General features: G+C 41.2%; 43 protein-coding genes, 1 tRNA gene and 1 pseudogene. 24 read left to right on the top strand and 21 right to left on the bottom strand.

The features are described from left to right. Nucleotides 1-250 precede the first annotated feature (250 nt). Together ACOVQQ_RS04160 and rpiB are read right to left on the bottom strand one after the other, a co-directional pair. The gene (locus ACOVQQ_RS04160) at nucleotides 251-2,368 is read right to left on the bottom strand and encodes a Tex family protein (RefSeq protein WP_421817073.1); all 2,118 of its coding nucleotides are present in this window, start codon (nucleotides 2,366-2,368) and stop codon (nucleotides 251-253) included. Nucleotides 2,369-2,370: 2 nt separating this feature from the next. After that, on the bottom strand, nucleotides 2,371-2,802 hold the full coding sequence (gene rpiB, locus ACOVQQ_RS04155) for a ribose 5-phosphate isomerase B (protein ID WP_421817072.1): 432 nt from the start codon (nucleotides 2,800-2,802) through the stop codon (nucleotides 2,371-2,373). A 676-nt stretch (nucleotides 2,803-3,478) separates the two neighbouring features. On the opposite strand from rpiB, the gene rnr reads away from it, so the two are divergent. From rnr to ACOVQQ_RS04135, 4 genes are all read left to right on the top strand, one after another. Continuing rightward, on the top strand, nucleotides 3,479-5,659 hold the full coding sequence (gene rnr / locus ACOVQQ_RS04150; RefSeq protein WP_421817071.1) for a ribonuclease R: 2,181 nt from the start codon (nucleotides 3,479-3,481) through the stop codon (nucleotides 5,657-5,659). Then, a complete protein-coding gene (locus ACOVQQ_RS04145) occupies nucleotides 5,652-6,326 on the top strand; it encodes a head GIN domain-containing protein (protein ID WP_421817070.1) in 675 nt (224 codons plus the stop codon). The genes rnr and ACOVQQ_RS04145 overlap by 8 nt, the downstream gene beginning before the upstream one ends. Before the next feature lie 66 nt (nucleotides 6,327-6,392). After that, on the top strand, nucleotides 6,393-7,076 hold the full coding sequence (locus ACOVQQ_RS04140; RefSeq protein WP_421817069.1) for a LysE family translocator: 684 nt from the start codon (nucleotides 6,393-6,395) through the stop codon (nucleotides 7,074-7,076). A 374-nt stretch (nucleotides 7,077-7,450) separates the two neighbouring features. Next, a tRNA-Cys gene (locus ACOVQQ_RS04135) sits at nucleotides 7,451-7,521 on the top strand. Between the two features lie 147 nt (nucleotides 7,522-7,668). Here ACOVQQ_RS04135 and folB read toward each other — a convergent pair. Continuing rightward, nucleotides 7,669-8,043 (bottom strand): dihydroneopterin aldolase, encoded by a 375-nt coding sequence (gene folB / locus ACOVQQ_RS04130; protein WP_421817068.1) that lies wholly within the window; start codon nucleotides 8,041-8,043, stop codon nucleotides 7,669-7,671. A gap of 45 nt (nucleotides 8,044-8,088) precedes the next feature. On the opposite strand from folB, the gene ACOVQQ_RS04125 reads away from it, so the two are divergent. Next, nucleotides 8,089-10,086, top strand: a complete 1,998-nt coding sequence (locus ACOVQQ_RS04125) for a glutamine--tRNA ligase/YqeY domain fusion protein (RefSeq protein ID WP_421817067.1) — start codon at nucleotides 8,089-8,091, stop codon at nucleotides 10,084-10,086. A gap of 3 nt (nucleotides 10,087-10,089) precedes the next feature. Continuing rightward, nucleotides 10,090-10,401: a YtxH domain-containing protein gene (locus ACOVQQ_RS04120; RefSeq protein ID WP_421817066.1), complete on the top strand. Its 312-nt coding sequence runs from the start codon at nucleotides 10,090-10,092 to the stop codon at nucleotides 10,399-10,401. Nucleotides 10,402-10,406: 5 nt separating this feature from the next. Here the strand turns inward: ACOVQQ_RS04120 and ACOVQQ_RS04115 are convergent, their stop codons facing one another. Next, nucleotides 10,407-10,802 carry a helix-turn-helix domain-containing protein gene (locus ACOVQQ_RS04115; RefSeq protein ID WP_421817065.1) on the bottom strand — a complete coding sequence of 132 codons (396 nt, stop codon included), beginning with the start codon at nucleotides 10,800-10,802 and terminating at the stop codon, nucleotides 10,407-10,409. Nucleotides 10,803-11,190: 388 nt separating this feature from the next. Here ACOVQQ_RS04115 and ACOVQQ_RS04110 point away from each other — a divergent pair, with 388 nt between their 5' ends. Beyond that, nucleotides 11,191-11,763 (top strand): hypothetical protein, encoded by a 573-nt coding sequence (locus tag ACOVQQ_RS04110; RefSeq protein ID WP_421817064.1) that lies wholly within the window; start codon nucleotides 11,191-11,193, stop codon nucleotides 11,761-11,763. 317 nt (nucleotides 11,764-12,080) lie between these two features. Beyond that, the gene (locus ACOVQQ_RS04105; protein ID WP_421817063.1) at nucleotides 12,081-12,440 is read left to right on the top strand and encodes a hypothetical protein; all 360 of its coding nucleotides are present in this window, start codon (nucleotides 12,081-12,083) and stop codon (nucleotides 12,438-12,440) included. 374 nt (nucleotides 12,441-12,814) lie between these two features. Here the strand turns inward: ACOVQQ_RS04105 and ACOVQQ_RS04100 are convergent, their stop codons facing one another. Continuing rightward, a complete protein-coding gene (locus tag ACOVQQ_RS04100; protein WP_421817062.1) occupies nucleotides 12,815-13,795 on the bottom strand; it encodes an SPFH domain-containing protein in 981 nt (326 codons plus the stop codon). A gap of 48 nt (nucleotides 13,796-13,843) precedes the next feature. Continuing rightward, nucleotides 13,844-15,358, bottom strand: coding sequence for a glutamate--tRNA ligase (gltX, locus tag ACOVQQ_RS04095; RefSeq protein ID WP_421817075.1), 1,515 nt, complete (start codon nucleotides 15,356-15,358; stop codon nucleotides 13,844-13,846). Between the two features lie 223 nt (nucleotides 15,359-15,581). On the opposite strand from gltX, the gene ACOVQQ_RS04090 reads away from it, so the two are divergent. The 6 genes from ACOVQQ_RS04090 (at nucleotide 15,582) to ACOVQQ_RS04065 (ending at nucleotide 23,332) form a co-directional block, all read left to right on the top strand. After that, the gene (locus tag ACOVQQ_RS04090) at nucleotides 15,582-18,914 is read left to right on the top strand and encodes a hypothetical protein (RefSeq protein WP_421817061.1); all 3,333 of its coding nucleotides are present in this window, start codon (nucleotides 15,582-15,584) and stop codon (nucleotides 18,912-18,914) included. Further along, a complete protein-coding gene (ybeY, locus tag ACOVQQ_RS04085) occupies nucleotides 18,907-19,326 on the top strand; it encodes an rRNA maturation RNase YbeY (protein WP_421817060.1) in 420 nt (139 codons plus the stop codon). Before ACOVQQ_RS04090 ends, ybeY begins: the two co-directional genes overlap by 8 nt. A gap of 29 nt (nucleotides 19,327-19,355) precedes the next feature. After that, on the top strand, nucleotides 19,356-21,227 hold the full coding sequence (gene mnmG / locus ACOVQQ_RS04080; protein WP_421817059.1) for a tRNA uridine-5-carboxymethylaminomethyl(34) synthesis enzyme MnmG: 1,872 nt from the start codon (nucleotides 19,356-19,358) through the stop codon (nucleotides 21,225-21,227). A 17-nt stretch (nucleotides 21,228-21,244) separates the two neighbouring features. Then, entirely contained in the window at nucleotides 21,245-21,730 is a 486-nt protein-coding gene (locus ACOVQQ_RS04075) for a hypothetical protein (protein ID WP_421817058.1), read from the top strand. Then, complete coding sequence (locus ACOVQQ_RS04070; RefSeq protein ID WP_421817057.1) at nucleotides 21,727-22,560, top strand: class I SAM-dependent methyltransferase; 834 nt, start codon at nucleotides 21,727-21,729, stop codon at nucleotides 22,558-22,560. The genes ACOVQQ_RS04075 and ACOVQQ_RS04070 overlap by 4 nt, the downstream gene beginning before the upstream one ends. A 214-nt stretch (nucleotides 22,561-22,774) precedes the next feature. Next, the gene (locus ACOVQQ_RS04065; protein ID WP_094486338.1) at nucleotides 22,775-23,332 is read left to right on the top strand and encodes an OmpH family outer membrane protein; all 558 of its coding nucleotides are present in this window, start codon (nucleotides 22,775-22,777) and stop codon (nucleotides 23,330-23,332) included. Between the two features lie 253 nt (nucleotides 23,333-23,585). Here ACOVQQ_RS04065 and ACOVQQ_RS04060 read toward each other — a convergent pair whose 3' ends face one another. Beyond that, complete coding sequence (locus ACOVQQ_RS04060; protein ID WP_421817056.1) at nucleotides 23,586-24,194, bottom strand: superoxide dismutase; 609 nt, start codon at nucleotides 24,192-24,194, stop codon at nucleotides 23,586-23,588. A gap of 128 nt (nucleotides 24,195-24,322) precedes the next feature. Here ACOVQQ_RS04060 and ACOVQQ_RS04055 point away from each other — a divergent pair, with 128 nt between their 5' ends. The 4 genes from ACOVQQ_RS04055 (at nucleotide 24,323) to ACOVQQ_RS04040 (ending at nucleotide 33,380) form a co-directional block, all read left to right on the top strand. Continuing rightward, entirely contained in the window at nucleotides 24,323-27,445 is a 3,123-nt protein-coding gene (locus ACOVQQ_RS04055) for a UvrD-helicase domain-containing protein (RefSeq protein WP_421817055.1), read from the top strand. 101 nt (nucleotides 27,446-27,546) lie between these two features. Further along, the gene (kbl, locus tag ACOVQQ_RS04050) at nucleotides 27,547-28,740 is read left to right on the top strand and encodes a glycine C-acetyltransferase (protein ID WP_094486335.1); all 1,194 of its coding nucleotides are present in this window, start codon (nucleotides 27,547-27,549) and stop codon (nucleotides 28,738-28,740) included. A gap of 102 nt (nucleotides 28,741-28,842) precedes the next feature. Further along, the gene (locus ACOVQQ_RS04045) at nucleotides 28,843-30,255 is read left to right on the top strand and encodes an OmpA family protein (RefSeq protein ID WP_421817054.1); all 1,413 of its coding nucleotides are present in this window, start codon (nucleotides 28,843-28,845) and stop codon (nucleotides 30,253-30,255) included. A 365-nt stretch (nucleotides 30,256-30,620) separates the two neighbouring features. Next, nucleotides 30,621-33,380, top strand: coding sequence for a PD-(D/E)XK nuclease family protein (locus tag ACOVQQ_RS04040; RefSeq protein WP_421817053.1), 2,760 nt, complete (start codon nucleotides 30,621-30,623; stop codon nucleotides 33,378-33,380). Nucleotides 33,381-33,567: 187 nt separating this feature from the next. Here the strand turns inward: ACOVQQ_RS04040 and ACOVQQ_RS04035 are convergent, their stop codons facing one another. Together ACOVQQ_RS04035 and ACOVQQ_RS04030 are read right to left on the bottom strand one after the other, a co-directional pair. Further along, the gene (locus ACOVQQ_RS04035; RefSeq protein ID WP_421817052.1) at nucleotides 33,568-34,362 is read right to left on the bottom strand and encodes an alpha/beta fold hydrolase; all 795 of its coding nucleotides are present in this window, start codon (nucleotides 34,360-34,362) and stop codon (nucleotides 33,568-33,570) included. Next, on the bottom strand, nucleotides 34,359-35,651 hold the full coding sequence (locus ACOVQQ_RS04030; protein WP_421817051.1) for an aminopeptidase P family protein: 1,293 nt from the start codon (nucleotides 35,649-35,651) through the stop codon (nucleotides 34,359-34,361). Before ACOVQQ_RS04030 ends, ACOVQQ_RS04035 begins: the two co-directional genes overlap by 4 nt. Nucleotides 35,652-35,869: 218 nt before the next feature. Here ACOVQQ_RS04030 and ACOVQQ_RS04025 point away from each other — a divergent pair, with 218 nt between their 5' ends. The 6 genes from ACOVQQ_RS04025 to ACOVQQ_RS04000 all read left to right on the top strand — a co-directional run bounded on the left by ACOVQQ_RS04025 (nucleotide 35,870) and on the right by ACOVQQ_RS04000 (nucleotide 43,983). After that, nucleotides 35,870-36,535, top strand: coding sequence for a succinate dehydrogenase cytochrome b subunit (locus ACOVQQ_RS04025; RefSeq protein WP_094486330.1), 666 nt, complete (start codon nucleotides 35,870-35,872; stop codon nucleotides 36,533-36,535). Nucleotides 36,536-36,547: 12 nt separating this feature from the next. After that, on the top strand, nucleotides 36,548-38,548 hold the full coding sequence (locus ACOVQQ_RS04020; RefSeq protein ID WP_421817050.1) for a fumarate reductase/succinate dehydrogenase flavoprotein subunit: 2,001 nt from the start codon (nucleotides 36,548-36,550) through the stop codon (nucleotides 38,546-38,548). A 37-nt stretch (nucleotides 38,549-38,585) separates the two neighbouring features. Then, entirely contained in the window at nucleotides 38,586-39,329 is a 744-nt protein-coding gene (locus tag ACOVQQ_RS04015) for a succinate dehydrogenase/fumarate reductase iron-sulfur subunit (protein WP_094486328.1), read from the top strand. A gap of 108 nt (nucleotides 39,330-39,437) precedes the next feature. Then, nucleotides 39,438-40,277, top strand: a complete 840-nt coding sequence (locus ACOVQQ_RS04010; RefSeq protein ID WP_421817049.1) for an endonuclease/exonuclease/phosphatase family protein — start codon at nucleotides 39,438-39,440, stop codon at nucleotides 40,275-40,277. Between the two features lie 37 nt (nucleotides 40,278-40,314). Next, nucleotides 40,315-43,116: a GH92 family glycosyl hydrolase gene (locus tag ACOVQQ_RS04005; protein WP_421817074.1), complete on the top strand. Its 2,802-nt coding sequence runs from the start codon at nucleotides 40,315-40,317 to the stop codon at nucleotides 43,114-43,116. Between the two features lie 102 nt (nucleotides 43,117-43,218). Continuing rightward, nucleotides 43,219-43,983, top strand: coding sequence for a nitrilase family protein (locus ACOVQQ_RS04000; RefSeq protein ID WP_421817048.1), 765 nt, complete (start codon nucleotides 43,219-43,221; stop codon nucleotides 43,981-43,983). Here ACOVQQ_RS04000 and ACOVQQ_RS03995 read toward each other — a convergent pair. The 12 genes and pseudogenes from ACOVQQ_RS03995 to ACOVQQ_RS03940 all read right to left on the bottom strand — a co-directional run. Next, nucleotides 43,980-45,578 carry an Ig-like domain-containing protein gene (locus tag ACOVQQ_RS03995; RefSeq protein WP_421817047.1) on the bottom strand — a complete coding sequence of 533 codons (1,599 nt, stop codon included), beginning with the start codon at nucleotides 45,576-45,578 and terminating at the stop codon, nucleotides 43,980-43,982. The two genes, ACOVQQ_RS04000 and ACOVQQ_RS03995, sit on opposite strands and share 4 nt — an antisense overlap. Nucleotides 45,579-45,700: 122 nt before the next feature. Then, the gene (locus tag ACOVQQ_RS03990; RefSeq protein ID WP_421817046.1) at nucleotides 45,701-46,171 is read right to left on the bottom strand and encodes a methylated-DNA--[protein]-cysteine S-methyltransferase; all 471 of its coding nucleotides are present in this window, start codon (nucleotides 46,169-46,171) and stop codon (nucleotides 45,701-45,703) included. A gap of 14 nt (nucleotides 46,172-46,185) precedes the next feature. Then, nucleotides 46,186-46,569: a c-type cytochrome gene (locus ACOVQQ_RS03985; protein ID WP_421817045.1), complete on the bottom strand. Its 384-nt coding sequence runs from the start codon at nucleotides 46,567-46,569 to the stop codon at nucleotides 46,186-46,188. After that, nucleotides 46,566-47,558, bottom strand: a complete 993-nt coding sequence (hemB, locus tag ACOVQQ_RS03980; protein WP_421817044.1) for a porphobilinogen synthase — start codon at nucleotides 47,556-47,558, stop codon at nucleotides 46,566-46,568. Before hemB ends, ACOVQQ_RS03985 begins: the two co-directional genes overlap by 4 nt. Nucleotides 47,559-47,656: 98 nt before the next feature. Continuing rightward, nucleotides 47,657-48,010: a four helix bundle protein gene (locus ACOVQQ_RS03975; protein ID WP_421817043.1), complete on the bottom strand. Its 354-nt coding sequence runs from the start codon at nucleotides 48,008-48,010 to the stop codon at nucleotides 47,657-47,659. A 61-nt stretch (nucleotides 48,011-48,071) separates the two neighbouring features. Further along, nucleotides 48,072-48,974, bottom strand: coding sequence for an oxygen-dependent coproporphyrinogen oxidase (gene hemF, locus ACOVQQ_RS03970; protein ID WP_421817042.1), 903 nt, complete (start codon nucleotides 48,972-48,974; stop codon nucleotides 48,072-48,074). Further along, entirely contained in the window at nucleotides 48,975-49,808 is an 834-nt protein-coding gene (locus ACOVQQ_RS03965; protein WP_421817041.1) for a Bro-N domain-containing protein, read from the bottom strand. Continuing rightward, entirely contained in the window at nucleotides 49,805-50,635 is an 831-nt protein-coding gene (locus ACOVQQ_RS03960; protein ID WP_421817040.1) for a hypothetical protein, read from the bottom strand. Before ACOVQQ_RS03960 ends, ACOVQQ_RS03965 begins: the two co-directional genes overlap by 4 nt. Before the next feature lie 11 nt (nucleotides 50,636-50,646). Then, nucleotides 50,647-51,672, bottom strand: a complete 1,026-nt coding sequence (hemE, locus tag ACOVQQ_RS03955; protein ID WP_421817039.1) for a uroporphyrinogen decarboxylase — start codon at nucleotides 51,670-51,672, stop codon at nucleotides 50,647-50,649. Further along, on the bottom strand, nucleotides 51,665-52,357 hold the full coding sequence (locus tag ACOVQQ_RS03950) for a uroporphyrinogen-III synthase (protein WP_421817038.1): 693 nt from the start codon (nucleotides 52,355-52,357) through the stop codon (nucleotides 51,665-51,667). The genes hemE and ACOVQQ_RS03950 overlap by 8 nt, the downstream gene beginning before the upstream one ends. A 4-nt stretch (nucleotides 52,358-52,361) precedes the next feature. Next, nucleotides 52,362-53,276 carry a hydroxymethylbilane synthase gene (hemC, locus tag ACOVQQ_RS03945; RefSeq protein ID WP_421817037.1) on the bottom strand — a complete coding sequence of 305 codons (915 nt, stop codon included), beginning with the start codon at nucleotides 53,274-53,276 and terminating at the stop codon, nucleotides 52,362-52,364. Nucleotides 53,277-53,287: 11 nt separating this feature from the next. Continuing rightward, nucleotides 53,288-53,991: pseudogene (locus ACOVQQ_RS03940) on the bottom strand (glutamyl-tRNA reductase); the annotation flags it as partial.

The raw sequence follows: 53,991 nt of genomic DNA, 5'->3' as shown, positions 1-53,991 counted from the left end.
GCCTTTGAGGCGGTTTTTTTGTAGCTATTATTTAACGTGAGTTCGATATAAAAATAGAAGTTAGAAATCATTTAAATAGTTGATTACAAGGCGTATTTTCTTTGGGATACCGAGGTATCTCAAAAAAATACTACGAAGAAAGCGACTGTTTAAATGGTTAGCTTTTAAAATTGTGAGCGAAAATTTTTCTTCTTCCGGATACAACTCTTACTTCAAGCGATCTAACAAGGATTTTTATGTCGAACTCACGTTATTTAAGTAGTGCCAGCTGTATTCGTCCGGTTTGCAACGCTACCGACAATACCCGAACTCGAACATGTTGGTGCAATTTCACAACCGATGAAACATCACTAACAAAACCTTGTCCGAGGTTTGAAATATGAATCAATCCGCTTTGTTTGATACCTATATTCACAAAGCAGCCAAAAGCGGTGATGTTATTGACTATGCCCGGTAATTCCATACCTTCCCGTAAATCATCAATTGTTTTAATAGTCGAATCGAATTCTAAAACCAGAGCTTTCTTCCGCGGATCGCGAGCGGGCTTTTCCAATTCCTTCAAAATATCTTTTAAAACCAAAACACCCACTTTTTCGGTAACAAAATCTGAAGGTGCAATTTTGGCGATTTCTGTTTTGTTTCCTATTAATTCACCCACCGTAATTCCCAGAACTTTCGCCATTTTTTCAACCACAACATACGCTTCCGGATGTACCGCGGAATTATCGAGCAAATTACTTCCGTTGGTAATGCGCAAAAATGCCGCAGCTTGTTCAAAAGTTTTCTGACCCAAACCCGAAACCTCTAGCAGCTGTCTTCTATTGGTAAATCCGCCGATAGCTTCCCGAAATTTCACTATTTCTTCGGCAAGCTTCTCCCCTATTCCACTTACGTATTTTAAGATCGATTTTCCAGCCGTATTCAAATCAACGCCAACCGCATTAACAGCCAACATTACGGTTTTATCAAGTTCTTCTTTCAGTAAATTTTGATCAACATCGTGTTGGTACTGCCCCACTCCTATCGCCTTCGGTTCTATCTTAACCAATTCGGCAAGCGGGTCGGCCAATCGTCGACCAATAGAAACCGCACCACGAACGGTAACGTCGTAATTCGGAAACTCTTCTCGTGCAATTTTCGATGCCGAGTATACGGATGCTCCTGCTTCCGAAACCACAAAAACTTGAACATCGGAATGAAAAGGTACTTTTTTAATGAAACGTTCCGTTTCGCGCGAAGCTGTTCCGTCGCCAATCGCAATGGCTTCAATTTTGTGCGATTGTACCAAACTGCCGATTTTTTTTATTGCCATCGTTTCAGCCGATCCACCGTCGTGCGGATAAATCGTCTCGTTGTGCATTAAAGTACCGTATTCATTCAAACACACTATTTTACATCCGCTTTTAAATCCCGGATCAATTCCCATGATGCGCTTGGCTCCCAAAGGCGGTGCCAACAACAACTGCTTTAAATTGGCGGCAAAAACAATGATCGACGCCCGATCCGACTTTTCTTTAACCTCTTGTAAAACATCGTTTAAAATGCTTGGTTTTATGAGTCTCTTTAAACTGTCGGAAACCGCTGTTTGTAAATACGAATCGGGTTGTTTCCGAAAACCGGCGTTGCGAATGATTAGTTGTTCTAAATAATCATCGTCGACCTCATACCGGAGTTTCAACACGTTTTCGTTTTCAGCTCGTTGGATGGCTAAAAACCGATGCGGCGGTATTCGCGATAACGATTCTTGCTTATCGATGTACTGCGCGTACTTTGCTTTCTGCTCTTCGGTACAACTCGGATGCACTTTTGTTTGCATCAGCGTTTGTTTGCGCATGGTATTTCGCACCGACGTTCGCACTGCAGGTATTTCGCTCAACTGCTCAGCAACGATATCGAGCGCTCCTTGCAAAGCTAAATCTTCGTTTACGATAGTCGCGTTTAAAAACTGCGCTGCGTACACTTCTAAATCAACCGACTTCTGTTGAAAAATCGCATCGGCCAGTCCTTGCAATCCCGCCGCACGGGCTTTGGCTGCGCGCGTTTGCTGCTTTTGTTTGTAAGGCAAATACAAATCTTCCAAAACCACCAAACTATCGGCGTTTTGTATCGCTTCACGCAATTTCGGATCGTTTATTCCCTGCTTGTCTAATGCTTGAAAAACTGTTTTCTTGCGTTTCTCGAGTTCGCGAAATTGTTTGGCAAAATTCGAAATAGCATCAATTGTAACCTCATCGGCGTTCTGAGTAGCATCCTTTCGGTACCGCGCTATAAAAGGCAAGGTTGCACCTTGGTTCAATAAGTCTAAAACAGCTGTAACAACGGGCGAAGGAATTCCCGCTTTCTCAACAACAAAAGCAATTTCTGTCATATTTATGAGCAAGCAATTTTAGCAACTCGATTTGCATGACGCCCGCCTTCAAATTCGGTGTTCAAGAACACATCAACCATTTCCACAGCTTGCTGCACGCTGGTAAATCGAGCGGGTATGCTAATAACATTTGCATCGTTATGTAAACGAGCTAGTTGCGCAATTTCTTTGGTCCAACAAAGTGCAGCGCGAATTTTCGCATGCTTATTTACGGTCATTGCAATGCCATTTCCAGAACCGCAAATTACAATTCCGAACTGTGCTGCCCCGCGTTCGATATCTTCCGCCACAGGATGCCCGAAATCCGGATAATCTACGCTGGCGGTGGTGTCGGTACCGTGGTTTAAAACCTGGTGTCCGAGTTGTTCTAAATGGGCAACTATCGCCTTTTTATAGTCGGGTCCGGCGTGGTCGTTTCCTATCGAAATAATCATAATACTGTAATTGTGTTGCACAAAGGTACGTTTCGCAGCTCTAAAATGAGTCGATTTCTTCAAAAACCTAAGTCGTTGAAAATCTGACTACTTAAATTCATTTATTGCGACATCTGGCCTGATATTCAGCGAATTGTTGATAAAATATGTTAAAGTCTTAAAAATAAGACAAGAAGCATTGTGGTTTTTTTGTTGATAAATCAACATAACTTCTAACAGATTTTTTTGTGTGGAAACAGATTTTTTTACAAGACAAAATTCTCGCGAGATTATCAAATAAAGTTTGCCTTATTTTTTGAAAAGTTATCGACTAGTTTTTACGATTTCTTAACAAAAGTTCGGCTGTGAAAAAGCTGACGAAAACTAGTTTCGGTGGTTTTTCTACAATTGTCAATAAAGTTTGTAAAAAGCTCAAAATGAAACTAGTGCAAAGTTAAGATAATGTTAATAAATCGTTACAACTAAGTAAAAGCTAAGAATCAACTAAACGCTAAAATACTTTTTGTACAAATCAACACACTATACAACAACACATATATATTTCTATAATTAAAATTAATTTGTTGTTATTAATTGTTTGTTCATAGCTTTAAATTTCGGTTCAATTTCAAAGCTTCGATATTGCTTTTGTAAACCTGTACACATTTCGCTGTACCTTCGTAACAACGATTACACTATGACAAAGATTCCAAAAAAGCACGGAAAGAAGGTGAAAACCTATTCGGAGAAAATTCTAAAAATTCTCTCTAAATATCCGAACAGAGCTTTTAACTATAAACAAATTGCCGCTGTTCTTGAACTCGACGACACCAAGAGCCGAAATGAAATCATCAAAGATTTAAAAATTCTGGCCGCTCAAAAAGTGATCATCGAATCGGAACCTGGAAAATACCTCGTAAAAGCCGTTTCGCCGGATTACTACGAAGGAACCATCGATATGACCACGCGGAAAACCGCCTACTTCATCTGCGAAGATTTTGAAGACGATGTTTTTATTCCAACAAACAACCTCAACCATTCGCTAGATAAAGACAAAGTGCGCGTTTATGTGTACAACCGCCGTCGCGGAAAGAAACCGGAAGGCGAAGTCATCGAGATTATCGAACGTCATAAAACCGAATTTGTTGGCGTAATTGATATCCAAAAAAACTTTGCGTTTGTCAGTACCGCAAATCCGAAAATGTACACCGATATTTTTATCCCAAAAGATAAAACCGGTGGTGCCAAACAAGGCGATGTTGTGCTGGTAAAAATTGAAGATTGGCCAGCCAAAGCCGATTCGCCCTTCGGAGCCGTAATCAAAGTTCTTGGAGCACCTGGTGAACACCAAACAGAAATTCATGCAATACTTGCCGAGTACGGTTTACCCGCCGATTTCCCTGCGGAAGTACAAGCTTTTGCCGACGGTATCGACACCCAAATTACTGCTGTCGATATTGCTGCTCGGCGTGATATGCGAAAGGTACTCACGTTTACGATAGATCCGAAAGATGCAAAAGATTTCGACGACGCTTTGTCGTTTCAGTTTCTTGAAAACGGAAACTTCGAAATTGGTGTGCATATTGCCGATGTGTCGCATTATTTAGAAGAAGGAACCATACTCGATCAAGAAGCGTTTAATCGAGCAACTTCGGTTTATCTCGTTGATCGAGTGGTACCTATGCTTCCCGAAGTACTTTCTAATTACGCGTGTTCGTTGCGTCCGAATGAAGAAAAACTAACGTTCTCTGCTGTATTTGAAATCAATGCTAAGGCGCAAATTGTAAACCAATGGTTTGGTCGAACGGTTATTTATTCTGATTTCCGATTTGCGTATGAAGAAGCTCAACACATCATCGAAACTGCCGAACATACAATTCCCGCAGCAACATCGCTAACGGGAACCGATCGCGAAGTTCCGGAACCCATCGTAAAATCAGTACTAAAACTCGACGAACTCGCAAAAATTCTGCGAAAGCAACGCATGCAAAACGGTGCCATTTCGTTTGATAAAGTGGAAGTAAAATTTCACCTCAACGAAACCAACGATCCGGAAGGCGTGTACTTTAAAATCGCTAAAGATGCCAACCATTTGATTGAAGAATTTATGCTTTTGGCTAATCGTAAAGTAGCCGAATTCATCGGTAAACAGAAGAAAACTTTTGTGTATCGTATCCACGACGAACCCAATGAAGATAAGCTGATTAACTTCCAAACCGTTATTGCAAAATTTGGTTATAAAATCAACTTCCGCTCTAAGCAAGATATTGCCAAATCTTTGAATTCGATTTTAGAAGATGCTCAAGGAAAAAAAGAACAAAATTTAGTGGATACCTTGGCCATTCGAAGCATGAGTAAAGCCAAATATTCAACACAAAACATTGGTCATTACGGCTTGGCATTCGATTACTACTCGCATTTTACTTCGCCAATTCGCCGTTATCCAGATGTAATGGTACACCGTTTGTTGCAATTTTACTTGTTAGGCGGCGCCTCAGCGAATGCCGAGTTTTACGAAGAACAATGCAAACACGCTTCTGATATGGAAGTTTTGGCCACTAATGCCGAACGCGACAGCATCAAATACATGCAAGTTCGCTACATGCAAGATCACAAAGACGAAGAATTTCTCGGCGTAGTTTCCGGCGTAACCGAATGGGGCATTTACGTAGAAATTGTTTCAAACAAATGCGAAGGTTTATGTCGAATTCGGGAAATTAAAGACGACTATTATACCTTCGACGAAAAGCAGTACGCTTTGGTTGGTGCTGTCTCTAAAAATATTATACAATTAGGCGACGAAGTTTTCGTTAAAGTAAAAAATGCCGATTTAGTCAAAAAACAACTCGATTTTCATTACTTAAGAAAAAATGAATAAAGTCTTTCAATTTATAACTGTATTGCTTTTTTCAGTTTCAACTGTAGCGCAAAAATCCAAAACGCTTTCATTAACCGATTTTTCCAAAATTGAGGTTTTCGACCGAATTACCCTCGTACTCGTACCAGCAAACGAAACTAAAGCCGAAATTTCCGGAGCATATCAAAACGAGGTTACGCTCGTTCAGAAAAACGACGTTTTGAAAATTCGGATGCCATTAAAAAAGTTGCTGGATGGCGAGTTTACAAAGGTTATTTTATACTACAAAAACCTCTCACGCGTAGAAGCAAACGAAGGCAGTACTGTTTCGAATACCGATGTGCTTCAAGGTCAGAATATTGATTTTGAAGCCAAAGAAGGTGCTGAAATTCGAATAAATACTGAAGTTGAATTTGCTAAAAGCAGAGCTACAACCGGCGGAATTATTGTATTGGCAGGAAGGGCAGCGGTTCAAGAAATTAGCATCGGAACCGGTGGTAGGTTTGAAGGTAAAGATTTACAAACCGAAGAAACTACTGTTACAATAACTACCGGCGGAAATGCACAAGTAAATGCCAGCGAAACCGTTAATGCTAAAGTGCGAGCCGGCGGAACCATCGAAGTGTACGGAAATCCGAAAAACCTCAACGAAACGCGTGTTCTGGGTGGTACTATTGTTCGTAAATAAAGCAGAAACCGTGGAAAGTTAGTTTACTTTCTTTACCTTAGCCTTTCGCAAACGCAAAACAAACAAATGCTGCACGACATTTTACTAGCAATCCCACTCGGATTTTTGCTGTGCTTCATGATTGGCCCAGTTTTTTTTGTACTACTGGAAACCGCCGCAACTAAAGGATTACGAGCCGCTTTGGTATTCGATTTAGGTGTGGTTACCGCCGATTTTGTGTTCATCGCCGTAGCGTATTTCAGTTCGTATCGCTTAATAAACAACCTGCAAGACGAACCAGCACTTTTTATTTTCGGTGGCTTGATAATGGTAACTTACGGCTTAATTTCGTTTATAAAATTGCGGCGAAATTCAAAAGTTGCTATCGAAACAGAAACAGTCGAAATTCTAAAAAAAGACTATCTAGCACTTTACGGAAAAGGATTTTTATTGAACTTCATTAACGTCGGAGTACTCGGTTTTTGGTTGCTTATTTTTATCACCTTCGGACCCGCTTTAGAATTAAAAATGAGTCGTTTAATCGTATTTTTTAGTTCGGTAATTGGGTCGTATTTGCTAATCGACCTAGTTAAAATGTTGGCAGCAAAACGTTTAAAATCAAAAATGACTCCGAAAAATATTTCTCTTATTAAACAGATTACCAGTATTTTACTAATAATTTTCGGAATATCTATTATGCTGCAAGGTTGGTTTCCGAGCGATCAAAAATTGGTGAAAAAAGCAGTCGAAATCATCGAACCCAACGAATAGTTATCAAATTTTTTGATTGATTCTTTTTTTTCAATCCTTTTACTTTTTTCAATCTTTAAATCTTTAAATCTCGAAATCTTTCAATCTCGAAATCTCAAAATCTTTCAATCTTCATTGCGGCCCCCGCGCTTTCGCTACTAGTCCTCATTCTAAAATCCGCAAATGATGCGCAAAAACGCGCTCCTATGGTCGCAGTTTTTAACTTTCATTTGCAGTATTTTAGATTTCCGGGCTAATCGCTCTATCGCTGCCGCGGCATACGTTACCAAACAAATCGTTGCTAAGAAAATCGATACATCCACAAAGATTTTTTCTCGAGTTTTGTGCAGATGCTTTGATTTTTGAGATAATTACGTACATTTGCCGACCGCAATGGCGTCGTGGCCGAGTGGCTAGGCTGGGCTCTGCAAAAGCTCCTACAGCGGTTCGAATCCGCTCGATGCCTCTAAAAACCTTCAGATTTCTCTGAAGGTTTTTTTTTGAAGATTTTGAGATTTTGAGATTGCGAAATTTCGAGATTAGCTAATTAGTCTCTTATCAATAAGAAGCAAGATTTTGATATTATATAATTACCTCTTAATCTTTCAATCTTTCAATCTTTCAATCTCTCCCTCAAACAAATCGTTACTGAACTTACATCGCCACCAATCGGCGGATTTACTTTACTTACTTCAACTTCTAATTCTTCAACCAAAGCACTTTCTCTGAAAATTCGCTCAGAAATACGTCCGGCAACGTGTTCCAGTAATTTTGATGGGATCGCCATTTCTTCTTTTACAATTCGATTTAACAAAACATAATCGACCGTATCCGAAAGTTCGTCGCTAATAACCGACTTCGATAAATGGGCCCAAACCCGTAATCGAACCCGATAATCACTGCCTATTTTGGTTTCTTCTGCCAAACATCCGTGGTACGCATAAACACGAATTTCATCTAATACAATCGAAGCACTAACTGTTGCCATAATTCTGCGAAAGGGATTTATATCTTTGCAGCAAATTACCGAAAAATGTCAACCGAAGCCAAGTCGCTTAATTTTATAGAGCAAATTATTGAAGATGATCTCGCAACTGGATTAAATCGAAACGAACTGCGATTCCGATTTCCACCTGAACCTAACGGGTATTTGCACATCGGTCATGCCAGCGCAATCAATTTAAATTTCGGTTTAGGTATTGATTATCAAGCTCCTGTAAACCTTCGTTTCGACGATACCAACCCAGCAAAAGAAGAACAAGAATACGTAGATGCGATTAAGCGCGACGTTGCCTGGCTCGGATTTTCGTGGGATCGCGAATGTTATGCATCCGATTATTTTCAACAACTGTACGACTGGGCGGTGATGCTCATCGAGAAAGGAAAAGCCTACGTCGATTCGCAAACGTCGGAAGCAATGGCCGAACAGAAAGGTACACCAACTACACCTGGTGTCGATTCGCCATACAGAAACAGAGCGGTTGCCGAAAATCTCGACTTGTTTCAACGAATGAAAGCAGGCGAATTTGCAGAAGGAACACATATTTTACGCGCTAAAATCGACATGAGTTCACCTAATATGCTCATGCGCGATCCGATTATTTATCGTATTTTACACAAACACCACCACCGTACGGGTTCCGATTGGTGTATTTACCCGATGTACGACTGGGCACATGGTCAGAGCGATTTCCTAGAAGGAATTTCACATTCGTTTTGTACGCTCGAATTTTTACCACACCGCGAATTGTACGATTGGTTTTTAGATCAGATTGGTACTGGAACGGCAATTCGTCCGAAGCAACGCGAATTCGCACGTCGTAATCTGAGTCATACCGTTGTAAGTAAACGGAAATTGTTGCAGTTGGTAAACGAAAAATACGTTAATGGATGGGACGATCCGCGGATGTCGACTATTTCTGGTTTGCGTCGCCGTGGTTATACGCCCGAATCGCTTCGAAAATTTGCTGAAACCATCGGAATTGCCAAGCGCGATAACTTGATAAACGTTTCGGTATTAGAGCATTGCATTCGCGAAGATTTAAATAAAACAGCGCCGCGTGTTATGGCAGTACTCGATCCGGTTAAGCTTATTATTACGAATTTCCCGAAAGGCGAACAGCTTTCGCTTAAAGCAGAAAACAATCAAGAAGATGCAAACGCAGGTTTTAGAACAATTTCTTTTTCGAGAGAATTGTACATCGAACGTGACGATTTCATGGAACAGGTAACCGGAAAGTTTTTCCGTTTGTCGATAGGAGGAGAGGTGCGTTTGAAGAATGCCTACATTGTGAAAGCAACTGCGGTAGAAAAAGATGAAGAAGGGAGAATTACAGCGATTCACGCCACTTACGATCCCGACAGTTTGAGCGGAAGCGGTACCGAAGCTAGTGAACGAAAAGTAGCGGCAACCATTCATTGGGTTGATGCTGCTACCGCAATACCAGCCGAAATAAGGCTCTACGATCGATTATTTTTAGATGAGGCACCCGATGCACACAAAGAGCGAAATTTCCTCGAATTTGTGAACCCAGAATCGCTTAAAACCGTTACGGGTTTAGTAGAAGCCGGATTAAAAGCAGCTGTGGTTGGAAATAGGTACCAATTTCAGCGATTGGGCTATTTCTGTGTAGATACGGATAGTTCGGAAAGTAAGCTGATTTTTAACCGAACGGTAGCTTTGAAAGATTCGTGGGAAGAGAAAGGCAAGCAAGACGAAAATTTGATTAATAATTCGCTTAAAGAGCTCAATCGGTATTTTAAACTAACCGACGAAAACGAACAGACGGCTTTATTAGCGCAATTGAAAGCTCGTTTAGGACAAATAAAGAACTTCTCGTTGTTGCAACAAGCTGTTAAAAAGAACATTAACAACAACAAGGTTTCGTTGTTATTTGTACTTTTATTGTACAGCGGAAACGATTTGTTGCGTTATGCAGAGATGGATGCCGAAACGGCCGAGAAATTCGAAGGTTTGGTAGCGCGTTCCGATGTGCGATTGCAGGTAATTTTAGAACAGCTAAAAGCGTAGATTATGAGTAAAGATCAAACAAAAGTACTTCTAGCAGCCGCTTTAGGAGCAGTTGCTGGTTTGGCTCTGGGTGTTTTATTTGCACCGGATAAAGGAAGCGAAACGCGTCGGAAAATTAAGGACAGCATCGGAGAACAGAAAGATAAAATTGCGCAGAAAATCCAAGAGTTGTTGCAACTAGCCGAGTCGCAAAAGATAACCAAAGAGCAGTTAGACGAAACAGTGGACGAATTAGTTTCTAAAGCCGATGACGGCGCAGCAGAGATTTTAAGAACGCTTCAGGAGAAATTAGATAGCTTGAAGGCGAAGATGTAGCTCAGTTAAAGCGTGTTTTTTTTGAGAAATCGTAGTTCTTTAAATTGTCTGTCGTTAAGAGTTCGAAGTTGTTCCAGATCTTTTTTCAGGCCTTTTAATAAATCATCTCTTTTTTCTATTTCTTGCTGAAAAAAGTTTAGGAGATAGCTATCTTCTGCAAGATTATTTCCAGTTGCTTTGCGCACAACTACATCTTCGGGCAAACCTAAAAAAAGCTGTTCTTCATTTATTTTATAGAATTCGAGAAGTTTAGGTAAGTATTTTAACCAATTTGATGATTTACCCGTTTCGAGTCGGTGATAGGTTGAAGCGTCTATTTCTAGGTAATAAGCAACTTCTTTCACTGTGTGGTTTTTTAAAAGTCGCAACTGACGTATTTTCTTTGCAAAAGTTAAGTTCATAGTTTGAGACATTTAATAGCTATTCAAAATTATGCATTTTATAAAACGTTATATAATATTAACATTATTTTAACAACTATGTTACTTTGTTATAACATCGTAACAAATTTATAATCAAATAATTATATTTTTTTATTTAATTATTATGTAGTTTTTTTATACTTTTAACACGGGTAATTTTCAAAGTTTTTTTGATGTATTTTTCAGGGATGTACAACGAAATTCTTTTGTCTTTAGTTGTTGCGATTTTCGCAAGATTATTGCGTTTTTTGCAAGATTATTGCGTGAAATGCTTACATCTTTTTTTTCATGATCTAATTACTTTGCTCCGTAACCAATGGCCAACGGATTACGAAAATGTAATTAGTAATTTTTAAATTTTAAAGTCATGAAAAAAATTTTGTTTTTGTTGTTTAGCATTATTGCAACTATCGCTAATGCACAGAGTTTGTCAGGTTTAAGAAATGAGAAAGCTTTTAAGGATTATGTAGTTTCTGAGTACAATCTAGTAAAAAATGCTGAGGAAGCAGGTATTTCTTTAGTTAATTCAAATCTTTTGAGAAGCGGAGATCAAACAGAGTTAAGAAAATTTTTGTCTGCAGTTGGTATGACTGAATCTAGTTATCGGAACCATTTAACGGTTCAACGAAACAGACTTTCTTCCCTAGAGTCTAAGTACAAATTATCTACAATAAGTTCCACAAAGCTGCAGGATTTACTTGTTCCGGAGTTGTATCCGATTTTGCAGCCTATTATTGCAGTAACCAATGGAGATTGTGAAGATGAATTAAGAAATACACTCATAATTAATTTTGCGGCTGCTGTCGTTGGACACGTAGGTTGTGCTTCGGCTGATATAACCGTAGTTGCAGGTATTCTTTGTCATGCAGCTGTAGCATCTATTCATGCGGCTGCCGATTCCAACGCACGCATAGCATACAGACGTTGTATCAAAAATTAATATAAATAAATCATGAATAGTAAACGAGACATTAGTTCCTTATTAGTTTGTAGTGTAGTTCTAGCAATTTTATACATTTTTCAAGAAATAGATATTTGGATAAAACTTTTTATTCTAATATTCGGTTTGATTTTTGTTTCCATAAAAGCCTGGAATAAATACAAAACGAGAAACTTCAACAATTTCGAAATAGTACTTCTTGGAATTGCACTGGTACTGTCTGTTGCTATTTTTTTAAGATCATACCTTTATCTTTAAAACAGTTTAAAGTGCTAATTTTACGGATTATTCTTGTAATGGTTGTTTCATTAACAACTATGTTTTCGAGCGCCCAATCCACCACTACAAACATCCTTCGTGGTGCCGAGATTATCACTTCTGGTCTGAGCATTTTTGCCACATCTAAAAACAACAATGCGAACAAGACCGTAATCGACCAAGTTTGTATCAAAAACAAACTTACCGAGCGCATAACATTTAAAATTTACGGCGTTTCGGATGCTACGCAAGACGATATAAAAAAAGAGCTTGTTATTCCTGTTGATGGAAAAGAATGTTTCTTAAATCTGCCTAAAGGCGTTTATACCTACGAGGTGATTTTATCAAACAAAGAAATCTATCGAAAAGGAGAATATCACTTCAAAGAGGATGTTGTTATTGCAGTGAAATCAGAATAGAAATCAAGCCGGTGTTAAACCGGCTTTCCACTTTGCAAGAAATTTTTTTTAAATATGAGAAAGTTATATATTTTAGCACTACTGTTCTCATAATCAAAAATTTTAAAATCAAGCATAGCTATTTTTTATGGAAACTTCATTATTTTTTTGGCAAACTTTCAATATCCTACTCATTGTAGGATTGTTCTTTTTGATTCGCTTTTTTTATCTGAAGTTAAAAAGACGATAGAGGACTTAGTAAAGGGTTTAGAAATGTGCATTTATTATTAGCTTCTCGCGAGAATTACTCGTTTAAGCTAACATTTTATGCACAGTCATGCCAAAAAAAAACCACCAAAGCGTTCGGTGGTTTTTTTATTTTCTTGTCAGAAGTTTTACGCTTCCGTTTCCGGTTCTGCAGCTGGATACGTGGGCGGTTCGTAAGAAACGTCGGCATCTTTAATGCGTTTTCCGCCTCTTTTCATAGATTCGCCAATCTGATTGCTAGCCGTAAACGAAGCAACCATATTATTCAACATATCGCTGCCCGCTTGAGGCGAATTAGGTAACAGAATTAAGTTCGAATTCGTATCTGCACCGATCGATTGTAAGGTATCGTAATGTTGTGTCACCACAATCAATGCCGATGCTTCCTGGCTGTTAATTCCTACTTTATTCAAAACATCGACACTCTCTACCAAACCACGAGCAATTTCTCTACGCTGATCGGCAATACCCTGTCCTTGTAAACGCTTGCTTTCCGCTTCGGCCTTTGCTTTAGCAACGATGCGAATCCGTGAAGCTTCGGCCTCAAATTCAGCAGCCGTTTTCTCACGATCGGCGGCATTAATACGATTCATAGCGTTTTTTACCTGAATATCCGGATCAATGTCGGTTACCAACGTATTGATGATATCGTAACCGTACGTGGCCATCGCTTCGTTTAATTCGCGTTTTACGGCAATTGCAATGTCGTCTTTACGCTCAAAAACGTCGTCTAGAATCAATTTAGGGACTTCTGCGCGCACAACGTCGAATACGTAGGCCGTTATTTGGTCGTGCGGGTATTCGAGCTTGTAAAACGCATCGTAAACGCGATCTTGAATGACTTTGAACTGCACCGAAACTTTCATCTTAACAAAAACATTGTCTTTGGTCTTTGTTTCAATGATGACGTCCAGCTGTTGAATACGCAAATTCACGCGTCCGGCAATTCGATCAATTAGCGGAATTTTCAGCTGCAAACCCGAGTTGCGCACGCTTAAAAACTTTCCGAAACGCTCGATTACCACCGCAGTTTGCTGCTTTACGGTGAAGAAAGCCGATAGAAAAATGAAGAATCCTAAAACAAGGATTACAATAAGAGTGATAGACATGATACTGCTTTTCGTAATGATACGCAGTAGCTGTCATTTAGTTACAGCTTACAACGGTATTTTTTGTAAACCTGTTTGCAAACGTTTAACAGTTTCGGCTCTTCCTATCACTTCAATGATGTCGAACACGTGCGGTCCTTTCATTTCCCCGACCAATGCCAATCGAATTCCAGGTAAGATACGTCCCATATTTGCATTCGATTTGGCGAAATGTGCACGGACTTCTTCTTCGATTGCATAGCTATCGTCGTTGGTCGATTGCTGTAAAACTTCCACCAATTCTTCAATGTAATCGGTAGTTTCTACCGTCCATTTCAAACGCATTTTTTCGTCGTAGGTTGTTGGCGCTTCGTATAGGTACGAGGTTAGTGTGTAAAAATCTTTTACCGTGTTTGCGCGATTTTTTATCAGCGTGAATGCACGTACAGCGCTGTTCATCGGAATTTCATAGCCGTGTAAAGCCAATTCTTTTTGGTATAATTCACCGCCTTTTTCGTCTGTAATTTTTTGTAAGTACTGGTGATTAAACCACAAGTTCTTCTCCGGATCAAATTTTGCTCCAGCTTTGTGAACGCGTTCTAAATCGAACAATTCACTTAGCTCTTCCAATGAAAAAATCTCCTGATCGGTTCCGTTGTTCCAACCCAAAAGTGCAAGGAAGTTAACAACAGCTTCCGGGAAAAATCCGCCTTCGCGATATCCCGCCGATTTTGTTCCGTCGTCTCCAATCCAATCTAACGGAAAAACAGGGAAACCAAATTTATCACCGTCTCGTTTAGATAATTTTCCGTTTCCTTGTGGTTTAAGTAAGAGCGGTAAATGTGCAAATTCCGGACGTTGCCAACCAAATGCTTCATACAAGCTAAAGTGCAAGGGTAGGGAAGGCAACCATTCTTCGCCACGAATCACGTGTGTGGTTTCCATCAAATGGTCGTCTACAATATTTGCAAGGTGATATGTGGGCATACCGTCGCTTTTAAACAAGACTTTATCGTCGAGCAAATTGGTTTCAAAACGCATGCGTCCGCGGATGATGTCTTGGGTATAAATTTCCGTATCGGCAGCAGTTTTGAAACGAATAACGTAGGCATCGCCACGTTGTAAACGCTCGTTAACTGCTTCTGCCGAAAGGCTTAAACTATTTTCTAAGCCGTTGCGACTGGTTGGTCCGTAAATGAAAGTTTTTCCTTCTTTTTCTGCATTTTTTCGCAGCGCGTCTAAACTTTCTGCGCTATCAAAGGCATAATAGGCAAAGCCTTTGGCAACCAATTCGTCGGCGTATTGCTTGTACAAATGTTTGCGCTCGCTCTGGCGATACGGTCCAAATTTTTCATTTTTCCCAACCGTTTCATCCGGTGAAATCCCCAACCATTCTAGAGCTTCAAAAATGTATTCTTCTGCTCCGGGAACAAATCGAGTTTGATCGGTATCTTCAATACGCAGGTAAAAAGTTCCTTTATTTTTCTTAGCGAAAAGATAGTTAAACAAAGCAGTTCTTACACCACCAATGTGTAATGGCCCAGTCGGACTAGGAGCAAAACGAACGCGAACAGACATAGCGATTTTTTTAGGATGCAAAGATAATCAACCCATTTTTATGGTGCTCGCTTATGCGAAATTATAAAGCAGGAAACGATTTGAAATGCGGATTTTACTTCCCAATCGCGATTTCGATTTGCTAATCAATTATTTTTCAGTATTTTATTGTTGCGAGAAGCTTAGCAAGGAATTAACAATACAGAATCAGCGAAAATGCTACTTTTATCGGTTAAAAAGTACGTAATCGATGCAGCAGAAAATCATCTTCGATAAATTAGAGGATTTTATCCGAAAGTATTACTTCAACGAGGTATTACGTGGAGCCATTTTTTTCGTGGGCTTGGGCTTGTTGTATTTGCTTTTTACCTCTTTAATCGAATATTTTCTTTGGCTGGATTCAGCCTCTAGAACCGTAATTTTTTGGTTGTTTGTTGGAGTAGAAGTTTTTCTTTTTGGAAGATACTTAGCCTGGCCCTTAGCAAAGTTGTTTAAAATCCGAAAGGGAATTAATTACAAACAAGCATCCGCGATTATTGGAAAACACTTTTCAAATGTCGACGACCGTCTGCTGAATTTCCTTCAATTAACAGCCGAGCCTCAGAAGTCGGAATTACTTTTGGCATCGATCGATCAAAAAGCAGCTACTTTGGCGCCGGTCCCGTTCACCAATGCCATCGATTTTTCGAAAACAAAAAGATATTTACCGCTGGCTATACTGCCGATTCTTGTTGTTGCTTATTTTTTTGTTTCTGGTAATTCATCTGTGCTTTCCGGAAGTTTAAATCGCGTGGTTCGCTATTCGGAGTATTTTGCTAAGCCAGCTCCTTTTAAGTTCGTCATAAAAAGTGCACTTTCGGGAGTAGAAGGTCAGAGTTTTACGCTGCGTGCAGAAACAGTAGGTAAGGTAGTTCCGGAACAAGTTTCGGTATTGATTGGCGAACGCATTTTTTTAATGGATAGTGAAGAGCCGGGTGTTTTTACGTATGAATTCACTTCCCTACAGGAAGCAGTTACGTTTGTTTTGGAAGCAAACGGTTTTCAATCGAAAGAGTATACATTACAAGTTGCGCAAGTGCCAAGTATAGTCGATTTCAAAATGCGTTTGCAGTATCCTGCCTATTTGCAAAAGCGTGCCGAATTAGTTTCGGGGACTGGCAATGCCGTAGTTCCAGAAGGAACTTTGGTTTCGTGGATTTTAAATACAAAAGCTACAACGGCAGTTTATTTCAACGTTCCAGATGGAAAGCAAGCTTTTTCCAATAATGAGCAAATGTTTAGTTATAGCCGTAAGCTGCGCGATGCTTTATCTTACGAGATCACTACAGCCAATCAGCGAGTTTCTGATTACGAGCGTTTGAAATATCAGATTTCAGTGGTTAAAGATCAATATCCTACAATCAATGCGAAGCATGCGCCCGATTCGTTAGGTGTTGCGAAAGAAGTTGTAGTGGGAGAGCTTGCGGATGATCACGGTTTAGGCAAGTTTCAGGTCGTTTATTATCCAGCGGGAAAACCTCAAGAGGAACGTCGTTTTAACTTTAGTGCTAAGTCTGGATTATACGATCGTTTTGTTTTTACATTTCCGTCTACTTTACCCGTTGTAGAAGGCGTTAGCTATGAATATTATTTTGAGATTTTTGATAACGACGGTGTAAACGGTGCAAAGGCGGCGAGATCTGAAGTTTTTTCGCAGCGAATTCTTACGACTGATGAACGAAATGATCAGTTTTTGCAAGATCAAAAGTCGGCAATTAGTAATTTAGAGAAGAGCACTAACCAGCAAAATAAGCAATTGAGCGAGCTGGATAAACTTCAAAAATTATCTCGAGAAAAGGACAATTTGTCGTTCAAAGACAAACAAAAGTTAGAAGACTTTATCGAGAAGCAACAGCAAACCGAAGAGAAGATGCAGAAGTTTGCCGAGAAGTTAAAAGAGAATTTACAGAAGTCGGAATTAGGTAAGAACGACGAGGAGAAAAAAGATCTCGAAAAACGTCTTGAGAAAAGTGAAAAGGTATCTGAAGAGACTCAGAAACTTCTTGATGAATTGAAGGAGCTGGGGGATAAGTTGAAGCAAGAAGATTTGTTAGAGAAGATGGATAAGTTGGAAAAGATGACCAAATCTCAAACCAGAAATTTGAAGCAACTTGTTGAAATGACTAAGCGTTTTTATGTAAAGAAAAAAACGGAACAACTTGCTAAAAAGTTGGAGGAATTAGCTCAAAAGCAGGAGCAGCTCGCCGAGGAGCAAGTTCCGAACGAAGACAAGAAACAAGAGGATTTAAAGAAAGAATTCGAAGATGTAGAAAAGCAGTTGGAGCAATTGAAGAAAGATAATGAAGAATTAAAAGCTCCGTTGGAAATACCAAGCGATCAGAAGAAAGAGGAGTCGGTTAAAGAAGATATGAATAAAGCGGGCGAGTCGCTTAAGCAAGATAATCAATCGGGCGCAAAGCCTAAGCAAAAAGCTGCGGCTAAAAAGATGAAAGAAATGTCGCAAATGATGGCGGAGTCGATGATGTCTGGCGAGTCTGAATCTAACGAGGAAGATGCAAAAACGCTGCGTCAGATTTTGGACAATCTGTTGTCTTTTTCGTTTTCTGAGGAATCTCTTATGAAGAAGTTTCAAAGCTTGCAGCGTTCTTCGCCTTCATACAATACACAACTTAAGAAGCAGCAAGATTTAAAACAGCAGTTTCAGCACGTAGACGATAGCTTGTTTGCACTGAGTTTACGCAATCCGAAAATTGCGGAGGAGGTCAATAAAGAAATTGGAGAAATTACGTACAACATTGAAAAGTCGTTGGAGCAATTGGTGGAAGGTAATGTAAGCCGCGGAACGTTTCATCAGCAGTATACAGTTTCTGGTAGCAATAAGTTGGCCGATATGTTGTCTGAAACTTTGAATAGCATGCAAATGAGTATGAGTGGTTCGGGTAGTGGTGGCAAAGGAACGCCTAGTCCGGGACAAGGTTCGGGCAAAGGCGGTCAGTTGCCGGACATCATTCAAAAGCAGCAAGGTTTGGGGGAGAAGATGGGGCAACAACAGGGAAATAAAAATCAAGGAAACCAACCGAATGGGCAGCAGCAAGGCGGAAGTCAGCCGAACGGTAAAGAAGGTGGTAAGTCGGGCTCTGGTAAAGGCGAAGGTGAATCGGGAGAAGACGGAGAAGGAGATGCGAAAGCCATTATGGAGATTTACAAACAGCAGCAGCAATTGCGGGAAGCTTTATCGAAAGAATTGGAGCGAAAAGGCATGACAGGAGCTGGACAAAATGCCTTGAATCAAATGAAAGAATTGGAAAAGCAATTATTGAATCAAGGTTTCAAGAATAATTTGCAACAGCGTGTACAAGCGATTAAACAAGAATTGTTGAAGCTAGAGAAAGCAATTCGCGAACAAGGCGAAGACAATAAACGACAGTCGCAAACCAATCAGAAGTCGTTTTCAAATAACGCGCCTGAGATAAGTCCGGCCTTACGCGACTATTTAAACAGCATTGAAATATTAAACAGACAAGCCTTACCTTTGCGCGCCATTTACGGAAAGAAGGTTCAAAACTATTTTAGCAATGATTGAGTTTCACAGTGAAACAGACTTTGAGTTAACAGACGAGAAATTAGTTGCCGATTGGATTCTACGTGTAGCGCATAAGCACGGGAAGTCGATTAGTGAAATCAGTTATGTGTTTTGCACCGACGAGTATTTGTTAGATATGAATCAGCGGTTTTTGAACCACGATACGCTAACAGACATTATCACTTTTGACTATACGGTAGGCAATGAAATCGGCGGAGATGTATTTATTTCGACCGAGCGAGTGGCTGAGAATGCCGTTGATTTTGGAGCAGAATTTAACGAAGAACTACGGCGAGTAATTATTCACGGCGTATTGCACTTATGTGGCTTCAAAGATAAATCGGAAGACGATGAAGTGCAGATGCGTAAATTGGAAGACGAAGCATTAAAAATGTTCCACGTGGAACGCTAACTTAATTGTTCCACGTGGAACACTGAATTATGTTTAAAGATATATACGATGTGATTGTGGTTGGCGCTGGACATGCAGGTTGTGAGGCCGCTGCCGCCGCCGCAAATATGGGAGCAAATACCTTGCTGGTAACAATGAATCTGCAAACAATTGCGCAGATGTCTTGTAATCCGGCTATGGGTGGTATCGCAAAAGGACAAATTGTTCGCGAGATCGATGCGATGGGTGGATATTCGGGCATAGTGTCGGACCGCACGGCCATTCAGTTTAAGATGCTTAATAAGTCGAAAGGACCAGCGATGTGGTCGCCGAGAGTTCAGAGCGATCGGATGCGTTTCGCGGAAGAATGGCGCGACATGCTGGAAAATACCCCCAATCTAGATTTCTATCAAGAAATGATTTCAGGTTTGTTGTTTGAAGGAAACGCTATTGCTGGTGTGAAAACAAGCTTAGGAATCGAAATCAAAGGCCGTGCTGTTGTGCTAACCAATGGGACGTTTTTAAACGGATTGATTCACATTGGCGAGAAGCAATTTGGTGGAGGTAGAGCGGGTGAGTCGGCTGCTTTTGGAATCACGGAGATTTTAAAAGATCATGGATTTGAAAGCGGACGTATGAAAACAGGCACGCCGCCGCGAGTAGATGCCCGTTCAATCGACTTTAGTAAGCTACAAGAAGAGCCGGGAGATACGGATCCGCAAAAATTTAGTTACAGCAATTTATCGCAGCCTTTACAGGAGCAAAAGAGTTGCTATATGGCTTATACTTCGCCGCTAGTTCACGATTTGTTGCGCAGCGGTTTCGATCGGTCTCCCATGTTTAACGGACGAATTAAAAGTATCGGTCCGCGTTATTGTCCATCGATTGAAGATAAGATAAATCGTTTCGCAGACAAAGAGCGCCATCAATTGTTTATTGAACCTGAAGGATGGAAAACACGCGAAATGTACGTAAACGGATTCTCGACTTCGTTACCTGAAGACGTGCAATTCAAGGCGCTAAGTTCGGTCGTTGGTTTTGAAAATGTAAAGTTTCTCCGACCGGGTTATGCCATAGAGTACGACTATTTTCCGCCAACGCAACTCAAGCATACGCTTGAAACAAAGCTTATCGATCATTTGTATTTCGCAGGACAGATTAACGGAACTACGGGATATGAAGAAGCAGCGGCGCAAGGACTCATGGCAGGGATTAATGCTGTTTTAAAGTTACGCGAGCAAGAGCCGTTGATTTTGAAACGTGACGAAGCCTATATTGGTGTACTGATCGACGATTTGATTACCAAAGGAACAGAAGAGCCGTATCGTATGTTTACCTCGCGTGCGGAGTATCGAACTTTACTGCGTCAGGATAATGCCGATGAACGCTTAACGCGAAAAGCATTTGATATCGGTTTGGCTAGTGAATCGCGCTTACGCAGAATGGAAGAGAAGTATGCGAAAGCCCAAGATGTGGTGACTTTTTTCAAAGAAACGAGTGTTACGCCAGCAGAGGTTAATCCGATATTGGTTGCACGTGAATCGGCAGAGATTGTTCAAAGCGATAAAATGTTTAAAGTTTTTTCTCGTCCACAAATAGATTTAGCTGCGATGCGCGAACTCGAGAAAGTACAGGCGTTTTTCGCAGACAAAGATTTGGATGATGAGATACTAGAACAAGCCGAAATTATTGTGAAGTATTCGGGCTATATAGAAAAGGAGCGCAATCAAGCCGACAAATTGCAGCGATTGGAAGACATCAAGATTCCAGAAACTTTCGACTACATGCAGCTCAAATCTATGTCGATTGAAGCACGGCAGAAATTAACGGCTATTAAACCAATCACTTTAAGCCAAGCATCGAGAATTAGCGGCGTATCGCCCAGCGATATTTCGGTTTTGCTTGTGCATATGGGTAGGTAGTTTCACGTGGAACACAAATGAGAAAAGCACTGTTTATAAGCCTTAGCGCAATTTTACTTTTTCTACTCAACGGCTGTGGCGCCGGCAAATCGACATTAGTAGACGATTATTTCATTGCGGTGGAAGGAAAGATGGTTTCGAACAAAGCGGTAAATGCTTTCATTTTTGAGAACCGAAACAACGAACTGCATTTCCGAAACTACATGCGCGCTCGCTTTGGCGTTACAGGCGAAGACTTTGATGTAGATGTAAACGTAAACGGCCAACCTATTCGGTTGCTTTTTTACAGCAAAAACGATTTTGACCGCTATTTTGAAAAATACAATTTTAAATACACCGGTTTGGTCGACGATATTACAGCTGATCAAATGGCAGCTAACCACTTCGTAGCCATAAGTGCTGTAGATGCCGGTGGAAACGATGCGCTCGATGAATCGCATATAATTTATCAGGAAATGATTGCTTTCTTAAACGATTTCAAAAAACAATACCTCCGATTATGAGCGCTACCGAAAATTTACACGTGACCGATTTTAGCGTTTCAAAAGAAGTTTTTGAGCTGCGTTTTAATGAATCGCTACAAGCTTTGGAAACTTTTCCTAAACCTGCCGATATCGACAGATACTATCAATCCGACGATTATATTTCCCATACCGATAATAATACCGGCTTCGTCAACAAGATTTATCAGTCGGTCAAACAGTACATGCTATCTAAAAAAGTACGTTTGTTGTTTCAGTACAAACGAAATTTAAAGACGGTTTTAGATATTGGCGCCGGAACTGCTGCTTTTGTAAAATTGTTGCAAACAGTAAATGTGCAGGCAAAAGGTGTGGAGCCAAGCGAAGTTGCCCGTAAGCATGCTGCCGAAAAAGGTGTAAAGTTGTTCGAAAAGCTAGATCAAGTATCCGGACAGCAATTCGATGCAATTAGCATGTGGCATGTACTCGAACACATACCCGATCCAAAAGCACACCTGCAAAACTGCCACGAGCTCTTGAATAAGGATGGCTTGCTGGTTATCGCTGTTCCGAATTATAAATCGTTTGACGCAGATTATTACGGCGCTTTTTGGGCTGCTTACGATGTGCCAAGACACCTATGGCATTTCAACCAAAAAGGGATGCAACAATTGTTGAAAGAAAGCGGTTTTGAGATGCGCGCGATTAAACCCATGATTTTTGACGCTTTTTACATTGCACTTCTTTCTGAGAAATATAAAAACGGTCGTACTTCAATCTTTAAAGCATTTTGGATTGGCTTACGCTCAAACTGGAAAGCTTTAGGCAATAAAGAATACTCGAGCCTCATTTACATCGCTCAAAAATCGTAAAAAGCCGTTTATTTAGCCGCTATTCAACGATTGCGGATTGAAACAATAATTTACCTTAGGAAATCCTGAAAGCGCCTTAAAATGCATTTATTTAAGTCGTTTTTAATAAGCGAATCTAATAACAAGATCGATTATAATAGATTTATCTTATTTTAAGAAAATCCTCTTGTTGCATTTCAAAATTTCTACATTTGTACGATTTTAAAATTGAATAATGAAAAAAGTAGTTGTAATTCTTGCGTTCGGACTTTTAGCACTTGCGTGTTCGAAAACCGCAGAAGTAAAAGAAGCTAAATATGCGTACATCGATACCGCAAAATTGATGGAAGAGTATGAAGAAGCAAAAGATATCGAAGCGAAGTACAAAAGTAAATCTGAGGAAGCCGGTCGAAAGTTTGAAGTAGCCGAACAAAATTTTAAAGCCGATGCCGAGAACTTCGAGAGAAGTGCACGAGCAAACGGCGAAGCTTGGGCGCAACAAAAAGGAGCGGAGCTACAACGTCGCCAACAAGAATTGCAGTATTCTGCGCAAGCAGTTGCACAGCAGTTACAGCAACAAATGGGTACAGAAATGGACTCGTTGGTGAAAAACGTTAAATCGTTTATCAAAGATTACGGAAAGAAAAACGGTTACAAATACATTTTTGGAACAGGCGAAACAGCAACCATTTTGTACGGTGATGAGAAAGAAGATATCACTAAAGAAATCGTTAAGTTGTTGAACGAGAAGTACAAAGCTACGCCAGCGAAAGAAACAGCTGAAAAAAAATAATCTTTTCACGAAACTAAAGAACATAAACTCGGAGCAATCTGGGTTTTTTTATGCTCGTTTTTTTGGAACGATTTTTCGCAGTAGCGACAGCAGCGGCATCCCCCGACCTTAGGAGGGGATATAGCGAATGGCGCGGTGCCGGCGCTCTGCAATTGTCTCGTAAGGACGTAGCCGGCAACTGCCCAAATAAAAAACCGCCTCATTCTTCAGTGATGAGACGGTTTTTAAATTTCAAAAAAATCAATGATTTATCTTATTTTTCGAGCGCGTATCTGCGTGCTACTTCGGTCCAGTTGATGACGTTGAAAAATGCTTCGATGTAATCTGGGCGACGGTTTTGATAATTCAGGTAATACGCGTGTTCCCAAACGTCTAATCCTAAGATTGGCGTGCCTTCGCAACCAACTTCAGGCATCAACGGATTGTCTTGATTTGGTGTTGCGCATACTTCAAGTTTTCCGTCTGATTTCACGCAAAGCCAAGCCCAGCCTGAGCCAAATTGTGTTGCTGCCGCTTTCGCAAATTTTGCTTTAAACTCGTCGAAAGTTCCAAAATCGCGCTCAATAGCCGCAGCTAATTCGCCTGTTGGCAAACCACCGCCGTTTGGCGACAATACAGTCCAAAACAAATTGTGGTTGTAAAAACCGCCTCCGTTGTTGCGAACAGCAGCATTTTTCTTGTCGAGATTGATTAGAATGTTCTCAATTGTAAGTCCTTCTAAATCAGTTCCCGCAATCGCAGCGTTCAAATTGGTTGTGTAGGCATTGTGGTGTTTTGTATGATGGATTTCCATCGTGCGCGCATCGATGTGCGGTTCTAAAGCATTGTAATCGTAAGGTAATTTTGGTAATTCAAAAGCCATAATGTTGTTTTTAAGTTTAACAAAAGGACTTCAAATTTAGGTAATAAATTGCGGGCTTATTGGTAAAGTAAAGTTATATTTTAGCTAATTTGTGAAAAAAAATCTGCGTTTAGAAAACTGCTTAAAACATGCCGACAATTTCTGAAACTCCATCAATTTCAATTTACTACGCTTCGGCCGGATCGGGTAAAACCTACACACTCGTTAAAGAGTATTTGAAAATCCTGCTACGTAGCTCGCGTGTTGATGCCTACAAACGCATTTTGGCGGTTACGTTTACCAACAAAGCTGTCAGCGAAATGAAGAGTCGGATTTTGGAAAGTTTATACGCCTTTTCGCTCGATGAACCGTCCGACAAAATGCGAGAATACCGCGCTTTAATTAGCAGTGAAATAGGAAAATCGGAGCAAGAAATTCAGCAACATGCCAACGCCATCGTCAAGAACTTGTTGCACAATTACGCCTCCTTCGACATCATGACCTTGGATAAATTTACACATCGTGTTATCCGTGCTTTTGCCGTCGATTTCGACTTACCGGTAAATTTTGATGTCACACTCGACACCAAAACCATTTTGCAAGAGGCGGTAGAACGAGTGATTAATGATGCAGGAAACGATCCTATTCTGACCGAAATTTTGTTGGAACATCTCGAGAATAATGTTGAAGAAGGCAACAGTCATCGCATGTTTCAGCAACAGCTGTATCGCGATGCCGAAGTAATAACTAAAGACGATTTTAAATCGGGATTAGAGGAACTGCGCGATTTCAGTATGTTCGATTTTCGCAGTTTTCAGAAGCAACTTCGGCAGAAAATCTCGGAGGTAAAATCGGAGCTCGCCAAACGTTCGTCAGAAATAAAGGCAGATTTCGACCGCTTGTGGGAACAGGGTCCGTTTATAGCAGCAAATTCGAAATTCATTTCGCAAATACAGACGCAAGACGACAAGTATTTCGACAAAAAGTTCGAGAGTATTGAATCGCTTCGCGTTAAGAAAGGATTTGATACGCCGGCCTTGCTTTCAGATTTAGAAAAACTGCTTGCCAAAATGCAACTGATTTATGAGCTCCGTACGCGAAGAAGCAGATTTCAATTAATTGTAGATAAGATTGTTGGGATGTCTTTACTGTTGCAAATTCGCAAAGAGTTTCGAGAAGTGCAGCGCGAGCGAGACGAAATTCCACTATCTGAATTCAACGAAATAATTGCCAACAACTTACAACAACAACCGGCACTTTTTATTTACGAACGAATAGGAGAGAAGTACGATCATTTTTTTATTGATGAATTTCAGGATACTTCGGAGCTGCAATGGAACAATCTGGTTCCGTTAATCGACAATACCACAGCCGGAATGTCGGAAGACGGAACCAAAGGAACTTTAATGATTGTTGGTGATCCGAAGCAGGCCATTTATCGTTGGCGCGGCGGACGAGCAGAATTGTTGCAAGGTCTTGCCAACCAGACCAATAAACCTTTTGTGAACGATGATGTACAAACTTTTATACTCGATACCAATTACCGAAGTTTTAGTAACGTGATTGCTTTTAACAACGCATTTTTTGATTATTCGAAAGAGTTTCTAGCCAGTGAATCCACCAAAGCACTATACAGCGAAACAGCATCGCAGAAGCCAAACAGCAAGCAGGGCGGTAGTGTTCGAGTTACCGTATCTGATATTGCCGAACACGAAAATGTGGTTATTGATTCGATTCGTTATTTTTTAAGTTTGGGATTCAAATACCAAGACATAGCCGTTCTCAGTAATAAAAATGCCGAATTGTATAAGATTTCCGAGGTTTTACTAGAGAATAACATACCGATTTTAAGCGCCGAATCGCTGCAAATAAAAGCCTCGCCCGATGTTAAGTTGATAAAAGCCTTGCTACAGCTTTTGTATAATCCGGAGGATACCAACGGCCAGTTTGAATTTTTGTACCAGCTAGCACAATTGCAAACAGCTTTGACCGTCGACGCGTATATCGCTTCGAATCTGGCACAATGGCGCGAAACGAAAAAAGTTGATTTTCCTAATTCTGCAGCCTTTCCAGCAAATTTCGATACACTGCGATTGATGAGTATTTTCGAAGTAATTCACCTGTGTACGGTTTGGTTAGAAGCGCAAAAACAACACGCGTTTAGCGATGCGTATTTGCAGGTTTTTGGCGATTTAGCTTTGCAATGTGAAGCGAGAGGACTCACAGGTTTGCAAGATTTCTTGGAGTTTTTAGAAGAAAAGAAAGGTTTGGAAGTTGCAGTAGCGCCGCCACCAGGAGTGGATGCCGTGAAGTTGATGTCGGTACACAAGTCGAAAGGACTCGAATTTCCCGTTGTTATTTATCCGTTTGTTGCTACACCGCGAAACGCTCCATCGGAAAAATTGTGGATTCCGAACGAAGCTGAAGATATAGAATTACCGCTCACCTTAATTGATTCGAACGCAAAATTGGACGTATTGAACGACACGGCTGGTGCTGTTTTCACAGAAGTACAGCAACAGCGACAAACGGATAAAATGAATCAGTATTATGTGGCGTTTACTCGCGCCGAAGAACATTTGCATATCGTAACCGTTCCGCCGCCGAAATCGAGTTCAAATCCGTTTAACATTGAAACTATTTTGACCAATTTTGCGACCGATTTTGGTATGCAAGCGTCAGAATCGCAATCGTTTATTTTTGGAGATGATACAACTTCAAAAACAGCCACTACCGACAGCATCTCTGTGGATTATTTATCGCGAACACCTCAGAAAGAACAGCGAAATGCAATAAAAATTGCCGATCGAGCCGCACTGCTGTGGGGATCAGCTGCAGAGAAAGCGCTGGCAACAGGGATTTTACTGCATGAATTATTGGCAGAAGTTAAACAGCAAGAAGACGTGCAAAGCGTGATCGAAAAAGCCGTGCAATCGGGCAAGTTAACAACAGACGAGTTAGCGCCGATTAGCGTGCAAATGCAGAAAATAGTTGCGCATCCCGACTTAAGCGAGTTTTTTAGTCACGACGTTAAAACCATAACCGAACAGGCTATACTTTCAGCTCATGCACCGATCTTAAAACCTGATCGCGTGAGTTTTTTGAATAAAAATCAGGTTGCATTATTGGACTACAAAACCGGAAGTAAACGCGGTGAACACGCGAAACAATTAGACTCATATGCGGCAGTTTTGCAAGAAATGGGATTAGAAGTTGTAAAGAAAGCCTTGGTTTATACTTCGGAAGAACTGGAGGTTGTATTAGTTCCCTAAAGCGACAAAGAATATATTGCTAACCGCGCAAAGAAAGCAGTTCCGATAAAATTTTTAAATCGAACTTAGGTTCATAACTTTGGCAGACAAATAAAAAAAGTATGTACGGCAAAATTCAACAGCATTTGCAAGCAGAGCTTGAGCAAATTCGCGAGAACGGATTGTTTAAACAAGAACGCATTATTACATCTCCACAAGGGGCAGAAATAACCATTTCAACAGGTCAGACGGTTTTAAATTTCTGTGCGAATAACTATTTGGGATTGTCGTCGCATCCAGAAGTGGTACAAGCAGCAAAAGATGCATTAGATACGCACGGTTTTGGAATGTCGTCGGTGCGGTTTATTTGTGGAACTCAAGACATTCACAAGCAGTTAGAGCAAGCCATTGCCGACTTTTACGGAACGGAAGACACCATTTTGTACGCTGCAGCTTTTGATGCAAACGGTGGAGTTTTCGAACCGCTGTTGGGCGAACACGATTGCATTATTTCCGACAGTCTTAATCACGCTTCGATTATCGACGGCGTTCGTCTGTGTAAGGCAGCACGTTATCGGTACGAAAACAACAATATGGCTGATTTAGAACAACAACTAATTGCAGCTACCGAGAAAAACCACAGATTTAAATTGATAGTAACCGACGGTGTATTTTCGATGGACGGACTGGTTGCTCCTTTAGATCAGATTTGTGACTTGGCCGAGCGTTACGATGCTTTAGTGATGGTGGATGAATGTCATGCAGCGGGATTTATCGGAGCTACTGGTAAAGGAACGCTGGAAGCAAAAAACGTTATGGGTCGTGTGGATATCATAACGGGTACCTTAGGTAAAGCTCTGGGTGGCGCGATGGGCGGATATACAACAGCAAAGAAAGAAATCATCGAAATTTTACGTCAGCGCTCGCGCCCGTATTTGTTTTCTAACTCGTTGGCACCAGCAATTGTAGGCGCTTCGTTAAAGGTTTTTGAACTGTTGAAGACCGATACAAGCTTACGCGACACGTTGGAATTTAACACAAATTATTTCAAGAATGGAATGAAAAAAGCAGGTTTTGACATCATTGATGGCGATTCGGCAATTGTTCCAGTGATGTTATACGACGCAAAATTGGCACAAAATATGGCTGCAAAACTGCTGGAAGAAGGGATATACGTCATTGGCTTTTTCTTCCCAGTTGTTCCCAAAGAGAAGGCAAGAATTCGCGTTCAATTGTCGGCAGCACATACTGTTGAGCATCTAGATAAAGCGATCCAGGCATTTACTAAAGTTGGGAAAGAACTTTCTATAATTTAAAAGAATTTTTATATTCTTTCACGATTTTTAACAGATACTTTTTTTATAAGAAATATCAACTTACTTTTGCCAGAACTAATTAAGTAACTAAATAACTCAAGTATGAAAAATCTTAACAAGTTTTTTGCTGCTTCGTTGTTAGTACTAGGCCTCAGCGCTCAGGCGCAAGATGGTGACAATCCTTGGGCATTGTCGTTTGGTGTCAATGCTGTTGACACGAGAACTAGCGCTAATGGAAGTGGTGTTTTTGATCAACCCTTCAAAGTAAGAGAAAACTGGAATATCCTTCCTTCGGTTTCTTACGTTAGCCTAAGCCGCTATTTAGCTGATGGTTTCTCTGTTGGTGCAACAGGTTCTATAAACAGAATCACGAAATTGGTTTATCAGTCAGAAGTTAATCCAATGGATTATGTTGCTGTTAATCCTGGAGATTTAGATTATTACGCACTTGACGGACACATCCGTTATAGCTTTATGCCGTTAATCAAATCAAAAGTTATTGAGCCTACGCTAAGCATTGGCGGAGGTTATCAGTGGGTTGGTGATTTCGATGCAGCTACCTTGAACGGTGGTGCAGGTTTAACTTATTGGTTTGCAGAAACTGTAGGTCTTTCTTGGCAAACAGTTTACAAATATTCATTTGCAGACAATCGCGCAAACGCTGACCGTGCAACAGGTATCCCAACACATTTCCAACATTTAGTTGGTTTAACTTTTAAATTTGGAGGAAAAGATACTGACAACGACGGAATTTACGACAAGTATGATGCTTGTCCAGAAGTAGCAGGTCCTAAAAACCTTAACGGTTGTCCTGATACAGACAACGACGGCGTTCTTGACAAAGACGATTCATGTGTAGATGTGGCTGGTCTAGCTGCCTTCGCTGGTTGTCCAGATACTGACGGCGACGGAATTCAAGACAGCGAAGACGCATGTGTTGATGTTGCAGGTATCAAGTCATTGAAAGGTTGTCCAGATGCTGATGGCGACGGAATTGCTGATAAAGACGATAAGTGTCCAACTACTAAAGGTCCAAGAGATAACCAAGGTTGTCCTTACCCTGATACAGATGGCGACGGAGTTCTTGACAAAGACGATAAGTGTCCAAACGAAAAAGGTGTAGCTTCTAACAACGGTTGCCCAGAAGTAGCAATCACTTCTGAAGCTGTAGACCGCTTAAACGCTTACGCTAAAACAATCTTGTTCAACAGCGGTAAGTCTTCATTCAAGCAAGAAACTTTCGCAGTACTACAGTCAATCACTGCAATCTTGAAACAATATCCAAGTGCTAAATTCTCGATCGAAGGACACACAGATAGCGATGGTAAAGATGCTGCTAACCAGAAATTATCTGAGGAGCGTGCTGCAGCTGTGAAAAACTACTTAGTTGAAAATGGTGTTGCTGCTAGCAGATTAACTTCTGCAGGTTTCGGAGAAAGCAAACCAATCGATTCTAACAAAACAGCTAAAGGAAAAGCTAACAACCGTCGTGTTGAGGTGAAATTAGTAAACTAATCTCAATACTATAAATTAGTAAAAGGCTGCAATTTGCAGCCTTTTTTTATGCGCTTTTTCTAGACTTCCTTTTCTTAACCATAGCTTTTATAGCGGTTCACATTACTTTTCTGCATCATAAAAACAATAGCTTTTCAAGCTCTATTTCTCTACTTTTTGTAGCTTTCGCTTGATTTTTAATTCCGAGAAAATCGAAGAACAAAGTAATCTTTCAAAATCGTTAAGTTTGTTTTGTACGCTTTTTCTGAATTGATTTCCTTACGTATTAAATTTGAAAACGTGCTTTCGACCGTAAAATCACCGGAACAAGGCACTTTTAAAGCTCAAATCGCATAACCTTTTTTCTACCCAATGCAACAAAATCAATGGCAGCTAATACCTTTCTAAAACTTTTAAGTGCCGAAATGTTCGCACACCGCGAGAAAACAGGAGAATGGCCCGTAGTGATTCTTCCCAGCAAACGCGCCAAAATTTTTCTGCTTCGCGAACTGCGATCCAACTGCCAAACTCCCGTTTTTGCACCCGAAATATGGAGCGTAGAAGAATTCATTTCAAAGGTCAGTGGAGCCAATCCCATAGAAGAACTAAACTTATTGCTCGAGTTTTACAACGTCTACAAGTCCGTTACTAGCCCCGAAAACATTCAAGACTTCTCGTTTTTCGCCAATTGGGCACCAACCGCATTAGCCGATTTCAACGAAATCGACCGCTATCTGCTCAATCCAGACGCGATATTCGACTACCTGAAAGCTATAGACGACATCAAAAAGTGGGGCGCAAACCCCGACGATACGCCGCTGCTTAAAAGATATCTCAACTTCTGGAACCAGCTTCCTAAATATTACTACGCACTCAAAGAACGATTATTACACCTCAATCTCGCCTATCAAGGATTGGCATATCGCAGAGCGAGCGAGCAAATCAACGCGTTTGGAGCAAATACCGAGGCGCACTTCTTCTTCGCGGGATTTAATGCGTTAAACGCCGCCGAAGAACGCATTATCAAAAGTTTGATGGAACTCGGAAAAGCACAGATTTTTTTCGATATCGATAAAACACTATTCGCCGACAAAACCCACGATGCCGGACTCTTTCTGAGACGTTACGCCACAACCTGGCCGCAGTTTCGAACCCAATCCATGAATTTTGTCACCAACGAGTTCAGTCAACACAAAGAAATCAATTGCCTCGGAACTACCGGACGCATCGGACAAGTGAAAATTGCCGCGCAAATCCTGAACGAATGGGTTCAGCAAAATCCTGAACGTCTTTCTAAAACAGCAGTAGTCTTAGCCGACGAATCGCTGCTGCAACCGCTCTTAGCTGCGCTGCCCTCGCATATCGAAACACTGAATATTACGATGGGCTTGCCGTTGGAGAAATCTTCGGTAGTACAGTTGTTTAAAGATATTCTTCGCATGCAACTCGCCGCAAAGCAACGAAAAGGCGGCAGTATTTACCACCGCGATTTGCTTCGCGTACTGTCGCACAATTTCATTTCCGGAAAGCAAGCCAACAACATCTTGCAGTACCTAACCGAAAACAACATTGCCTTTTGCAGCAGCAATAGGTTACTTCAACGCACCGAGGATCCGCTCCTACGCGCCATCCTAACCGATATCGAACCCAACGGAAGTAATCTGCCCGCATATCTCACCACGATCATCAACTTGCTCAAACCCACGCTTTCCGTAGAGCAGCCCGAAAGCAGATTGCAACTTAGTTATCTCTTCGAGTTCGCGCGCGTTGTGGCCAAATGGTCCGAATACCTCGAAACCGCAAAGCAACAATTTACACTCGATATCGACCAAGCCATTCAAATTCTAAAACAACTGCTTAAAACCGTCACCGTTTCTTTTGAAGGCGAACCGCTCGAAGGACTCCAAATTATGGGTATTTTAGAGTCTAGAACGCTCGATTTCGAACGCGTCTTGGTCTTGGGTCTAAACGAAGGAAAACTGCCCGCAGGAAAGAGTTTTAATAGCTTTATTCCGCATGATGTGAAACGCGAACGCGGATTGCCAACCTATCGCGAAAAAGACGCTATTTTTTCCTACCACTTTTACCATTTGCTCCAACGTGCCAAACACATAGATCTCATCTACAATCTCGATACCGAGGGCTTCGAAAGTGCCGAACGCAGCCGCTTTATTACGCAATTGCTTTTCGACCCCTCGCCCAATCACCAAATAACCGAACATATTTTCAACACCTTCGTCGAAGCCAAAGCCGAGGCGCGTCAGGAAATCTTTAAAACGCCCGCATTAATCAATCAACTCAAACAGTTGCTCGCACACGGCTTGTCTCCTTCGGCGGTCGATACGTATTTGAGAAGTCCGCTCGAGTTTTACAAACAATATCTGCTCGGCCTGCGACCCGAAGATGAAGTCGAAGAGAACATCGCCGCAAATACGCTCGGGACGATCATTCATAACGTATTCGAAAAGCTCTACGAACCGTATCTAAATCAGGTGCTTACAACCGATTTCTACGACAAAGCTCTCGTACTTTTCCCCGAATTGCTGCAAAAAGAAGCCGAGATTTTATTCAAAGAAGGCGATTTGGCTTTCGGACAAAACTTCCTCGAAATTAGTTTTGCTCGAACGACCATTAAATCCTATCTCGAGGCCGAACGTGCCTTAGTTGCTGCTGGAAATACACTGATTATTAGACTTTTAGAACAAAAACTTTCTGCCGATTTATCCGTGCCGGAATTCGATTTTCCAGTGTGCGTTTCCGGTAAAGTCGATCGTATCGATGAGCTAAACGGAATCATTCGCGTTCTCGATTACAAAACGGGCCGCGTAGATCGAAATTATCTCAAGTTCGATGCCGCCGCACAGCACGAAGCCAATCTTAAAGAAAGCAAGGTTTTACAGCTGCTTACCTACGCTTTTGCAGCTGCCAGCGGAACGCCGTTTAAAACGTTCGAGGCAGGAATTATTTCGTTGCGAAGTCCAAAAGAAGGCGCAATTGTCCTGCAACTTAAAAACTTTGCCAACTCCGATTCGCTAATCGACCAAACGGTTTTTGACCAGTATCAACAAGCCATGACGTACGTGATTAGCGAAATGCTCAATCCAGTAATTCCGTTTACCGCCGATCGAAAGAAGGAAAAAAAGTAAATTTTAGCGCACGATTATAGTGGTTTTTTTGGGCAGCTTTTCGCGCTTTTCGTTTCAATTTGGGCGCGCAAAGGCGGTTACGGCAGTTTTTGAGTACAGCTTCCGTTGGTCGCAGCACCCAAAAAGCCTCCACACACCTTTGCACTGCCCGCATTTCCACTGCAATCGCGGCTGCGGGCAATCGTTATCAAGATTTCAGTTTCTTGACCAATTTCAAAAAACCATTAACGGCCGCAATGTATCTTTCCGGATCTTCAATGTGCGACATATGTCCCTCTTCGCACACTACCAATTCGGCCGAAGAGCCAAGCAACTGCTCTTGAATTCCGGCCAGCGGCAAAACCGGATCTAGTCTTCCAGCGATGTACATCATCGGAAACGGCGCAAAGTGAATAATCACCTCACGGTCTTTCCGAATTTTCATGCCTTCCAGAGCAGCAACTATACCTTGCAGAGGTGTTTGCAAGGCTTTTTCGCGCAGCACAGCAATTTGTTCTTTGCAACGCTCGCGACTAGTTTCGCTAAACAAATTAGCAATCGATAAATACACAAAAGTGCGGTGATCTTGTTTTACGGCAGCAATCGCCCGATCGCGATTTACTTTTCGTTCTTCCGAATCGGCCACAGCGGTCGAATTTTGCATAATCAGGGCTTTTACGCGTTCCGGATAGTATTCGGCAACAGCCAAAGCCACATAACCGCCCATGGAATGACCGAGGAAAACCGCGTTTTTTATTTTGAGTTGGTCCAGTAAATCCACAACCATATCGGCCTGATCTTCCATGGTATGAACATAGCCTTTCGATTCGGTTTCGCCGTGTCCGAGCAAATCAACGGCAATTACCTTGTAGGTTTTACTCCACAATTCTAAAAACGGATCAAACATCGATCGGTCTTCCAAAAAACCGTGCAAAACCACTAAGGCCGGTCCGCGACCAACAACTTCGTATCCTACCGAAATGCCTTTGTATGTTCGAATCATCCGCGCATTAAATCTTCAATTTCTTCAACTTCAATCGGAATATTCGCCATCAAATTAAGTGGCGCCCCCGATTGTTGTACCACCACATTGTCTTCCAAACGAATACCAAATTTTTCCTCCGGTATGTAAATTCCTGGCTCCACCGTGAAAACCATATTAGCTTCCATAGGCAAGTGCAACAGTCCGTAATCGTGTGTGTCGAGTCCTAAATGGTGCGAAGTGCCGTGCATGAAGTACTTTTTGTACGCAGGCCAATCCGGATTTTCATTTTGTACATCGGCTTTATCGATAAGGCCAAGTCCGAGCAATTCCGATGTCATTACTTTTCCAACTTCCTTGTGGTATTCTTTCCAAAGCGTGCCCGGAGTCAGCATTGCGGTTGCCTCGTTTTTTACGCGCAAAACAGCGTTGTAAACGGCTTTCTGGCGTGCGTTGTACGTTCCCGAAACCGGAATGGTGCGCGTCATGTCGCTCGAGTAGTTTGCGTATTCGGCAGCCAAATCCAACAAAATCAAATCGCCTTCGCGGCAAATCTGGTTGTTTTCAATGTAGTGCAGCACGTTGGCGTTGTTACCCGAAGCAATAATGGGCGTGTAGGCAAATCCTTTGGAACGGTTACGCACAAATTCGTGCAAAAACTCGGCTTCAATTTCGTATTCGGTGACGCCGGGTTTCACAAAAGGCAATACACGTCGGAAACCGCGCTCGGTAATCGAACAGGCGTGTCTAATCAAATCAATTTCTTCCGGCTCTTTAATCGAGCGGATGTACTGCAAAATCGTATTACTTTTTGCCACCTGATGTGCCGGATATTTTGCTTTCCACCACTTCACAAAACGGTCTTCACGGGTTTCAACTTCCACATTCTGGCGGTAGTGTTCGTTGGTGTTTATGTACATGATTTCCACATAGGTCATCACTTCTTTCAATACCTTTTCAAAATCCGATAACCAAAAAACCGATTTGATTCCCGAAACCTCGTACGCACGTTCTTTGGTTAACTTTTCGCCTTCCCAAACGGCAATATGTTCGTTGGTTTCGCGCAAAAACAAAATTTCGCGCAGGTGTTCATATGGAGCGTCCGGACACAAGAGTAAAATACTTTCCTCCTGATCAACGCCCGTGAGGTAAAAAATATCGCGGTGTTGCGCAAAGGGCAAGGTGCTGTCGGCCGAAACCGGATAAATATCATTAGAATTAAATACCGCTACCGACGATGGTTTCATCTGGCTGGTAAACTTGCGGCGGTTCTTTACAAATAAGTTCTTGTCGATAGGTAGATATTTCATAGCGTTTACGTGTAAGAATAGGGTTGTAAACTTACCCAAAAATCTCGATTCAGGCGTTGCCAAGCCAACGATTTCGCAGTAGTGAGCAGATATTTTTTCGAAATGCGTTCAACAAAAGCTAAAATCATTTTAAAACGGGTATAAATAACAAAGTAAACGTTGTAGTATAGGTCGGCTTGCAGTACTTTTGTGCGATTTTAACACTAAACTGACCCACGATGTCAAACAATGGTATGCTCAAATCGTCGATAGCTCGAAAGGTAGCCATGGCGCTTTCCGGATTATTTTTGATATTATTTTTAGGACAACACTTTTTTATCAACTCCATGTCGGTAGTATCGCCAGATACTTTTAACGAGATTTCTCATTTCATGGGTTACAACCCCGTAGTGCAATTTGTATTGCAACCGATTTTGATTTTCGGTGTAATTTTTCACTTCTGCATGGGATTATATCTCGACTACCAAAACAAAAAAGCTCGTCCGATAAAATATGTGAAGAACAACGGCGCCGCGAACGCTTCCTGGATGTCTAGAAATATGGTCATCACAGGAATTGTTGTTTTGGCATTTTTAGGTTTGCATTTTTACGATTTCTGGGTTCACGAAATGAACGTTAAGTACATCAATGTGCAACCAGAAGATCCGACGCGTTATTACGAAGAACTTCGTCAGAAATTCGTTGATCCGGTTCGAGTAGGTATTTACGTGGTTTCTTTTGTGTTGCTGGCACTTCACTTGCTCCACGGGTTTATGTCGTCGTTCCAATCTATCGGATTCAACAATAAATACAGCCGCAGTTTGCGCGGATTTGCATACGCTTTTGCCATTTTGGTACCAGCGGGCTTTGCGCTAATTGCTTTATATCATCATTTCACCATTTAATCAGTTTTTGCTATGGCTTTAGATTCTAAAATACCCGCAGGTTCAATTGATCAGAAATGGACGAACTACAAAAATAAAATCAACCTTGTAAACCCGGCCAACAAACGAAATCTAGACATTATCGTGGTTGGAACAGGTTTGGCAGGAGGTTCGGCTTCGGCCACTCTAGCCGAATTAGGTTACAACGTAAAAGCGTTTTGTTTTCAAGATTCGCCACGTCGCGCTCACTCTATCGCAGCACAAGGCGGTATCAACGCGGCAAAAAATTATATGGGCGACGGTGACTCGGTGTTCCGACTCTTTTACGATACTGTAAAAGGCGGCGATTACCGCGCTCGCGAAGCTAACGTATATCGTTTAGCTGAGGTTTCTACAAACATTATCGACCAATGCGTTGCGCAAGGTGTGCCACTAGCTCGCGAATACGGCGGATTACTCGACAACCGTTCGTTTGGTGGAACGCTCGTTTCTCGTACGTTCTATGCTAAAGGACAAACCGGACAGCAATTGTTGTTGGGAGCATACTCGGCCATGAACCGCCAAATTGCGCGCGGAAAAATAAAAATGTACGCGCGTCATGAAATGCTTGAGTTAGTAGTAATCGACGGAAAAGCGCGTGGTATCATTGCAAGAAACTTGATGACTGGCGCGATCGAACGCCACTCAGCACATGCAGTTGTTATTGCAAGTGGTGGCTACGGAAACGTATTTTTCTTGTCGACCAACGCTATGGGTTCAAACGTAACTGCTGCTTGGAAAGTGCACAAAAAAGGAGCATACTTCGCAAATCCATGCTACACGCAAATTCACCCAACATGTATTCCGGTTTCCGGTGATCACCAATCGAAGCTTACTTTGATGTCGGAATCGCTGCGAAACGACGGACGAATTTGGGTTCCAAAATTACTTGAAGATGCTAAAGCTATTCGCGAAGGACGCAAAAAACCAACGCAATTGTCTGAAGAAGAAAGAGATTACTACTTGGAAAGACGTTATCCAGCGTTTGGAAACTTAGTTCCGCGTGATATTGCTTCGCGTGCAGCAAAAGAGCGTTGCGATGCCGGTTATGGAGTTAATAAAACAGGTGAAGCTGTGTATCTTGATTTCGCCTCTTCAATAGAACGCTACGGTAAAGATCAAGCTCGTATTCGTCATTTAGACGAAAACGACAAAGAGTTAGTGCTTAAACTTGGAAAAGAAGTAGTTGCCTCTAAATACGGAAACTTATTCCAGATGTATGAGAAAATCGTAGATGAGAATCCGTACGAAACTCCAATGATGATTTATCCAGCGGTGCACTACACCATGGGCGGCGTTTGGGTAGACTACAACTTAATGACCACGATTCCAGGTTGTTTCGCTATCGGTGAAGCAAACTTTTCCGATCACGGAGCCAACCGTTTGGGAGCTTCGGCGTTGATGCAAGGTTTAGCTGATGGTTATTTCGTTCTTCCATACACCATCGGCGATTATTTGGCGCCGGATATCAAATTAGGTCCAATTCCAACAAATACTCCGGAGTTCGACGAAGCTGAAAAGGCGGTAAGAACACAGTTGGAACAATTCGTCTCAAACAAAGGAACGCAACCTGTCGACCACTTCCACAGACGTTTAGGAAAAATCATGTGGGATAAAGTTGGTATGGCTCGTAACGAGAAAGGTTTGAACGAGGCCATCAAAGAAATTGCCGAATTGCGCGACGAGTTCTATAAAAACGTTAAAGTTCCAGGAACACTCGACAGCTTCAACCAAGAGTTAGAGAAAGCGATGCGTGTTGCCGACTTCTTAGAATTGGGCGAGCTTTTCGCGAAAGATGCATTGCACAGAAACGAATCATGTGGAGGCCACTTCCGTGAAGAATACCAAACTCCAGACGGCGAGGCACTGCGCGACGACGAGAATTTTGCTTACGTAGCCGCCTGGGAATACAAAGGAAAACCAGCCGATGCCGTTTTACATAAAGAACCATTAGTTTACGATAACGTAAAACTCGTAACTCGTAGCTACAAATAATTGATACCAAACAGCCGCAAGGCAAAAAAGATAAGATATGAAACTTAATCTAAAAATTTGGAGACAGAAAAACGCACAAGATCAAGGCAAGATGGTCGATTATGCAATCGATAATGTATCGCCTGATATGTCGTTTTTGGAAATGCTAGACGTTTTAAACGACGATCTTATTCAAAAAGACCAAGATCCTGTTGCTTTCGATCACGACTGTAGAGAAGGAATCTGCGGGATGTGTTCGCTTTACATCAATGGCGAAGCACACGGACCCGACCGCGGAGTAACTACCTGCCAATTGCACATGCGTAAATTCAAAGACGGCGATACGATTTTCATCGAGCCGTTCCGCGCGAAAGCATTTCCAGTTATTAAAGATTTGGCTGTAAACCGTTCGGCTTTTGATCGAATTCAACAAGCGGGTGGTTTTATTTCGGTAAATACTTCTGGAAATACGCTTGATGCGAACGCGATTCCAATTCCAAAACACGATGCCGATCGCGCGTTTGATGCAGCTACTTGTATTGGTTGTGGCGCTTGTGTAGCAACGTGTAAAAACTCGTCGGCTATGCTGTTTGTGTCTGCGAAAGTGAGTCAGTTTGCTTTGCTTCCACAAGGTCGTGTAGAAGCCACAGATCGCGTACTAAACATGGTGCGTCAAATGGATGAAGAAGGATTCGGAAACTGTACCAATACAGGCGCTTGCGAAGTGGAATGTCCGAAAGGAATTTCGCTTGAGAATATTGCAAGAATGAACAGAGAATACCTAGCTGCTAGTTTAAAATAACATATTCAGCTTACATTTTTTAAACGCATCCATTAGTTTGGGTGCGTTTTTTATTGCAGATAACTAAAGATTCTATCTTTACAAATCCAACACGAACATTGAACGTCAATGAAAAAATTATCCTTTTCAATTCTCCTCATTATTTTTTGTAATGGACTTTTTTTTGCGCAAGATTTAAAACTAATTACCTACAACATTCGTTTGGATCTTGAATCCGACGGAGAAAACAAATGGCAAAACCGAAAAGAGTTTCTTTGTTCACAATTGGGTTTTTATAACCCCGATATTTTCGGAATTCAAGAAGCGTTACCCAATCAAGTTACCGATATTCAATCGGCTTTGCCAAAATACAACTATGTTGGAATAGGTCGTGATGGCAACGGAAAAGGTGAATCGTCTAATATCTTCTTTAAGAAAAACCGATTTGAAGTACTCACCAGCAATACCTTTTGGCTGTCTGAAACGCCCGAAATTATTTCAAAAGGCTGGGATGCAGCACTCAATCGAATTTGTACTTACGTTCTATTAAAAGACAAGGAAACAAAGCAATCCTTCTGGGTTTTCAATACTCATTTAGACCATCAAGGCGAAATAGCTAGAACCAAAGGAATAGAATTAATTCTATCGAAGATCAAAGCGCTCAACACCAAAAATTATCCGGTCGTTCTATTAGGTGATTTTAATTCAGAACCCAACGAAGAACGAATTATCAATTTAAAGAAATTGATGATCGACAGTCAAGATATTTCCGAACAAAAACCTTTTGGTCCAAGTGGTACTTTCAACGCTTTTAAACATAATGAAGCAGTCACAAAACGCATTGATTACATCTTTTTATCAAAGGGAAATCCTTTTAAAGTGAATAAATATGCTGTTTTGAGCGACTCTAAGGATTTAAGATATCCTTCAGATCACTTGCCGGTTTATGTTGAATTGAGTTTTAATTAATTACATATTTTATCTTTGATTAAAAAATAACAACACCATTAAAAAACTATTTTCAATATTATTTTTACTTGTTTCAGTACTTGCTTTCAGTCAAAAGTATCACAGGTATGTCAATCCATTTATTGGAACGGGTGGTCACGGACATACATTTCCTGGGGCAACAGTGCCTTTTGGTATGGTGCAACTATCGCCCGATACGCGAATTGATGGCAGTTGGGATGGTTGTAGCGGCTATCATTATTCAGATACTATAATCTACGGTTTTTCACACACGCATCTCAACGGAACAGGCGTTTCAGATTACGGCGATATCCTCTTAATGCCAATCATGGGCGAACCATCGTTCGACAATAAGATTTATTCTTCTACATTTTCGCATAGTAATGAAACAGCTTCCGCTGGATTTTACAGCGTTAAGCTCGACAAACACGACATCCACGTTCGTTTAACCACTTCAGCGCGCGTTGGTTTTCACGAATATACGTTCAACAAAAGCGGTTTAGCGACGATCATTTTAGACTTAAACCATCGAGATAAATTATTGGAAGGAAGCATTAAAGTTATTGATGATAAAACAGTTGAGGTATTACGAAGAAGTGAAGCTTGGGCGCGAAACCAATACGTTTACGCTCGAATTGAATTTAATGTTCCGATGAAAGTTTCAAGAATGAACAAAGTTAATTCAGAATCGCTTCAAATTTCGGGAATGAGCTTCTCAAAACAAGTCAAAAATGGGGAAAAGATACGGGTTAAAGTGTCGCTTTCCCCCACCAGTTACGAAGGAGCAAAACTCAATGCATCCGAAATCAAACATTGGGATTTTGAGAAAGTCAAATCGGAAGCCGAACAACTTTGGGACAAACAATTAGGCAAAATTCAAATTACAGAAAATGATAAAGATAAGTTAGCCATTTTCTATACCGCCCTTTACCACACGATGGTACAACCCAATATTGCCCAAGATATCGACGGGAAATACCGCGGAAGAGATAACCAAATTCATCAAGCAGAGGGATTTGATTATTACTCAGTATTTTCACTTTGGGATATATTTCGAGCAGCACATCCGTTGTATACGCTGATTGAAAAGAAACGCACCGCCGATTTCATCAATACATTTCTAAAGCAATACGAACAAGGCGGAAGATTACCCGTTTGGGAACTAGCGTCTAACGAAACCGATTGTATGATTGGTTATCACTCGGTTTCAGTAATAGCCGATGCTATGGCGAAGGGAATAAACGGTTTTGATTATGAAAAATGCTTTGAAGCCGCTAAACATTCGGCCATGTTAGATCATTTGGGATTGGAAGACTACAAGCAAAACGGATTTATTTCTATCGATGACGAGCACGAAAGTGTTTCAAAAACCTTGGAATATGCGTACGACGATTGGTGCATTGCACAAATGGCTTTGATTTTGAAAAAAGATGCAGAGTATGCTTATTTTATGAAGCGTTCGCAAAGCTGGAAAAATCTCTTCGACTGGAATATCGGATTTATGCGACCCAAGAAAAACGGCGGCTGGGACAAACCGTTCGATCCTCGGGAAATCAACAATAATTTTACCGAAGGAAACAGCTGGCAATACTCTTTTTTTGTGCCGCAAGACATTCCGGGAATGATCGAAGCGTACGGCGGAAATGAGAAATTTGAAGCCAAACTCGACGAAATGTTCAATTCCGAAAGCAAAACCACTGGAAGAGAACAAGTAGATGTTACCGGATTAATTGGACAATATGCCCACGGAAACGAACCCAGTCACCACATGGCGTTTTTGTACAATTACATTGGAAAACCCGAAAAGACCACCGAAAAAGTACACTACATTTTAAACAATTTCTACAAAAACACCCCCGACGGATTAATTGGCAACGAAGACTGCGGTCAAATGAGTGCGTGGTATGTGTTGAGTTCAATGGGAATTTATACAATTTGTCCAGGAAAAGATTACTGGGAAAGGGATAAACCTATTTTTAATGATGCAAAATTAAATTTAGAAAATGGTAAATCTTATCAAGTTTATAGTCCTTTAAATAGGTCAAATTTATTTTCTCAAGAAGGAAGAGAAACCATTGATGAAGATTTTCCAGAAATTACTCCAGTTCCCGTAATTGAAGCAGAAAGTAAATCGTTTAAGGATAAAATGACTGTAAAAATTGAATTCAGTAACTTGAAACAAAGAAATTACCGAGGTCAAGGGATTAAATACAGAGTACTTGATGAAAATAATAGAAACCCAGAATTTGAACATTATACCCAAAATATCGAAATCACTAAATCATCGAAAATAGAAGCTTTCGTGATAAGCTCTATCGAAGCAAGTGGTCCGACTAGCGACACCATCTCGGCAGACTTCTTCAAAAAACCCAACAAGTACACAATTGACATTAAATCCAAATTCAATCCGCAGTATCATGCGGGTGGTACTGACGGTTTACTAGACGGCATTTTCGGCACAACCAATTGGCGCAAAGGCGATTGGCAAGGTTACCAAAGTCAGGATTTTGAAGCCGTTGTCGATTTGCAGGAAATTAAATCCATCTCTGAAATTCATTCCAATTATCTGCAAGACCAACGTTCATGGATTTTAATGCCAACAAAAGTGGAATATTACACTTCCGTGGATAATGTCAATTTTACTTTACTTGGAATTAGCAGTAATGACGTAAATCCTAAACAAGAAGAAAACAGCATTAAAGATTTCCGATGTATCTCAACACCAATAAATGCGCGATATGTAAAAATCAAAGCCTATAACTTTGGCAAACTACCCGAATGGCATACAGGTTTTGGTGGCGATGCTTTTATTTTTATTGATGAAATAACGATAAAATAGATTTTTAATTTTATCCATCCCAGTAAACCCTTCAAGAGTTCAAAACTCTTGAAGGGTTCAAAACTCTTGAAGGGTTAAATGAATTTTATCCAATCTAAAAAAATGAAGACAGCCTTAATACAAACCACGCTATTCTGGGAAAACCCAACCGAAAACAGGCGGCATATAACGCAAAAGATTAACGATTTACCCGCAAACGTCGATTTAATCGTACTACCCGAAATGTTTTCGTCTGGTTTTACCATGAACCCCAAAGCGGTTGCCGAAACCATGAATGGTAAAACGATAATGGAGCTGAAACAGTTAGCAAAGGCGAAAAATTGCGCCATTACAGGAAGTTTAGTTATCGAAGAACTCGGAAAATTCTACAACCGATTGGTTTTTATATTTCCCAACGGCGAGGTTCGGCACTACAACAAACGCCATTTGTTTACGCTAGCGGGCGAGCAGCAGAATTTTGAAGCGGGCAATCGTCGGGAAATTATTCTGTACAAAGGAATTCGTATCATGCCGCAGATTTGCTACGATTTGCGCTTTCCAGTTTTTAGTAGAAATAACAACGACTACGATTTATTGATTTACGTAGCAAACTGGCCCGAAACCCGTATTTTGGCTTGGGACACGCTTTTGAAGGCACGTGCTATTGAAAATATGAGTGCCGTTATTGGCGTAAATCGGATTGGTGTTGACGGAAAAAACTTGTCGTATCCCGGCCATAGTGCGGTTATCGATTGTTTGGGAAATACCCAAGTAAAGGTATTGAACGACGATCGTTCTGAAATCGTGGAAATCGATTTTGAATTTCAACGACAGCAAAGGGAAAAACTTGGGTTTTTAAACGATGCCGACGCCTTTGACTTGCGCTAACGCCTCAGATCGAAATCTTGATTAACATCCCAATTGGCTCGTACGTCGAGAAGTTCGGGGAAGTAAATGACTTCTTCGGGTTGTTTGTTTTCAAGAATATTTCCCGAATCAAACATGCCGTTTCCGTTGGTGTCGACAATTACGCGAACATAAAATTTATTGGGTTCTAGGCCTTCAAAAAACACTTGTTGACTTTCCGAAACCACACTTTCGTAGAGAACTTTTCCTTTATCGTTGGTTAATTGTAGCAGCAGCGGCGATTTAGGGGCGTTTTTAAGCGACAACGTCAGATTTCCGAACTCGGATAAGGCACGAGTTCCAAAACTAAATTTAAGGCTATCGTTTTCCTGTCCGTAAATGTCTTGAACGGCTTTTGGAAGGATTTGTAAAACGTATTTGGCAACTTCCTCCTTTTTGAACTTCACAGTGGTTTTCAAATTAGCGAAGTCTTCCGTTAAGCTAAAATCAATCGGTTTTCCATTCTGCGTAAGCGAGACGAGCTCTTTGTTGATACGCGCTATTGGTGTCGAAGAAATTAGTTCGAAATCTTCGCGCCACGCTAAAGCACCTGCTTTTACAGCAGAAATAGATAGGCTATCGGATGCTTGAAGTTTCGACTTGACCGTGAAATCTTTTTGATAGGCACCTGAACGGATGCGTACGCCGATGGAGTCTTTTTTGCCCTGCGGAATAAAAACGTGCAACGAATCTTTGCCCGGAATTTTTGTAACCACGGGTTTTAAATCGGTTTTTGGAAATAAGATTTCGGCTTGAACTTGATCTGCCGTTCCCGAATATCCGATAAGTAGTCGGTTTGCCGAAGCCGACGATGCGTTTAGTGCTTTGAAAGCACTTGTAGGTTTAGACACGCTTAGTTGCTGACTTTCGGTATTAGGAACTTGGATAAAAGTGCTGCTAAATCCAATTTTCTCCGAAGCGGGTTCTAGTTTGTAATTAACGGTTTTCTCTTGCAGTGCAATAAGTTTGTAGGAACCGGCTTTTAAGTACTCGAACTTAAAGTTGTTCAAACTATCGCGCGTGGTAGTCACATAACGCGGTGCTTGTTTGAACACGAGTGAGTCGTTGTAGCTGTCGTTTGCATCGTAAAGGAGCAAGCTAATCCCGGGATCGAGTTTTCGTTCGAGTGCATCGGAAACACGACCTTCCAGCGTAAGCGAATCGATTGTACTTCCGGTTGAAAAAACGTATCTAAAATTCTCTAGCGAAATGCCTTCGTTGTTATCTTGGATGCTGTTTCCGAAATTTAAACAATAGGTGGTGTTCGGTTTTAGCGTGTCGCGAAAGCGTATCGTAAATTCTTTTGCAGCTACGGTAGGTGTAACGGTGGGTTGTTGTTTTAGCGGTGGCGAAACTACCAATTGTTTGCTAACGTCTTTGAATTTAACGTATTCGCTAAAACGGATTTTAATAACCTGACTATTGAAATTGGTCGAAAAGTTTTTCGGAGAGGCCGAAACTAAAACAGGAGGAATCGAATCTAATGGTCCACCGTTAATGGTGCCCACTTTCGCACAACGACTAAAAATCAAAAGCAATAAGAGAACAATTGCGGTTAATTCTGCGATTTTCTTCATGGTGATAACGCCTTTTCAGGAAGGCAAAGTAACGACTATTTTTCAAGAAGCCTTTCACTTCCGCGCTTAAGACTTTGCAACAATTCAATAGTAGGAGATCAGCGATTAAAATTCTTTTAAAATTAAAACAACTCCGGTGGTAGAGCGCCTTCTAACAACAACAATTGCCTTTTAGCTGTCATGCCTCCGGCGTAGCCCACTAATTGGCCGTTACTGCCAATAACGCGATGGCAAGGAATTACAATTAGAATTGGGTTAGCTCCGTTTGCAGCTGCTACAGCGCGAATTGTTTTGGGGTTGCCGTAAGCAGTGGCTAACTGGTTGTACGACAGTGTTTTTCCGTACGGAATGTGCTTCAACAATTCCCAGACTTGTAATTGGAATTCAGTTCCTTGCAATTCTAACGGAAGGTCGAATGTTTGTCGTTTTCCAGCAAAATATTCGTCTAATTGCAGAAAAACAGCGGTCAGAAATGGGTTCGGTTCGGAAACTAAATCGGTATCTGAAAAAGTTCGTATTTGTTGTAAGTGGCCGTTCGATTCCTGAACGTACAAATTTCCCCACGGAGCCTTATAAGTGGCGGCATGTTGCATTACCCGGCTTTAGTTTAAGGAGCGAAACTGTAAATGTATGCTTCCAGGGCGGCGCGCTCTTCATCGGTCATTGCTTTGGTGATTTCTAAATTCACCTTCATAATTTCGTACTTTTCCGGATCGATGATTGCGGGCGTTTCTCCGCGCAAAAAAGCCTGCATATCAGCTTTTTCTGTTTTGTAAACCTGCGCCATTTCGCGAATGCTTGGTCCAATTACTTTTTGATCTTCTTTATGGCAAGCCGTGCAATTTCCGCGACCTTCAAAAAGAACTTTTCCTTGTTCTACGATATTTACTTCGGGTTCGGTTCCGGCGGGGTAATTTGAATCGGATTTAGAAGCCTTTTCATTACAGGAAACCAAAAATAAAAGTGCGCTAACTAAAAATAAGTTTTTCATTTGTTGAGCAGTTTTGCAGCGTGTAGTGCGTGATAGGTGGAAATCAGATTAGCTCCGGCGCGCTTAATGCAATACAGTTGTTCGAGCATAACCGAATCGTGATCAACCCAGCCTTTTTCGGCAGCCGCTTTTAACATGGCGTATTCGCCCGAAACCTGATAAACCGACACCGGAATTAGTACGGCATTTCGAACTTCACGTACAATATCTAGATACGCCATTCCGGGTTTAACCATCACCATATCGGCGCCTTCTTCCACATCGCTGAGCACTTCTCTAATGGCTTCGAGTCGGTTGGCGTAATCCATTTGATAGGTTTTTTTATCTCGTGGAGCTTCTTCTGTACTCACGGGCGCTGAATCTAAGGCATCGCGAAACGGCCCGTAAAAAGAACTGGCGTATTTAGCGCTATAACTCATAATTCCTACGTCGTGGTAACCACTTTGGTCGAGCGCTTGTCGGAGTCGGAGTACGCGTCCGTCCATCATATCGCTTGGCGCGACGAAATCGGCACCGGCTTTTGCATGGCTAACTGCCATTAAGCATAGAGCATCGTTGGTAGCGTCGTTATCGATTTTTCCTTTGGTGATGATTCCGTCGTGTCCGTATGAAGAGTACGGATCTAGTGCTACATCGGGCATAACCACCATTTCCGGAACCGCGTCTTTAATGCGTTTGATGGCTTCTTGCATGAGTCCGTTGTCGTTCCAAGCTTCTTTTCCGGTATTGTCTTTAAGATGATCGGAAACTTTTACATAAATATTTACGGCTCGAATGCCTAGGTCGTATGCCTTCTTAACTTCATCTAAAGTATAATCCAATGAGTGTCGAAAAATTCCAGGCATTGAAGGAATGGGCGATTTCACGTCTTTTCCTTCGGCGATAAACATCGGCAACATAAAATCAGTTGGCGATAAGCTGGTTTCGCGAACAATGCTTCTAAGTGATTCGTTGGTTCGTAATCTTCTACCTCTGTGTAATGGGTACATATTTTTAGTTTTTATTTTTAGCTTGCAGCATACGGATTTTAGCATACAGCTTGCAGCTTTTAGCATACAGCATAAAGCTTGCAGCTTACAGCTAATCGCTAACTATTAATTTTTCTAATCAAAGAGCTGAGCATTTTTTTAATTTCTTCAATTTTTTCCGACAAGTGTTGGTTTTCGGTGGTGTCTATAAATTTTAATTCCGCAGATAGCATAATTTGGTATTCCAACTCATTTGCAGAACCAAACGCAAGATACTGAAATCTACAAAAATCCTTATCCGTGCGTCTTCCGCAACTTTCAGCGATATTCGTTGGAATCGAAGTAGGAGATCGCTTTTTTTGACTTGTTAGTACGTAGAGTTCTTCTTTAGGAAATTTAGCACAATCCGCATATATTGACCTTGCTAGTTTCTGGGATTTTTCCCAAACTCGAAATGCTGTAAAATCTCGCATGCTATAGGTCTGACGCTACATTTTTTATTCAATTCCAAGCAAATTCTCAACCACTTACCACTCACACCCAATCAACTGGAGTTTGTAAGACCGAAAGCAAACGTTCTTCTTCGCTGCCCGGCTCGGGATGATGATCGTAAACCCATTGTACATGCGGGGGCAAGCTCATTAAAATGCTTTCGATACGGCCGTTGGTTTTTAAGCCAAAAAGCGTTCCCTTGTCGTGAACGAGATTAAATTCTACATAACGACCACGTCTGATTTCCTGCCAAGTACGTTGTTCCGCGTTAAAAGGCATATTCTTTCGTCTTTCAACAATCGGAACATAAGCTTCTAAAAACGAGTTCCCGACTGCGGTAACAAAATTGTACCAATCGGAAAGGGTTCTATTTTCGGTTGGTTTGCAATAATCAAAGAACAAACCTCCAACGCCACGCGCTTCGTCTCGGTGCGTATTTCGGAAATATGAGTCACATTGTTTTTTGTATTTGGGATAAAATTCGGCATCGAATTGATCGCACACGTTTTTACAAACTTGGTGAAAGTGTATCGCATCTTCGTCGAATAGGTAATACGGCGTTAAATCTTGTCCGCCGCCAAACCAAGAATCAACTACCTTGTTTTCTTTGTCGTACATTTCAAAATAACGCCAGTTTGCGTGAACTGTTGGGGCCATCGGATTTTTAGGATGTAACACCAAACTGAGTCCGCAAGCGAAAAAATTCACATCGCCAACTTTAAAATACTGCTGCATGGTAACGGGTAGTTCACCGTGTACAGCCGAAATATTTACGCCACCTTTTTCGAAGACCGCTCCGTTTTCGATGATGCGCGAACGTCCGCCACCACCTTCCGGACGCGACCAAATGTCTTCGCGAAAGCGCGCTAAACCGTCGACGTCCTCTAATTTAGCGGTAATTTGATCTTGTAGTTTTTGAATGTATTGGTAAAATTGGTCTTTCATTTATTCCAATGATTTCTTTTTGTTTAATCTGGCTGTTGCGTTCTGTGCGGTCACGATTTTCTTTCCTGTTTTCGATTCAATCTCTTTTCTTGTATTTCCAGCAATAGTTCCGCCTTGCTTAGCTATTTTTTTATTTTCTGCAAACGATTTAGGCTTCTTCTCCTTACTAATTTCGGTTGTTGTAGCTTCAGCAAGCATGTTTAACACAAGTTCTAAGTTACTCATGTTGTCGCGAAGATTTTGATTTTTTAAGCCTTTGAAGTTTTTATAATCCCTAACCGATAGCCCGCTCCAAGCTTTAGTGATTTCGTCCGTTAAAATTGCATACTCTTGCCCTTTATTTACACCACGTTCAGCCCATTCGTCGGTGAGCTCTTTTCTTACCTCAATACTTTTAAGACGCTGATTAATCCATTCTTTTGAATAACCTTTTTTTAGATAGGTTTCCATTAATCGATCAAACCCTAACTCTGGATCTTCAATTTCGTCAATCCGTTCCCGACCTACTTGTGCTAGCCAGAGCTTAAATGGTTCTGCTTTTTTGGACGGCACCGACTGTATTAACCGAAATAACTGCTCGGTATCGGCGACGTCTGTTTTATAGAATTTACCATCGGCAGACATCATTTTCAGTTGACTACAATTTGTAGCCAACTCACTTCCCTCTTTTTTCAAACGGAGTTTTAAAACGCTCCAGTACTTACGCGCATTTGCAGTTTCAGTTAGTACTTCGATAACATCAACAATTGAGAAATACCATTTTTCATCTTCTTCATTCCACAGCGAACGAATTTGCTTTTGTTCAAATAGTTTTATAGCGGTTTCTCTGGTCATGATTCTAGATTGAATGGTTTCTGATCAATTAATCTTTTGGCAACTAAGTCTGAGATTTTCTTAACATCCCATGCTCCTTTACGAGAGAAAGTAATAACATTCACTGGAAAGTCTGCGTTTCTTCTTTTCACGACCTCGTGCGATTCGAACACTTTAACGTCTTGATTAGGTTTGTTACTGAACAAAGTTTTATAAACGGAAAAGCCAACACAAATTAATAGCTTTGGTTTCAGTAACAAAATCAAATCGATTGTTCGTTGCTTGAAAAAATTCTCAACCGAGCCGTTCCAAATTTGATTTAACTCCGATTCTTTCGTTAACCGCTTGTAAATTTTCTTTAGCTCAGTTTCATTGTTTGTTGCGATAGGACAGATATTTGTATAAACGACATTATTTGCGAATTTTAAAAAATCTGTCCTATTTTGTTCAAGTATCGGATTTCGCCCAGTTCTCTGTTTGTAAACTGAAAAAAGTATTTCTAAAAACTGTTTCGGAAATCTGTTTTTTACTTTTTTTTCTGTTTCAAACCATTCCCCGTTTTTTCTCGCATTTCCATATTTCAGCCAGTCTAAATCAAGGTTTTCGAAATGGCGCGGATTTATCAAAATTCTATTGGGAAATTTAACATCACTTTTTTTCCAATTCATTTCGTCAAATGCACCTTGGCCAGGATTAATGCCAACCACCAAAAAATCGGGGCTAAAACAAAAACGGCTTTGAATATTTATGAGACCTTTATATTCAGAATAACTTTCTAAATAAGGCTTTAAAAGATTAAATTTATCTTCAATCTCTATTATTCTCGTTTTTAGCTCCTCGTTCATCATGACTAAAATGGTTAATTACCATATTCCTTCACAGCTTCTATAAAAGCACCAGCGTGTTCAATCGGAATGTTTGGCAAAATACCGTGTCCCAGATTTACGATGTACTTATCTTTTCCAAACTCGTCGATCATCTGTTTCACCATAGCTTTTATTGTTGGAATTGGAGAAAGCAATCGCGACGGATCGAAGTTTCCTTGCAAGGTGATAGCTCCGCCAGACAAATAACGTGCGTTTCTCGGCGAGCATGTCCAATCAACACCCAAAGCCGAAGCCTTACTACGTCCCATTTCCTGCAAAGCAAACCAGCAACCTTTACCAAAAACGATGACTTTTGTTAGCGGAGCAAGCGCTTCAACAATTTGGTTGATGTATTGCCAAGAAAATTCTTGATAATCAGTTGGAGATAACATACCGCCCCACGAATCGAATACTTGTACAGCATTTACGCCCGCGGCAACTTTTGCTTTCAAATAATCAATCGTTGTATCGGTAATTTTTTGCAACAACTCATGCGCAGCAGCCGGGTTGGTAAAGCAAAATCCTTTCGCCTGATCAAAGCTTTTCGATCCGCGCCCTTCAACAGCATAGCAAAAGATGGTCCACGGCGAACCCGCAAAACCAATCAACGGAATTTCGTCCTGAAGCAACACTTTCGTTTGTTTGATTCCTTCCAAAACATAACCCAAACTTTCGGTTGCATCGGGAACAAAAACACGATCGACATCGGCTTGTGTTCGAATTGGATTTGGTAAAAACGGACCCACACTTTCTTTCATCAACACTTCGATACCCATCGCTTGCGGAACCACAAGTATGTCGGAGAACAAAATAGCCGCATCAGGCGCAAATCGGCGAATGGGTTGAACGGTGATTTCTGCGGCTAATTCGGGGGTTTGGCAGCGTGTAAAGAAATCGTATTTGTCGCGCAAAGCCATAAACTCCGGCAAATATCTTCCGGCTTGACGCATCATCCAAACCGGCGGACGATTTACCGTTTCACCGTTAAGTGCTCGTAGAAATAAGTCGTTTTTAATCATGAATCTGGTTTTTTGCCGCTCTTGACGGCGCTAGTTTAAAATATTTTAAAAGCGCATAAATCGTATTTTCGATTGTTGGCGCCTTAGCAAGTACAATTTTATCGGTTCGGTTTCCCAAAGCAGTTGCGGTGGTTTCACCAATACAAACGCACACTTCCGTGGAAATGGGATTGTATTGCAAAAACGATTTTACCGCACTCGGACTAAAAAACAATAAGGCATCGAAACTGCGGTTTACCTTTAATGGAAATTCGGTGGTTTCGTATAATTCGTAAAAATTAGAATTTTCGGTTTGTGTTGCCAGAAATTCGGGAATTGTATCCAATCGTTGTTTGCCGCAGAAAAAAGTGAACGATTGAAACGATAATAACTTCAACGATTCGACTAGAGCTGCCGCAGAATGTGAAACGTTTGCAACATTAAAACCTAAATGATTGAGTTTTTCCGCGGTTTTTTCGCCTACGCAGAAAATAACTTTTCCGTTTAATTTGTCGACTAAATTCTGAGAAATCAAAGCTTGAACCGCATGCTGACTCGTAAAAATAACCGCCGGATTTACCGTATTTACAGCTGTTTGTAGATAGGTTATTTGGATAAGATCGGCTTCTACCAACGTAATATTGCAAGCCAGCAAAGTGCTCTTTTGCGCAGCCGACAGTTTTTTGGTAGAAAACACACTTATCATCGAACTACGATTTAGAAAGTTGTTGTTTAATGCGTTGCATCAGTTCTTTAGCGCCCAACTGCAAAAGTTCTTCTGCGAAAAGCGAACCAGCATGAGTGCTTTCGTCTCGAGAAATGGTTTTCCGAATTTCCACTTTTTCTTTTCCGTCGAGAGAAACTAAATTTCCGTGAAAAACAACCGTATTTTCTTGAATTTCTGCGTAAGCGCCAATAGGAGCCGTACAACCTCCTTCGAGTGTTCTCAAAAAATCGCGTTCTATTTTAGTGGCCAAAGCGGTGTTTTCGTCGTTTAGATGTTGGAGTGCTTCGCGCGAAAAATCATCGTCGGAACGGCCACAAACTACCATTGCGCCTTGTGCAGGAGCGGGTAACATCCAATCAAGGATTTCGTATTTTTCGGGAAGTACATTGATGCGATCGAGTCCGGCGAGGGCAAAAATGGCGCCTTTCCAATCGGAATTCTCTAATTTTTGCAATCTAGAAACTACATTTCCGCGTAGGTCGGTTGTGCTGTCGTTCGGAAACTTATGCAACCATTGTGCGCGTCGGCGCAAGCTTCCTGTAGCAATAGTATTTGATTTTGCATTCGGGTTTCCCACAAAAATATCGTGTACTTGCGCGCGCTTGAGAACGGCAAATGTGCTTATGCCTTGCGGCAGTGCGGTTGGTACATCTTTCATGGAATGTACTGCAATATCCACCGTGTTTTGCAGTAAGGCAACATCTAGTGTTTTCGTAAAAATTCCGGTAATTCCGAGTTCGTACAGCGGTTTGTCGAGCTTTAGGTCGCCATCCGATTTTACGGCAACGATTTCGGTTTCGTATCCGAGATCGCGCAGTTTTTGTTGTACGGTTTGTGCTTGCCACATCGCTAATTTACTGTCGCGAGTGCCTATTCTGATGGTTTTTGATTCGGGCAATTTTCTAAAATTTAATTTGAAAACGAAATAGAAGCTTTTTGTTCTGTTTCTGGAGTTTGTTCTAATTGAAAAATTTTGTTGATCAAGAAGATACTTTCTTCCACGGAAGTGTCGTCGTCTTTCAAATGGTTAGCAAAATGCGTAGTAATTTTTTGAATAATGCGGTTGCTAATGATTTCGGCTTGTTCTTCATTAAATCCGCTTAGTTTTTTGGATTGAAAATCGATTTCCGAATTCTTTATTTCTTGCAATTTTTGTTTGAGTGCACCGATGGTTGGCGCAAACTTTCGCACTTTTGTCCATTCCAAAAACTCTTGTTTAACCTCTTCTAGAATGCGTTCAGCAGCTGGAATTTGAGCGCGTCTTTTTTCTAAAGTATCATCGGTAATTTTCGACAATTCATCCATGTGAATTAAAGAAACACCCTGGGTTTGCAATACGTTGGCATCGACGTTTTTCGGAACGGATAAATCCAGAATCAGTAACGGTTTTCTAAGGTTTAGAATATTGGCATCTACAGTCGGGTTTTGGGCTCCAGTAGCTACAACAAGCACGTCGGACTGTTGAATTTCCGCTTGTAGTTCACTAAAATCCTTAACCGTAAGGTTGAATTTTCCGGCAATACGCTCGGCTTTTTCTTTAGTGCGATTAATAAGCGTTATGTGCTTATTTTTTGTGTGTTTGATGAGGTTTTCGCAGGTATTTCGACCGATTT

Origin of the sequence: Flavobacterium sp. (assembly GCF_049240005.1) — a bacterium.
GTDB lineage: Bacteria > Bacteroidota > Bacteroidia > Flavobacteriales > Flavobacteriaceae > Flavobacterium.
Note: the sequence above shows the minus strand (reverse complement) of the source record. Positions and strands in the feature narration are given on the sequence as shown.

Excerpts from the sequence above, each read along its gene's own strand:
- ACOVQQ_RS04160 (WP_421817073.1), bottom strand. The coding sequence starts at position 2,368 with ATGACAGAAATTGCTTTTGTTGTTGAGAAAGCGGGAATTCCTTCGCCC.
- rpiB (WP_421817072.1), bottom strand. The coding sequence starts at position 2,802 with ATGATTATTTCGATAGGAAACGACCACGCCGGACCCGACTATAAAAAG.
- rnr (WP_421817071.1), top strand. The coding sequence starts at position 3,479 with ATGACAAAGATTCCAAAAAAGCACGGAAAGAAGGTGAAAACCTATTCG.
- ACOVQQ_RS04145 (WP_421817070.1), top strand. The coding sequence starts at position 5,652 with ATGAATAAAGTCTTTCAATTTATAACTGTATTGCTTTTTTCAGTTTCA.
- ACOVQQ_RS04140 (WP_421817069.1), top strand. The coding sequence starts at position 6,393 with ATGCTGCACGACATTTTACTAGCAATCCCACTCGGATTTTTGCTGTGC.
- folB (WP_421817068.1), bottom strand. The coding sequence starts at position 8,043 with ATGGCAACAGTTAGTGCTTCGATTGTATTAGATGAAATTCGTGTTTAT.
- ACOVQQ_RS04125 (WP_421817067.1), top strand. The coding sequence starts at position 8,089 with ATGTCAACCGAAGCCAAGTCGCTTAATTTTATAGAGCAAATTATTGAA.
- ACOVQQ_RS04120 (WP_421817066.1), top strand. The coding sequence starts at position 10,090 with ATGAGTAAAGATCAAACAAAAGTACTTCTAGCAGCCGCTTTAGGAGCA.
- ACOVQQ_RS04115 (WP_421817065.1), bottom strand. The coding sequence starts at position 10,802 with ATGAACTTAACTTTTGCAAAGAAAATACGTCAGTTGCGACTTTTAAAA.
- ACOVQQ_RS04110 (WP_421817064.1), top strand. The coding sequence starts at position 11,191 with ATGAAAAAAATTTTGTTTTTGTTGTTTAGCATTATTGCAACTATCGCT.
- ACOVQQ_RS04105 (WP_421817063.1), top strand. The coding sequence starts at position 12,081 with ATGTTTTCGAGCGCCCAATCCACCACTACAAACATCCTTCGTGGTGCC.
- ACOVQQ_RS04100 (WP_421817062.1), bottom strand. The coding sequence starts at position 13,795 with ATGTCTATCACTCTTATTGTAATCCTTGTTTTAGGATTCTTCATTTTT.
- ACOVQQ_RS04090 (WP_421817061.1), top strand. The coding sequence starts at position 15,582 with ATGCAGCAGAAAATCATCTTCGATAAATTAGAGGATTTTATCCGAAAG.
- ybeY (WP_421817060.1), top strand. The coding sequence starts at position 18,907 with ATGATTGAGTTTCACAGTGAAACAGACTTTGAGTTAACAGACGAGAAA.
- mnmG (WP_421817059.1), top strand. The coding sequence starts at position 19,356 with ATGTTTAAAGATATATACGATGTGATTGTGGTTGGCGCTGGACATGCA.
- ACOVQQ_RS04075 (WP_421817058.1), top strand. The coding sequence starts at position 21,245 with ATGAGAAAAGCACTGTTTATAAGCCTTAGCGCAATTTTACTTTTTCTA.
- ACOVQQ_RS04070 (WP_421817057.1), top strand. The coding sequence starts at position 21,727 with ATGAGCGCTACCGAAAATTTACACGTGACCGATTTTAGCGTTTCAAAA.
- ACOVQQ_RS04065 (WP_094486338.1), top strand. The coding sequence starts at position 22,775 with ATGAAAAAAGTAGTTGTAATTCTTGCGTTCGGACTTTTAGCACTTGCG.
- ACOVQQ_RS04060 (WP_421817056.1), bottom strand. The coding sequence starts at position 24,194 with ATGGCTTTTGAATTACCAAAATTACCTTACGATTACAATGCTTTAGAA.
- ACOVQQ_RS04055 (WP_421817055.1), top strand. The coding sequence starts at position 24,323 with ATGCCGACAATTTCTGAAACTCCATCAATTTCAATTTACTACGCTTCG.
- kbl (WP_094486335.1), top strand. The coding sequence starts at position 27,547 with ATGTACGGCAAAATTCAACAGCATTTGCAAGCAGAGCTTGAGCAAATT.
- ACOVQQ_RS04045 (WP_421817054.1), top strand. The coding sequence starts at position 28,843 with ATGAAAAATCTTAACAAGTTTTTTGCTGCTTCGTTGTTAGTACTAGGC.
- ACOVQQ_RS04040 (WP_421817053.1), top strand. The coding sequence starts at position 30,621 with ATGGCAGCTAATACCTTTCTAAAACTTTTAAGTGCCGAAATGTTCGCA.
- ACOVQQ_RS04035 (WP_421817052.1), bottom strand. The coding sequence starts at position 34,362 with ATGATTCGAACATACAAAGGCATTTCGGTAGGATACGAAGTTGTTGGT.
- ACOVQQ_RS04030 (WP_421817051.1), bottom strand. The coding sequence starts at position 35,651 with ATGAAATATCTACCTATCGACAAGAACTTATTTGTAAAGAACCGCCGC.
- ACOVQQ_RS04025 (WP_094486330.1), top strand. The coding sequence starts at position 35,870 with ATGTCAAACAATGGTATGCTCAAATCGTCGATAGCTCGAAAGGTAGCC.
- ACOVQQ_RS04020 (WP_421817050.1), top strand. The coding sequence starts at position 36,548 with ATGGCTTTAGATTCTAAAATACCCGCAGGTTCAATTGATCAGAAATGG.
- ACOVQQ_RS04015 (WP_094486328.1), top strand. The coding sequence starts at position 38,586 with ATGAAACTTAATCTAAAAATTTGGAGACAGAAAAACGCACAAGATCAA.
- ACOVQQ_RS04010 (WP_421817049.1), top strand. The coding sequence starts at position 39,438 with ATGAAAAAATTATCCTTTTCAATTCTCCTCATTATTTTTTGTAATGGA.
- ACOVQQ_RS04000 (WP_421817048.1), top strand. The coding sequence starts at position 43,219 with ATGAAGACAGCCTTAATACAAACCACGCTATTCTGGGAAAACCCAACC.
- ACOVQQ_RS03995 (WP_421817047.1), bottom strand. The coding sequence starts at position 45,578 with ATGAAGAAAATCGCAGAATTAACCGCAATTGTTCTCTTATTGCTTTTG.
- ACOVQQ_RS03990 (WP_421817046.1), bottom strand. The coding sequence starts at position 46,171 with ATGCAACATGCCGCCACTTATAAGGCTCCGTGGGGAAATTTGTACGTT.
- ACOVQQ_RS03985 (WP_421817045.1), bottom strand. The coding sequence starts at position 46,569 with ATGAAAAACTTATTTTTAGTTAGCGCACTTTTATTTTTGGTTTCCTGT.
- hemB (WP_421817044.1), bottom strand. The coding sequence starts at position 47,558 with ATGTACCCATTACACAGAGGTAGAAGATTACGAACCAACGAATCACTT.
- ACOVQQ_RS03975 (WP_421817043.1), bottom strand. The coding sequence starts at position 48,010 with ATGCGAGATTTTACAGCATTTCGAGTTTGGGAAAAATCCCAGAAACTA.
- hemF (WP_421817042.1), bottom strand. The coding sequence starts at position 48,974 with ATGAAAGACCAATTTTACCAATACATTCAAAAACTACAAGATCAAATT.
- ACOVQQ_RS03965 (WP_421817041.1), bottom strand. The coding sequence starts at position 49,808 with ATGACCAGAGAAACCGCTATAAAACTATTTGAACAAAAGCAAATTCGT.
- ACOVQQ_RS03960 (WP_421817040.1), bottom strand. The coding sequence starts at position 50,635 with ATGATGAACGAGGAGCTAAAAACGAGAATAATAGAGATTGAAGATAAA.
- hemE (WP_421817039.1), bottom strand. The coding sequence starts at position 51,672 with ATGATTAAAAACGACTTATTTCTACGAGCACTTAACGGTGAAACGGTA.
- ACOVQQ_RS03950 (WP_421817038.1), bottom strand. The coding sequence starts at position 52,357 with ATGATAAGTGTGTTTTCTACCAAAAAACTGTCGGCTGCGCAAAAGAGC.